Below are 52,774 nucleotides of genomic sequence, written 5' to 3'. Positions count from 1 at the left end.
ATGCTTAGCAATACAAAAATATAGCTCAATATTGTAATGATGCCTAAAACACATAATGTTTAAGGTGAATAATGCTTTCTGTAGGTCAAAAGATACTGCATTTACGAAAAGAAATGAGGCTTACACAAGCTGAGTTGGCAAAAAAAGTAAATGTAAAACCTGTGACAGTCTCAAAATGGGAGACTGACACATCAAAACCAAAAGGAGAAAGCCTCATTTCACTATCACACCTGTTTAACGTACCTATTGATGTGTTAGTTAATCACGTATCTCCCATAAAGAGACTTAGAGAACAAGTCTCTATACCGTATTTTTCGGAAATTGAGGCTGCTGCGGGGCCTGGTATTCTGTGTGATAATGAAGAATCAGATTTATACACTGTTGATAAATCATTTATTAGCAATCACAAAAATACGATAGCTATAAAAATCAATGGTGATTCAATGTCCCCCCTATTTACTGATGAATCAATAATTTTTATTGATAAAGATCAAAAATCAGTCAAAGATGGAAATGTTTATGTGTTCATTCATGACGACATGCTGAGGATGAAAATCCTTGAAAACACACCTTTCGGATATAAATTAAAAAGTTATAACCATTGCTACCCTGTAGAGGACGTTAATATAAATAGCTCATCTATTATAATAATTGGACGTGTAGTAGCTCAAATACAAAAGTACTAAAAAAACTCCTTTTATATACTTTTCGAGTAGAACTATTATTCCTTAAAAAAAAACGATATAATACAATCAGTTTTTGAAGTTAAAAGTGCATTACATAGCACATTACTACATAGTTTTCTATGTAGTGTATTTTTCAAAAATTAGAATGTGTTAGACCTCCAATCTAACTATATAGCATTTGCAAAAAAGCCAATTTCCCTGAACAGAATTGGCTTTTTTTGTGCCTGTAATTTAAGCAGTTGATCTTTCTCGTTGTTTTTTGTACAGTATCTATCTGTTTGGTGTGGAAACCAAACATTCTTATTAATGTTCAGGACACTCAAATGAAAAAAACACACTCCCTCTTTTTGATACACGCATCCCTCATGTTACTGAATGCAAGTGATTTAGCTCACATGGATCAGTTAGAGAGTGAGATGTGTCATGAACACATCTAATTCCCCACTTACGCATCAAATAGAGTACAAAGCTCGTCAAAAAGCTCGTAGATACTCACTTATAGACACCTATGAACAAGCGACCATTGCACTTGAAAAAGAGCGTCAGCACACAGCTAAAAACAAAGGCTATGCGTATTCCCCTCTTAAAAATGCACTAGGATGGACCGCTCGCAAAATTGGTCTTGATGGTAAAGTGACGCAATTACCCCCGTATATGAATAAAATTTTCACTGCATGTCGTGAACTCATTGACAACCCTTATCGTTTTCGTACCTTATGCTTATGGGGAGGCGTGGGGATTTATCGCCGTGATACACGAAAAAACTTAGCTAAAGTCATGGTGGTTCTATTGGCTCGTTGTGATTTGACCGATGGGCGGATTGGCGTGCCCTCTAAAGATGGCATGGATACCATTAGTCACCATGAGCTTATGAATGACTATGTATTGCGTTGGGGAGAAATGATAGAAGAGTCTAAATGGCATAGATATGTTAAATTTTTATCCAATGCTGGCTTTATTACGACGTTACCTATCAATATATCCATTAATGATGAAACTGGCCAAGGCTCTGAAATACGAGCCATTGCAGCCTATAAGCAGCTCTCTACCGCCTTCTTTACCGAGTTACGTGTCTCTCACTTTCCAAATGTGGCCACGGAAATTTATCAAAACCGATTAAAAGCTGAAAATAACGGGTATCGTTTTGATTGGATCCCTTTTCGGATGCTCGCTAATCGCCTGGTCACCTGCTTAAATGCGACGCTATTTAACGAAAACACCACGCACGTTCGTTCTTCTCCTCCTGTCTTGTCTCCTCATTAAAGATGTACTCTAGCCGCTCACGCGGCGGCATCGTCACGCCTGTACAAAAATAGTCATGCTATTTGGGTTAAATCTCTCCTTTTTTTCGATGAAAATCACCCTCATTCCCCTACTCTTGCCCTCTTGTGGATAACTTTGTTGGCGTTTAATCAAAGATAGGAGCTAGAAAAAAGAGTAAGAAAAGGAAGCAAGAAATAAGAGAGGTTATATCTCTCTTACAGAGACCAATAATAAATATATAAAGAAATCATTTATAAGAAGACAAAAACAACAAGACATTAATGCCTCGCTTCTATCTGCAAGCAGATGCGCGAAGAAAACACGTTATCATTCTCCAATTTCATCGATCGGCTTTCTCGCAACAGGCAAGTCCAGGGTCGTTAAGAGCGGTTAATAAGGAAAAGGGCAAGCATGTCGAGAATATGACTGAATGAAGGGGGCTAATGGTTAATATTAACTATCGGAAAAAAAACCTTGCTATAAGGCCATCAATAAAAGTTACTATTCAATAGGCGTCCAATGAGCTCGTTTTTAATAAAAAAAAGAGTATCATTTATAAATGAATAATCGCGAGATGAATCCATGAGCCGACTTAAATACCATCAACAATTATCCCGACTTGTCACCCATTCGTTGTTGCATTTATTATCTCAAATGGCAATAGATACACGGTTTTGGCCGCTGAAAAAACGCAATGCGTCTTTACAGCGATACTTAAAATCTCAATTAACCTCTCCTAAATATGACCGACTAAAAAAAGATATCAAACAAATGATATCTATCGCTAAAAAAAACGGTGAATTAGAAGCAAAATTGTATGAGTTGGATGATATGAATAAAGAATATGAGAAAAAATTCACACAAGCCGATCAGCTGTTTGTTCTGTTGACGTATTTATACGATGAACACGGATTTGAATCGAAAATTGAGGATGGCAAAATAAAAGAAAAAGGCATTATTTACATGAAGCAGCCTGATATTGAGCGGTGCTTTGATGAGAGCAATCAGTTAATTGAATCTTTGCCTTTTGTCATCAATATGCCAAAACCATTACTATTGGTCGATTTTATTCATAACCATGGGGCATTTCATGCCACATTAGCCAGTATTGATGATAACGATGAGGCCACCATTATGTTACGCCGCCCCCATTCTTAAAAGAAAGCTTATCCACTAGGTGGCCCGGTATTACTAGTGACACCGTCACTAGTAATGTCGTTAATGTGTGAGTTTGGCTAATGTTTTTGCATCTAAACCGGTCACTTGCATCACAAGGTGATGCTCGATGCCGGAATGTAACATCGTACGCGCCATTTCATATTGGGCGGCTTGACGCCCTTCTTGGCGTCCTTCTTGACGGCCCTCTTGACGTAATTGTTCAGCTATCGTCATTAACATGTCCTCGTGCTCTGGTGTTTGGCTGGCTAAGCGAGTAATAAGATGCCCCGCATCTTTAGTCTCACCTGCCTCGATAATATAGTGCATCACCGTTTTTATTTGGCTCTGACTCGTGTCCCCTGCCAACAACAACGTCACTAAATTATCGATTAATTCATTCATGTCCCGTTGGCGTATGTGCTTTTGCAATAACTCCAACAACGCGACACGCTTATGTTGCATTATCTCACTGTCTGGGATAACCGTCACGTCCACTAAAGGAAAATCATTATTGTATAATGATTTGGCCGTCTCTGGGTCAATGAACCCATCCAACCAATTTAAGCGATACGGATACGGGCTGGTTTGTCCATGATAAAATAATAAAGGTATCACCAGCGGCAAATCTTGATGCCCTGCATCAAGATGGTTTTGCATCGCCGCGATGCAATAACGCATCATCCTAAAGGCCATGTGTTCATCCGGGCTGCTTTGATGCTCTATCAATGCGTACACATAGCCCTTGCCTTGCGTGGTCTCCATTGAATATAGCACATCTGAATAATACGCCCGTAAATCCTCTTCCAAAAAGGAACTCGACTCCAACTGCAGTGTCGATAAATCACACAGCTTTTTTAACGATTCCGGCAAATGAATCGATAAAAAATCTTTTGCCGTTTCCGGCTTGGTTAAAAATGACTTAAACAAACCATCATGAGGCGTTGACGTCGACGGTTTTTTTGTTTTTTTCATGACCAAGCCTGAATGTGATAATAAGATAAGTATGACAGATAAAATGCCTCAGCGTAAAGCGTCGTTTTGCTCACCCAAAAAGGGGGACTGTGCCCCTTTTTTTTGCCGCATTAAGCGCTCGGTAAACCGAGGCTTCTCCTAGTTTATATTCTTTGGCTAATTGCCCTATCAAACTTCAATTCCTTCTGGGATTGCTGGCAAGTTATCAGCCAACTCCTTACCAAGAACTATGATGATTTGTGGATCAAGCCTTTGAATTACCTTTTGAAATGCCATCTCTGACTTCTTCCACATTTCACCTGAAGGTCTAATTCTTGCCCCTTCACGGGGTATGAAGCCCAACGGTACGGTTTTGTACGTTAAGCGTTAAATCAAGATGTTAAAGCAACATGAAGTTTAAGTAGACCCTACGATCACGGGTAAAAAACACCCCAAAATCAGTATATGACATAACTTATGTGTCACTATTGGCTGTGTCATGACTTAAATGGCATGCTAGTTTTTTGTTAGCGTACGTTTTCGTTCCATTGGGCTTCAGACCCCATAAAGTATTGGCTTCTTTTAATAATGTAATCTGCTCCGTTGCCAATTTTGTCTTTAAATTTTGCTGAACGTTCCGTTTCTTTAATCTTTCATATTGCTCTGAAAGACTCTTAGCCGAGTTAACGATCATAACCTAAGTTGCGATGTATATTAATATGTATTAATTGTTTTTAATTAGTGTTGCTTTCCGCTTCAATTTGAGCTATATTAATATGTATTAAAAGTGGTTAATACGTTTTAATGCTTGTGAGTAAGTGTTAATTGGTGGTAATACGTATTAATATTTATTGCTACGTAGGGTTATTTATGAATAAATTAATTGTTGTTGCTAATACAAAAGGTGGATGTGGAAAATCTACTTTAGTTATGTGTTTGGCGGCAGAAGCTAGTGCTCGTAATATTGATACGATTCTTGTTGACGCAGATCCTACAAGTGTTTTGAAGTTTTGGGCTAAAAAGCGAAAAATCAATTGTGTTCATATTGCATCAACTCTTAATGTTTCTGAGATATTAATTAAATTGAAGAAAGAAAACCCAGATTCATTAATTTTGGTAGATACAGGAGGCTTTGATAGTAAAGCTGCTCGATCCGCAATAGTTACAAAGAGTGTTGATACAGTAATTTTCCCAGTTAAAACGAGTCCTCTTGATTTATTTGTAACAAGACAGTTTTTACAAGAGGCGTTGCCCTATTTGAAAGGTGTCAATTGTGTTGGCGTGGTAATGGAGGCAGATCATTTACAATCTGCTGCGGCTGACATATTAAAAGCAAAAGATGTCTTAAATTCATTTGGCATTACTCCTATTCAAGCATTTACAGTGAAAAGAAAAGAGTATCGAAAAAATTTTCTCATGGGGGGGGATCATTTGATTAATGAAAAAGCAAAGAAAGAAGTATCAGATATATTTAATGAATTGGTGAGTTTATGAGTGGAATGTTTGACGAATTTGAAAGTGACGATTCATTTATTAATAGCGATAGTTTTGTTAATAATACAACACAATCGAAAGGGCATGACATCACGGACGATAAGACCGATAAGGCTATTAGTAAAACGATTACAATAAATAAATCAACTGTAGAGTTAGTTGACGGTTTACAACGTGAAAGTCGAGTTGATTTTAGTCAAATGGTTAGGGCTGGAATATTAGCTTTATCTTGTATGGATAGAGAAGAACGAGAGAAGCTATACAAGAATGTTTATGTACCTCGAAACGCAGGTCGCAAAAAGAAAACTATGTATTAATTTTTATTAATACATAGTAAAACGTATTAATAAAAAACCTCAAGCTATCGTCGAAAATCTCTTGAGGCTAGTATGATCATCTAACAAGCATGAGAATAATCACAAATATTTGTCGGTGAACAACATAGATTAAAACTTTTCTCTTACGTAGGGCTGATTACTACGTGACACGACAGCAAAGAAAATGACCATAAAGATCAAAACTAAAACTCACTCAATACGCCAACTCAAAGAAAAGTAACAATAAAGTTCGAAACTAATTTTTGCCCCGAAATGTGTTAGCACAGATACGGGCAACATTTCCTCCTGCTCCTCTTTGACTTAATTAATCTAATACATTTAGTATGAAAAATGTCTATCAATTCGGTAGTGATTCACTTGTCTCAGATGATAGTATGATTTCAGTTGAGTATCTGTTTGAAGGAATTAATGTTGCTTAGTGAAGATAAGATTCTGAACCTCAATCAATCATACGAGTTTAAGGTTTCAGTAGAAGATGAAGATAAAAAGTTCGCTGGTAGGCTTATTCTATCCCCTGAAAAGTGTACTCTGAGGGTAATGGGAGAGCGTGAACCGTCAATGGATTTCTTTTTATCAAAAGAGATAAAGTGTAATTCGTTCAATAGGTACTTTTGGTTATTTGATTTGTCTGAGGTTTACTTGGGGAGTCAGTGTTTAAGATCGACGGTAGATGAAAATATAGGATTCTTTGAATGTGAATTTGAAATCGGCTTTATTGTCAGTTCAGAAACCTATTATCCTTCAGATTGCACTGTACTTGGGTTTTCTATCGATTCTCCAATGATTGGGAAGTGGGTCGGAATGACTAAAACTCAAAATAACCTCGTAGGGAAGTATCATAAGAAAACACTAAAACCAATGACTGACGATACTACAGAAGTCATACAACCTATTAATGGTTATGGTGCCTTGATTCTTTACTATCATCTTGAGACACACTATAACCTTAAGGAGTTTAGTTCAGGTTTAAACTTTCCACCAAGGCTAAATATTGCTTTCGAATCCTATATACCGCTGAATAAATTAAGTCATGAAATACACAAACTGTATGACCTTATGACTCTTTATGTCGGTTCAGATTTTGATATGGAAACAATTGAGATTAGCACTTCTCAGATAGGCTTCTCAGTGAAAACTAGTGTCTACTACCCTAGAACAAACAGAACTCATGAAATGGACTATCCTGTTTATCCGTTAGGGCATGACTTGCAGTTTAATGACTTACCAATTCCTGCTCTTTCTCTAGATAGTGTTAATCAATATTTCAACCTATCAGAGGGGGATAGAGTTTCGTTTTCTAAGTATCTTAGATACAAAAGAATGAAATCTGACGAAGAAAGATTCTTAGGATATTTCAGGATATTAGAGAGGCTTACCAACAAGAAAGGAACTTATGTTGAACAAGGCTCCCTCGATAACCTGCTTGATAGATCGGAGGGATATCTTCGTAAGAAGTTGAATGGTAAAAAGAAAGATGTAAAGAACTTAATTGGAAGAATCAAAAAAATGAATGGTGCTAAGTACAATACAGATAAATGTATTGGTGATTTTTATGATTGCCTGACCCCTGAGCTAAAAGGTGGTTTATTGTACGACAAACAAGGCATTCAGAAAATTTGTAAACTTAGGAACAATATCACCCATGCTAATGATTATGTAGTCAGCGATAGTGATTTATCTAAGTACTCATCATTTATTGAAGTGTTGTTGTACTTAGCATTGTTGAACAAGATTGGGGTTCATCCCGAAGTTAGTTCTTCACTAGCTCATCGCCTTAACAGATTTCATTTTGTTCAAAAGTTTGATGGTTGAGAACGTTAAAAACATGTGTTTAAAAATGAGTGCATAATTACTGTAGTGGGCTAGCGAACCTGGCCACACATTTATAGCTAATCACCATGTTTTGGCATATTAGAAGTTATCTGAAATATCAGTATTCCCCAAACTTCGTAACAAGGAAATGCCCCAAAGCTACTCAGAACCAATGAGTGGCTGATCTAGCCAAAGCACCAATAGACCAAGTTAATCTAATCCGTATTTTGCCCTCTTATACGGAAATTTTCCCCATAACTCTATGTCGATTCACACAACAAATTGATACCAGTTGAGTTTCATAATAAATGACAGCAACATAGACAGAATGCAAAGATGGAAAAAGTCCGTCTAATAAAGCTACATCTTTAGGAGAATTGAATGGCAACATTGATTAGAACATGCCCGCATTGTAACTCTGTAAGCATGACTTTCGAGGCTTTTGGAGAGCTAGCGACGGGAAGCTATGGTAGCGTCGGGAAGCATTTTCTGGTTCCTTTAATGTGCAATGGCTGTAATGGCGGTTTATTTGCAGAAGTAAAATATAATTGGGGCCCAACCCCGTGCAATATTATGGGGACAATTGACTCCAACCCTGAAGCTTGTGAAGTATTGGAAGTGTACCCAGAAGCCCAAGAACCCGAAGCTCCAGATCATGTTCCTAGCAACATTGCATCGTTTTATGTACAAGCTGAAAAGTCGTTGCATCAGAATTCATTTGATGCGTCTGCAATGATGAGCCGTAAAGCGCTCGAAGTTGCAACAAAAACGCTAGATCCAAATGGAAGTGGTGGCTTATATCGTAGAATTGAAAAACTGTACGATGACAATTTAATAACAGTATCTTTAAAAGAATGGGCACATATCATTAGAGAAGATGGTAATGTCGCCGCTCACGAAATCGACCCTGTTGATGAAAAATATGCACAGGAACTAATTGATTTTTGTGAACTATTTTTAATGTACACGTTCACAATGCCACAAATGATCGCTGACAAAAAAAATGTATAACCATTTAAGACGGATTCGCAACGCTCGGCGGTTTTAGTCTGATTTGGCTTTTGTGTTTACGGTGCAATTATTGAATATCGTGGTAGCGCTGTTCACCACTTATGCGGGCGTTAGTTGATCAGGAAATACGATGAATCCAGAACGAATTTATACATGGCTTGAACAGCCTGCAATCCCGTTGTTTGAACGTGATTTAGAACTACAAGAATTAGTTGATTTATTTGTTGAAAACTACGATGGCGTGAAATTGTATCACTTGTGTCGCCCTGTAGATGTGGAGTCTTACTATACGAATGGTATAGAAGCAGGTAACAAAGAGTTACTTGAGTCGAATTTACAGAAAATCTTTGATGCATTGGGATTAGACTTTGACTCAAAGGCTATTGAAGAACTTGAAAAACATGAGCATTCAAGTTCGGGTTCGATATATTCAGTGTTCGACTATCGATTTTTACTTGAACACGGGTTTTGTGGTCACTACGGCACACACGGTAGTGAGCATCTATGCGCACTTTTCCAATCTTTAGGGCATGATCGAGAGCTTTTAACAGAGATTGGCAAAGCAGCGGTAATTTCGTTTATTTTTCCACTGAAACAATTATGTCCAACTGAACTTCGAAACTTAGTTGAAGGTCTTTACGAAGCTGACTTTAATGATAGTAGTGAAATGAAGCATGACGTTAGAATTGACACCAACATTAAACCTGAACAAATTGTTGATATTAGCTTTCCAGAGTTTGTTAAGGCGTTTGGTCGTACCTATTGGCAACGCAACTAACAAATAAGGATTAAACGCTGCGTAGCCAGCGTTAAAATGCAGCGTTAAGTTCCAAGAGGAAATAATGATTCTATCAACGACTTTCTTTGCTGTTCCTTGTTTCCATTCTTAATACCCTCTCAATCTAGATAGTGAGGGTAGATCATCTAAAACGTTTTTTTTACTAGCTGAAGATATGATTTGTTCAGTAGAACGAGTTCTTCCTATTAATATTGGCTTAACTTTGTGGTTTTTAGACATGATAATACCTTCGTTCTTTGAACTAGCTAAAAGTCTGAATCACATACTTTTCCACTTGACCAGCCATCCAGCCAAGAATTTTCATTTTCCGTCATTAAGTAAGGATTAGCACCTTTATCTTTACCAGATAAATAGGCCGTTTTTCCTTCTTCAAAAATAATAGCGTTGTTAATGCCTGCTTTTATAGCTGAAGTATCAATTGTTGGTATGGTTGGGTTATTTTTGTTTTGTCGTTCATATTCTCCAACGGCAAAGTTTTTATAGTCATTATTAATGATTTTTTTCAACTTATCGGTTGGTATGACTTTATCGTTAATCGTAAAGATTGATTCATCTTTGCAACGCACAGCTCCACATTGATTTTGAACAATCCATGTTGTCGATATTTTATTTTTTCTCTCAACAGTTATCCTTAGCAATTCGTTTTCACAAGAAAGCGAAGCATAATCAACACCTAATAATTCATTTATATTATCAGCAGAAACAATATTTGATGTAAATAAAGCCATACATGAAAATATTACAGCTTTACCTTTTCTTACTATGTCCACGAACTTTCCTCATGACTCTCTAGTTCTTCAACACGGCTAATTTCATCTTCAAGTGAAATAGCAGTGATTTCAGCATCTTCAAACTTACCATTTTCAGCAAAAGCTTTTGTAAGTTTTTTAGGAAGTTCCGCGCCTTCCTCGTACTTGAATACAACGGTCATAAATTTAGTCACGACTCTTTTTCCCCTTGGACTACTTTGAGTTACTTATTTTAAGTATTTCATTTATTAAATTTTCTGATGCTGTTTTTTCTAAGCCCAATTGTTGAGCTGAATCTTTAACTTTAACTAAACAGTCTATAGTGTTGTCCCCAAATCCTAATGATGGAAAACTTCTACACTTTAAATACTCATTAACTAATAGCTTTTGATAACCACCTTTAGCAATTATCTGTTTGAAGTTATCTTGATCTTCATTTTCGCCATTCAATAACAATATAAAAACAAGAAACAACAATACAAAGCCTACTTTGAATAACTCCATTTTTTTTCCTCTTAACCTGTAATCTGATCAGGACACCAAAAGACGTTACCGCGACTCTTTCTTCGTTTACAAAGACAATTTCGGCGTTATTTGTGCAAAAACATTAAAGCCAACCAACCATTAATAATTAAAAAGAATGTCGTTAAATTTACTGTAAATCTTACTGTTTCATTCATTTGATATTGCAATTTTACATATAATAGCAATGATTGAAGTTTAGAGTTTTGTGAATCATTTAATTGTACGAATCCTGTCACCATCTGATCAAATCGTTGTGGATCATCTAAAAATATAGACCTCATCAACTCTGCATTGTATCCGTAAAATTTACCAATATCACACATACGATTACCACCAAGTTCTTTTAATCTTAAATTTGCTGATACCATATCTCATTTCCCCTGTTATACGCTTAGTAGCTTGAACTTGCTGTAATCAAGCCCTGAACGATCATGTCTTTATCTCGCTGTTTATACAACTAAAGTGACGTTTTTGATTTTCTATAGATTCTTTTTATCCTTAATTGTGCTGAGTGATGCGTTTCAGCATATTGCCTACCCTCTACTGTTAGCTGCCACATATTTTCATTTTCTTTAGCTGTGCTATGTAGTTGATGACCATCATTAGCCTGGTATTCAAGATAGCCGTTCTTAGCAAGAGTATGCATCGATACAAGAAAGTGATTTGATGCAATTTCTTTTTCTAATGTTTGGCCAACAGCTTTTCTCAAATAACTTGAATTGACTGAGATATAAAGTCCGTACTTCAATTCCATAAAATGAAGCAGCATGAGTGACTGTTTTTGAATTTTACTAACTCTCATTTTATTCCTTAAACGTACCCATACGAATAAAGAGTGATTATATTATTTTCACATGCAAGTAGTCAATATAAGTTGGTTAATAATTGGTGGCTATTTTAAGTTGCTGTATTGAATTATTAACCAATTATTTTAAGATGGTCATTATAGGTATACCTAAATTAGCTAATGAGTGATGAAATGAAAGTTGCACGAATTTATATGAGAGTGAGCACTGATGGCCAAGATCTCACTCGACAAGAAAGTCTTATTGATGACGCTAAGAAAAATGGTTTGTACGTAGCCGGTGTTTACAGAGAAAAGGCATCAGGCGCTAGAGCTGATAGACCTGAGCTTTTACGAATGATTAATGACTTACAACCAGGTGAAGTGGTGATCGCTGAAAAAATAGATCGTATAAGCCGGCTACCACTTGTTGAAGCGGAAAAGCTTATTGATTCAATAAGAGATAAAGGGGCTATGTTATCGATACCAGGTATTGTTGATTTATCAGATTTGGTTTCTGAATCAACGGGAACCGCTAAAGTTGTATTAGAGTCTATTCAAGCATTATTATTAAAGCTGGCATTACAAATGGCTCGTGATGATTATGAAACTAGGCGTGAACGCCAGTTACAGGGTATTTCATTAGCAAAGGCGAGTGGTAAATATCGTGGGCGAAAAGAAGATACAGAACGGAATGAACTTATTTTAAAACTTCGCCCCCATCATACTATCAAGGAGACCGCTCGATTAGTGGGCTGTAGCATGAGCCAAGTTAAACTAATTTGTAAGAATAGAGTATAACATTAATGATATACACTAATGTTGTGAGGTCTAATGACTAAATATTTAGGTGGTTTAAAAATAATCGCCCCAGCCTTATATCAATAATATGTTTTCTTATGGATCAAGCTAATGCATTTAAAAAAAGATTTTGAGTATTACCATAAACTTCATAACACAATCATTCATGCGTTGCTGTATTTACAGTTCCAGATACTCGTTAATGAACGTTTTATTAGTCCGGTTTTAAGGTTAAAACCACCGACTTTAGTCGGTCAGCTTTAGCTATGATACTGTACACCTAAGATCAAAGTAGAGGTGTTCATATGGATTATCGATATGGTAGCCATACTGTTTTCAAAATACAGTATCATTTTGTCTTCGTAACGAAGTACCGCTATCAAGTTCTAAAAGGTGATGTTGGTATTAGAGTTCGAGAGTTGATAAGGCAAACATGTAATGCCTTTGAAATAGAAATATTAAAAGGAGTCGTAAGTAAAGATCATGTTCACTTGCTAGTTTCAGCACCTCCTAATATGGCTCCAAGTGAGATAATGCGTCGAATAAAAGGGCGAAGTTCGAGTAAGTTGTTTGAATCATTTCCAGATTTAAAAAAGCGATATTGGGGTCGTCATTTTTGGGCTCGAGGTTATTTTTGTGTCACATCAGGAGATTTAACTGAAGATATGATCAAAGAATATTTAGAGCACCATTTCGAACCTAGGATAGAGGACAATTTTAAGACTGAGGACTAAGCTAACCGGTCTTCGACCGGTATCCGGGACTTTAGTCCGTAATACTAACCCACCTACTTCAGTAGGTGGTTGTTGAGTCCCATTAAGAGTCGTAATGAATTATTAGTAAAGTTCTTGAAGCCGAAGCTGAAAGATAAAGCCTTGTCGTGCATAAAGAAAGACGTCAGGCTGATGATTAGTACAGCAAGGAAAAAGGAAGGGAACTTAGAGTTGAAGTTGTATGATTTGAATGAAAAAGCAAATCAAACAACGTTAACCGGCGCAGATAGGCTTTATTCATTATTGACCTATTTGTATGACGAAGAAAAACTTGAATCTAGATTGGTTGATGAAAAAAAAGAAGCCGAACCTAATGTACTTTATATGCTTGAAGACCATATAGGTCATTGTTTCGATGATGATGGAAAACAAATTGCCCCATTATCTATGCTAATTCAATCTAAGCGAGCACCTGGATTAATTGATGTGATTAATCAGCATGGCTGGTTTGTTGCAGAAATAAAAGAATGGAATGAATTAACGTATCAAGCCCATATTGTAGTGCATCCTATTGTCTGAATATAACGTATAACATTAATGTTATACGTTAAGTAAAGGCACTTTTAATTATTTTTTAGAGTGGTATTTACGTGAGTGTTTGGGCGTTATTTGTGCCTGAATTGTCGGTGGACATTAGATTAGAACTATGACACTAAAGCCTGAAACTGTGACATTAAAGTTCGAAACTTTTTGAGGATTTTTTACGTAGTTTGCCTTTTGCTCTAACAAGGTTTTGCCCCAAAGTGAGTTGAAAGTATCCCCACGGGTGCCACAACGATTAACTTTAGCCATATATTTTCTCACGCTAAATACTGCTAATCCTGCATAGTTTGAAATTAGAAGAATTGGGTTTTGAGTTAGAAAGCTAAGTACGCATAAATCTGAGGTATGGCTCTGCTTTTCGGTTAGTTTTGGATACTGAGTAAATCCACAGTTCTTCACCATGAGTTGGCTTTAGTGAACTATACGGATTTTTTCCGTCTATTAAATTGTTAAACGTCAAATTTGAGTTTTGTAATTATTGATAAGGATAGGATCGTGGAAGATTTGATCAGTAGTATATCAAGTATAATAGTAGATTATGCAGATGGAGAGTTTGGTCGATTAGATGAAGCGCATGTTCGAAGATGGATTGAACAGTTTGATGAGGCCGACCGTGAAGTTGTTTTGGCTGAGACCAATAGAATTCTAAAACGTACATATATTACAAAAGAAGAATTCTCAAAGTTCATATCGTCATTGATCACATCTCCGAAATTTTCTACAGAGGATCAAGCCGACTTTTGGTCAAAGGTGTCTCTTTGTGATGTTCAGTTAAATGGTAATAGCCAGACTGAATTAGTCTCTTTGGTACGTGAACATGTTCAAAATAAGTACGGATTGCAGCCAAAGGTAAATAGCCACTCAGAGCACTATATATATTTAGATGATTTCCTATTTTCGGGGAATCGCCTAGTGTCTGATCTTCGGCAATGGATTATTAACGATGCCCCTGAAAATTGTCATATGAGTGTGGTCCTTATGGGGTGGTATCAAAGTGGTATTTGGTATGTACAGCAGACATTGCCAAAGTTAGCAGAAACACACGGAAAAAACATTACATTCAAATACTGGTCAATCGAGGATTTTCGACTTGAAAATCGATTGTCCTATAAAGATAAGTCTCATGTATTTTGGCCAGAAGAAGTTGTAATGGAAATTCCAGAAGCCTGTGAATACATTGCTGGACAAGAACGAGAGCCAACGTTTAGAGTTCAGAATGATCTCAAAAACAAAGTTTTCTCTCGCAAACGCAGAACTCAATATGAGCTGGCGATTACCAAAGCGGGCTTACAAATATTAGGTTACTGTCAATCTCCAAACGAAGTGGTTAAGCCATTGGGCTACAATCGTTTTGATGGATTCGGCTTTGGTTCTACGGTTTTTAGTTTCCGAAACTGTCCAAATAACAACCCATTAGCGTTTTGGTGGGGGGACCCTAATTACTCTTCGGCACATCCGTTTGGTAAGTGGTATCCTTTACTACAAAGGAAAACATACGGCTAGTATTATGACACAACATGAAAAAAAGCAATATGACATAAGAAATGCAGCTGCATTTAAGAAAACCACTGAGCAGTGGGGTGGTTTGTCAAATATGGCGGGCGGTTTTCCTGTTGTTGTAAATAACGTGGCAATTAAAAGCGTAGAAGCACTGTATCAAGCTTGTCGTTTTCCACACCTGCCAGATGTACAAGAAAAAATCCTAACGCAAGGGAGTCCTATGACAGCGAAAATGGTAGGCAAACCATTTAGAGAACAGTCAAGAGACGACTGGCTTGCTGTTAGAATTTTAGTAATGAAGTGGTGTTTAAGGGTAAAGTTAGCTCAAAATTGGGATGAATTTTCGTCACTCCTCCGGAGTACACAGGATATGCCAATTGTTGAGCTTTCGAATAAAGATGACTTCTGGGGGGCAAAACCTGTGGAGCAAAACTTGTATGTTGGTGTAAATGCGCTAGGGCGATTGCTGATGGAACTTAGAGAGCAAGTTACACATAATAAAAAAGAGCGCTTTATGGTTGTCCCTCCATTAAATATTTCTCAATTTAAACTCTATAATCAAGATATTTTGCCAGTAAATAAATCGGACTCTAATATTTTAGCCACCCCACAAATCAACATGTTTGACGTTTAACAATCTGTTTAAGAGTGATTCGCAACGCGTGGCATTTTTACTATGCGTTTAGTGTTTAAGGTGGTATGCGGTAGCTTAGGTATTGCGTTGCTCACACCTTAACAGGGCGTTATGTGCTAGGAGGGAAAGTTGGACAAAATCGCGATTTCACAATTAGTTTATAGTGATCGAAGTGCTGTGTTTGACTTGCTTCAAAACGAGCAAGCTATGAGGTTTTTGGGGCCAAGAAGACCTTTGACTGATGCAGAATCTGAGGTTTGGTTTGCTAACGAACAACAGTCAAAAACTAGGTTTGCGTTCAGGTCTGTTGAAAATAACGAAATTGTTGGGTTTTGTGGAATTACGCTACTAGATGCTGAACTAGACTTCGGGTATTTCATTCGTCAGAAGTTTTGGGGTCAAGGGCTAGCGTCTATAATGTGCAAGTCGGCAATATTCAAACTGTCTCAAACCATAGACTTAACCCAAGTGAAAGTATTCATAGCTTCAGATAATGTGGCTAGCCAAAAAGTGGCACAGAAACTTGGCTGGCAAATAAAGTGTGCAGCCGAGAATGAATTTGAGTCAGGGCACTTGTATCAAATACGCACCCTTTAATGTGGCGTTATACAAATTGGAGAGCGTGGTTGAATATAGAAATTATAAGTGCTTCAACAGCATTACTGGCTGTTGTAGTCGGTCCGGTTGTCTCGTTAGTCATTGCTAAGAAACAAATAAAGTCATCAGTGATATCTAAAAACCGACAAGACTGGATCGTTAGCCTCAGAACTCAAGTTTCAGAACTTGTTAGCGACTTCCAATATTTACCAAATGCATCGATTGATGGTGTGTTGCCGCGAGAACAGCTTATTGCATTACACAGAGATGTTTTAAAAAAGTGTAATTCTGTAAGACTACATTTAAATTTGGAAGAAAAAGAACATTTTGAATTGATGGAAATGTTCGATGATATGTCTCAAATGTTACTTGATCACATAAATGGCAAGTTATTTAGTCATACAGAAATGACTGGATTATGTAACGTAGCCATTGAGCAATGTAGTTTTGTAATCAAAATCGAATGGGAAAAAGTTAAATCAGGGCACTGATTTGTATAACAAGCATTTAAGGCTTCAAGATACTTTTCCTAATCTGCTAGAAGCGTTTTGATGCGATAGCTCTAAAACGCTTCTGTCCAAAAGTGTGTCATTGGGGTATGAAACACGGAAATTAAGTACCCTAACCTAGTATTAGGTTTTGGGTTTATAACAATAAACAAGTTTGAAAAATTTAATGAAGAGTTGAAAAAAAACGTAGATCGATATAAGTTAATTAGTGATGTATTGCACATCATGGTTTTGCCAGTTTTAGGACTGGCGAAAGCCACCTAGCTGACAAATATTATTTGTTAACTATACGATATATAAGGTGGCTTCCCATGCCTACTACACAAAAGTCTACGCTTGATTTTCATCAAGAAATCACCAATCAAATCATTGAAGCTTTAGAAGCCGGTGTTAAACCTTGGGTATGCCCTTGGAATACGACTCGCTCGACTTCATTGCCGTATAATGGTTCTACTGGTAAGCCTTACAGTGGCATGAATATCATGCTTTTGTGGACGGCTTCCTCTAAACGTCGATTTTCATCTCCAACGTGGTTTACATTCAAGCAAGCTACGGCTCTTGGCGGTAAAGTTCGTAAAGGTGAAAAAGGCACTCGTATTTTTTTCTACTCTAAAGTAGAGAAAAAAGACGAGCAAACAGGTGAAGAGAAAACCTACCCTGTCATTAAAACCTATATTGTTTTTAATGCAGACCAGGTTGACTCTATTTCTTCTGAATCGGTTTTACACCATTCAAGAGAAGCTTGTGATATGCCATTTGATCAGTTCCTGAAATCAACAGGAGCGGACATTGTTGAAAACGGTATCAAAGCTTTTTACCGTTCTTCGACAGATCAAATTGTTTTACCGTTTAGAGATCGATTTACTAATTTTGTTGATTTCGAGGCAACAGCTTTACACGAGTTGACTCATTGGACGGGACATAAGTCTCGTTGTGATCGAAAGTTAGGTAATGTATTTGGCTCGAAAGACTATGCTCAAGAGGAATTAGTTGCTGAATTAGGTAGCGCATTTCTAATGGCTGAATTAGGCATTTCAGGCGAAGTACAACACGAATCATATATAGCCAACTGGCTTACCGCGTTGAAAAATGACAAACGTTATATTTTCAAAGCAGCATCTATGGCGAATAAAGCTTACTCTTATATTATGGAGCAAGTTGTTCATTCTCAAATGGATAAAGCCGCTTAACGATATCGCCATGACCTTATATTTAAGGTCGTGGCTCTTTAAACAGAGAACAACATGAACAAGAGTATTGAATCTACAAAGTGGATAGAAGCCGAAAAAATCGAGTTTAAAAGTCAGGTTTATTCTTCAATTGATGAGTACTTTAAAGATGTAGATCGAGCGGGGAGAAATGAGGATTACACGAAGATTAAAGGGACGTTGTGGCCTCGAAGCCAAGACGAAAGAAACCGAATTTTGATTGATAAGATAAAAGCAAAACATAGGCTTGAATTGCATTCTGATAGCCAGGGTACTGAGTTAATGTTATCAATCTGAATTTATGTATAACATTAATGTTATACGTTAAATAAAAGCGATATTAATTGTTTTTTAGAGTAGTATTACCGTGGGTGTTTGGGCGTTGTTTGTGCCTAAATACGAAAAATACTTAGGTACAGATAAAAGAAAAGCCCCACCTGACTATAAATCAGAATGGAGCTTACTTATGTACCAGACAGTGCAAAGTATAGCCTCCTTTACCGAAAGAGGCAATAAATGAAGTATCAATCTACCGCAAAATTAGTCGTGATTTGCATCACGCTATTAATAGCCTTACTTTTTTTCAAGGACTCATTACATGAGTTCCATTTTAAAAATAAGGAGGTCAGTGTCGATGCTACATTTGTTGCCTACGAAGTAAGGAAGTAGTTAAGGTGACCCGCATTAGCGGGTCCCTTTACTCTTTGATTGTTTTTGGAATATTGCTCAATACACCCCGTTATTTGATGCATTGCGCATCAGTGGTTTGCCAGTCTTGGACTGGCATTAGCCACCGGACTGACAACGTTTATTTTGTTAGTTTTACGATAGGAATACGTGCTTATGCATACATCAATTTTACCAGTAGAAAAACGTCAGGAATTTTATCCTTCAATTTCTCAAAACTTTGTTCACTTTGAACAATGCGTTTATCAGACCTTTGATAAACATGTTGAAGGCTATAATGGCGGGTATTTTGATTTTATGGTTTGTGAAAATGGCGCAGCCTTTTCACAACTCAATACAGATCGAAAATTACTACTCACTAATGATTTGAACTACTTTCAGAAAGAAGTCACAGCCCAAGTTGCCTCTATTGCCATTTTTGCATTAGTTTTAGCTCGGTTTACTGAAATGTCTTATTTGAAAGGTCTTAAACATCATCAAGAACATTTTACGCTTTTAAGTGAAAAATTAAGAGAGTATTACTTGACCCTTGATGATGATTCCATTGATGCTATCTGTGGATTCTTAGATTAGGTTCTTATGATATCAACCCATCATTATAATGATGGGTTTTTTCTTACCTTATGAAACTGCATACACATAATATGTAAATCATTCAAGCAGCTTGCGAGTAAGTTGTAGGTTTCATTACGCTTCTTTGTGCAAAAATCAGGAGTGATTTCTTGCTCGTATCGATAACGATTTAACAAAATGAAATGCAGATCCAGTTGCATGAATAATTTCATTAATAACGTGGTTTCTTTTCCTAATCTCGATTGATCGTAAGACATAACAAAAGAGCGGTCAGGTTCAAAAGGTCGAACAAAAAAGCCACTGCTTTTTTCTTCTAGCGAATAGCGCATACTCGCCAGTTTTTCCGTCACACGCTTCATTCTCTCGACAATTTTCACACAAACCTTAGAGGCAAAGAGCTTTTCACTCGGCTCAGTTGAAACGTTAGTGGCAAAACAAGCCACCGAAAACAAACTATTAAAGATGAGTTCTCCGGTGACATACTTAACGTCTTTCTTTTCAAAGTAAGTAGGGTTCCAGATAGTCGCGAGCTTTTTGGTGTGGAGGATGAATTTAGGCGCGTTATGATCTTTCATTGTTTATTACCTGCTTGTAGAAGGGACTCAAAAGCGGTCATTAACTCAGAGGCTTTCTTCTTATCGTTCTCGGTTGGCCGTGTTTGAATTGTTACCGTTTTTACTTTATGTGAGCGTTTATGTTTTAAATTTTCATTCGCCTGGTGAACTTGTTCGAATAATACTTTGAGGCTCACACCTTGGCTATTTTTCTTCAACTTGATTTTTTTTTCGATTATATCAGACATGAAGATATTCAACGGAATAAACATCGGCATCGAGTCTTCATCAAGCCCGATAAAAATCTCATTCTCGCGATAGTATTTCTGCATACCTTTCCTCCAAAAGCACACTCATCATAAAGATGAGTGTATATCATTAATGTTATACGTTATTCGTCATCAAAATCTAACGGGCTTTCAGGTTGAACTTCAACAGATTGGCCAGTCGGTAAAAGCTCTATTTTTCCATCAAAACCTTGAACCACGACCTCCGAAATCGTTCTTTTGTTGCCTTCTTCACCAAAGGTGCGGTTTTTCATTTTTCCTTCAATGTATAAAGGTGCGCCTTTTTTGATGTACTTTTCCGCAAACTCCGCTAATTTTCCTTTTACTTTGATTTTGTGCCAATCCGTTACGGTTTCTTGTACACCGGTTGTTTTGTTTCTCCAGGTGTCTTTTGTGGCCAACGTGAATTCTACGGACTTACCGCCATCAGGGAATTCATGGGTGGAAGGATCTTCTCCGGTATAACCAACTAAGATTATTTTGTTAATGCCTCTCATATCGTCTCCTTGTATATCATTATTGTTATACGTTAATTACTCGGCGCAATAGCGCCTTTTTCATAGTTAGGCAGCTCTGTTTTTGGATCGTCAAAAAATTTGATATCACAGGCTTTACTTGAGCAGCGCCACCAAAAAACACCCTCGCGTTTAGCCGACAGTCGAACGAGTGCCTTTTTACATTGAGGACAAAATTCGGTTTCTGACGGTTTGAATTTTGGCTTTGGCTCTAAGTTCGGTTGGCCATCGAGATCGGGGTAGGTTGTTTTACAGCTTGGATAACCGGTACAAGCCCAAAACTTGCCATTGGTTCCGGTACGAGTCACTAATTTATCCTTGTGACAAACAGGGCAAGTGGGCGCATCTTCCGGTATGGTTGTTTTGGTTTTTTTAGGGGCGGTGAGTTGTGGTTTACCGGCTTTATCTGGAAAAGCAGTTTTGCAGACTGGATATTGGTTGCATGTCCAAAAGTCGCCTTTACCGCCTTTCTTCCCTTTGCGTTTAAGTAAAAAACCGTCACCACACTTAGGGCATGAGGTCGCATCGACGCTGATATTGATCCCATTTTTCGCTAAATGCTCGATACGTTCAGCAATATAACCATCAACATCCGAAATAAACGCTTCAACCGTCATTTTGCTTTTTTTAATCAACGCCTTTTTTTCTTCCCATTGAGCTGAAATATCCGGCTTTATGACTTCATCCGGTAACGCCGCGCAGAACTCCTGACCTTGTTGAGTGGTTTTCCAGATTTTTTCCTTGTAACCCTTTTCCTTTCCAATCGAAATTAATGCGGTATTTTTGGCGAGCTTTTCTAAAATACCGGCTCGGGTTGCTTCAGTACCAATACTGCCTTGATCGCTGCTGCCTTCATCTTTTGCTTCTAATATTTTTCGAAGTTCAGGATCGTCAATAAATTTTGCCGCCCTAGTCATCGCGGCCAATAGTGTTGATTCAGTAAAATACTTAAGCGGGGTGGTCTTTTTCTTATCTATTTTGGTTGAGTCACAATACGCCTTTTCATTAAAATTCAACGTGGATAAATCAAACTCCGGTAATACGTCTTCTTTATCATTGGACACTTTATGAAGCACTTCCCATCCACGCTGTTCAAGAACGCTTTGAGTGGCATTAAATTGGTCGCCCTCAATATCAAAGATAACTTTTGTTTTATTGCGGATCGCATCGGGGTAGAAAAGCCCAATGAAGTGAATGGCAACAAGGTGGTACACATTTTTTTCTTTCACACTGAGCTTAATGTCTGCACCGCTTTTGACGGTAGGCACGATGGCATGGTGCGCTTCAATTTTGCTGGCATTGAAAGCTTTGTGTTTTTGATCCGTATCCATATCAGAAATAGAGCCGGCTAATTCTGGCATAGTGTCACTAATCGCCTGGCTAATATCATTGACTTGATAAAAGTGTTCATCAGATAAGTACCGGTTATCCGTTCGTGGGTACGTTAGCAGCTTATGGGTTTCATATAAGCCTTGCATTATCTCGAGTGTTTCAGTGGCACTGTAACCAAATTGCTTGGCACAGAGTTGTTGTAGGGTTGATAAATTCAGGGGTAAAGGGGGTTTACTATTTTCTGGTTTGGTTACCGCTATTGTGACCAGGGAGGATTTGTCCTTATTTCGGTTAGCGATGTGATTGGCGTTTGGTTCTGAAATCAGACGGTTTTTCTCATCAATTTGATCACTTTCTTTTGTCTGATATTTTGCGTTGATATGATGGCCATGAATGCTCATGTCGGCATAAACATCATAGTAAAAGCTTTCTTGGTGATTAAGGTTGGCCAACGTGCGCATGTTGACGAGTCCCATTACCGCACTTTGTACGCGACCCACATTTAAAACGCCCTGATAGCCCTTTTCACGACCTTTTAGCGTGCATCCACGAGTAAGATTGTAACCAAAGCTCTTATCGGCTAACGACCGCGCTAGGGCGCTCGCCGTCCAGCCTTTAAAGTTGTCATTCGGTTGCATGTTAGCCAGTGCTTTTTTGACCGGTGCTAAATTAAGATCGGCAACAATAAGGCGCTCTACCGGTTTTGTATTTTTCGCATACGTTAAAATTTCATCGACGAGCAGGCAGCCTTCTTCATCTGGATCGCCAGCATTCACAATCGATTTCGATTCTTTAATTAATTTTAATATTGTGCTGAGTTGAGCTTTTGAATCGGCTTTGGGTTTTAGCTTTGGTGGAGTGATCGTTTTTAATGGTAAATCGGAGAACACCCATTTTTTAAAATCTTCGTTGTAATCTTCTGGATCGAATAATTCCAACATATGGCCATAACACCAGGTTACGACTTCCTGGCCGTGTTGATAGTAGCCACTTTTCTTTTGAGTTTTTGGATTTCCTCCCAAGCCTTCAAAGATAGCTTGAGCAAGAGACGGTTTTTCTGCAATAAATACGCGCATGAGTGCTCCTTGCTATTTCTAGCAATAAGTGATTTGAATTAAAAAGGGGAATATGAAATAGGATTAAATGAATATGATCATTTAAATTGGTTTAAATTTTAGGTGAGGATGTATACACATTCATACGAATTGGAAGCAATTAAATAGCGTTCTTCTTCGATTAGCACATGAGATTTATTTATCTCTAAAGACCTTATTCCCGATTGAATACGGTCAAGTTCCAACATTTCATCTTGGGATATTGGTTTCCCGTGAGTAAGACAATAGACACTATTGAAGCTGTATTCATCGCTAGGCGATGCATTTCCATATAGCCAATCTATTGGTGATTTACTATTTTTTTGTAGATGATAAGCCATGCTGTGCCTAATGGTCTTAAATGCGCCAGATTTGCTTGACCAGCAGTAGGTAATTTCAAAGTATGTAACATCAGTTTCTAAATCATCAGGTATCACTGCATACCATCCTTTATAAGATGGGGTATTTCTAAGATAAGGAGCAACATAGCGTTTATTTGGCCAAAAGCGTTTTGTTTTAAAGCTACTGTCAGGAATAGCCCAGCTTGGTGCTTCTATATCAAACTGTATATCTGTTACAGGCAAAGAGATGAGTTCTGGTGTTAAAAATACACTAGGAGCAAATAAGATAATCCTTTTGTTTGATAGCTCATCAATGTTTAAATCAAGCTGTGCTTTAATTGCGAATTTAACTTCCTCATGTGCTTCTTTATAGCATGATCCCCATTGTAGCTCGTATGCCGCTTGCTCGGGAGATAGATTTTTACTAAAAAGATGAATGTATTGGTTCCAATTATCATCTATATATTTGTAAGGAATGCGGTTGAAGTGATGTTGAAACTCGCCCCACCATTGCTGCCACTCTTCATCGAAATCATCAGTTAATCTACTAGCCATGTAATGATGACCTCGTTCTGTTATTACTACACTTTTTCCATTGTCCGAAAATTTGCAATAGTCCCCGTTAACCAGTTCTTCAATGATCGTTTCAACTTGGATACCAGACTTAGGATAAACATCAAGGTGTCGTTCTTTTACTTCGGCTCTAGATAAACCTTTACGAGCCTTTTTTATGTGCTCGTTGTAAAGTTTTTGTATACGGGAGACGCTCATACAATTTATAGGCCATAACCATTCCAGCAGTTTATTGGCGTACTTAAAATTAGGCCCTAATTCAAGAATGTATGAATTGGGAGCTTGTGGGAGGGGAGGAATAGAATCAGCAGTTTCACCCATTGCTTTTAACTCAGAATCAGTACAAGCATTATATAAAATACAAAGTAAAGCTTCTGTATCAAGATCGGGTCTTCCTAAGACTGATTTCAATTTAAGTGCAATGGGTACTATCGTTTGTTCTGAAAATATAATCTGGTCTTCACTTGGATTGCCATTTTTAGCAGAAAATTTAAGTTGTTCCCAATCTTGATGGTTTAGTGATTTTGCAAAAATTAATAACCATTTATCTTCATCTATATCAGATTTATAGATGATATGTGCATCAATTAATTTATCACGAATAAAGTATGCTTGGTTTTGTAAGGTAGATAGATGAGGTTGTGTAAGCTTGATAGGCTTATTCATTTTAAATCCTTGTAATAGTTTGATATGACTTTTGAGTTCCAGGTAGTTAAATAGTTACTTCAGATAGGCTTTCAAGTTCTTCATAAGTGAAGAACCTGAAAGTGTTGTAATGTTTTTCTTCGAGATTAACTGGTTGGCCATTAATCATGACGAACTTAATATCATTGAACATGATTTGAAGTGCTGCTTTTTGTTTTGCCGTCGGGACAACGTAAAAAACGCGTTGCCATATCTTTTTTTGACGACCAAGCAAATGACTGGTCATGATACTTTGGTATCGTTGTTTATTCCGCTTTAAGGTTCGCTCTGTTTCAATGGCAACATTATGACCAGATGGCAAAGTAATTAGTCCGTCAGGTCTGTGTTTCACTTCGAATTTTTTGAAAAATTCGCCTCTATCTCCACTAATCCAATTTGTGCAATTTTTACTTTCTAATGTTAATCGCACAAATTGGTTATCCAGGTGATGCTGCAATGTAGAGGGCCGAACTCGTGATGGTTCAAAAACGGGTAATAATGGTTCGTCAACGATGGCCAAGCCATCTAAAGTAATTCCCCAAAGGGAAATTTTACTCGATACAAATGTGGTTTCGTGTTTGAGTATTAATCCTTTCCGAACCATATTACTTAGGAATCGTGAAGCATTACCTTTTTTTTCTATCTGTAAAATTCGACTTAAGGTTTTAAAGTCACTAAAAGTGTCTTGTGACAAAAATTTTAGAACTGCTAGCTCTCTTTTATTTCCTCGATGTCGGCATTCGCTGAATGATAGTTTTAGTTGTTCGCTCATTTATCTTCCTCTAGTTCTAATTCATCTATATCTATCTCTTCAGGATCAAAGTCATCATCAAAATCTAATAAGTTATGATCATTTAAATGAACTTCAGAATCTTCTTCAGGTGGAGCAATACTTAAAACCAGATCTTTCTTTTGTACTTTGATAGGGGATATCAAAGAGGCAAAAGGCAGGTTTTCAGCTGAATAAATAAAGCTAACAAATTTAGGTAAATTGAGTAGCATGTTGGTATCAATGAAGTTACGTTCCGCTTGTCGAATACTTCTATCTGAAGCGATGCTTTCAGTTAGTGCTTTATTGGTTTCTACTTTTCTCGTTTCATCATCAACTAAAATAGTTCCACTCATTTCAGCTACCCACTTAGCTGTATCCGGATGTTGTAATTTATAAACCAATTTGAATTTGGCATTTTCAACAACTGCACCAACAACCGCGTCGCCATTTAAGTCAGCGGGGCACTCTTTTAAATCAGCAATAGATTGGTGAGCCATAATAATATGAACACCTTTATCTCGTGCTGCGCCCAAACCTTCCATTGCAGGTTTAGATAAATGGTATTTTAATTCGTCTAAGAAAATTGCGATTGGACGAGGCTTTGTATTTATGCGATCACGGGTTTCAGCGATTTGAAGCAATCGAACTAATAGCATTCTTTGAGCCGCAATGATTTTACCGTTTCGCATTGAACCAATAACGTAACAACAACCACCGTTATCAAAAATATCTTGCAGTGAAACGCCGTTTACCGCATTGATGGAGTTCAATCCAGCAAGTTCTTCTAGTTTTCCATAGAAGGCTTTGATGGTATCTGCGATCCCTTGAACATATTCACTTTTGTAAAGAGCTCTTAATGTTTCTCGTTCGCTTAACTTTAATTTAGCGGAAAGCCGCGCGGCTTTCCGGTCATCAATTCGATAAAAGTCGGCAACATCCCCTTTTTCAGCTAAAGAAAATCCAGCAACTAATAACTCTTCCAATTGCTCTTCATTGATGTCAGCTAACAAATTGATTTGATATTCTTGTTTGTTTAAGTCGATTAAGAAAAAGGGTTTCCCAGCATCTTCACAAGCTTTTCTGTACAAATGAGGAGCCCATTCATCATTTTTAGGGTCGAGAACAAAAACGCCTTCACCGGCAAGAATACTCTGATAAAGAAGAATACCTGAAGCAACACCTTTACCTGCTCCAGTCGTACCAATTATATCTGCATGTTGCGTTTGCCATGTTTCAATTGGGATATATTGCGGTTGTCTTAACTCATCTAGTCCGATGAATATTCCTTTATTTAGATCAATGAATTTCATTGGATCATAATGTTCAGTTGTTGGTAGGTGAGAGGCTATTTCACGTACGTCAGTTTTCTCATTTCGAGCAAGTTTCGTTTTTTGGGTTAACTTCACTTTCAGCTCGTTATGTTTTGGTACTAACCAGCGTCTTAAATAAATGTGAGAAATAATGCCTAAGATGGTTAAAACGATGAGTAACCAAGTTGGTAACGGAAATAAGAATTGAACATCAGACGGTAGTCTTCCTTTTAAAAAAAGTGTGGCCATTAGTGGAATGATGATTGGTGATAGCGTTCCAAATATGAAAAAAATACCGCTTCCTAAAATGCAGATCCTATACAAAGAAACATCAGATTCGTGATCCTTTTCTGGTCTATCAAAGTAAATGGTTGGGAGTAATAAACCGGCAATAATTGCAAATATAAAGCCTCCTGAATACGTGATCTTATACATCCATAGGATCGTATTAAATGACGCACTGAGAAGTGCTTGGGAGAGTAAATCAAGCATCTAAAGTACCTTTATCGTTCATGATTTTTGATAACAACTACTGATAACAATCACTAATAACGGGTGTTATCACCTGTTGTTATCAGTAGTTGTTATCAGTTTATTGTGAGAGGGGGATCCGATGAGAATCGGATCCTTAAAAGACTAAGATTGAAAACATGTTTTCAATCAACACCTTATAGATATAAAATTTTTCTTCTGGACGAAGAAGAAATTTCATATCTATAAGGAAAAAAGAAAAGGGAAAACGTCGTCGCTAACGCAACTACCCCCCTTTTTAAGTTGGATTAAGGCTCCTTCTTTGGTCTGCGGGGACTTGACCTTGAAGTTTCCTAAATCCAGCTAGAAAAAACGAGGGTAGTCTCCTTACCGTCGACGTTTTCCGGGCTTCGCCCCCAAACCAAAAACCGTCCTCTAGGGAGGACTCGCCTATTCGCCAGGGCGGGCGTTTTGGTTCGGCTCCCCCAATCTAAACCTGCGCTCGGAACTCGCTTGTTTTAGATGCTACGCTGGACGCTCCGCACCAGATAAAAACATTAGCAATTAAACCCCACAAGGGGGCGCTTGGGCGATTGAATGTTTTTTCTGGTTAGGATCGTATGCCATGCTCACTAACGCCAAAAACAGGATTACATCCGCTCGGGGACTCGCTACTTTCATCATGTTTTTGCCTAGTTCACGAGGCTACGATAACAGCGGCACTTCCAAGTTCATTTGTTACATTTGTGCCAAATGATGAACTTTCAGTGCAAAGGAAAAAAGCAAAATTTAACAATACTAAGGTATTGAAATGTTCACTTTTTGAATATTTCGCATGACTATTTTTAACAATGCTAGGGCATTGAAAAATATCATTTTGAAATACTTTAGCCCCGAGTTTGAGATAGCTTAACCACAAACTCCACAATCGATTGAGCACTTTGTTCCGGCTCAATGCTCTCATGTGGATTTTGATGGATAAGCTAGTTTTGGGGGTGACTATTAACTTGATTTGATGGGATTGGTTTTGGTGATTTTCGTTTCTTAGGTGTTGTCATTATTTTAGATAACTTATTAAAATCTACGCCACTTTGAACAATTTTATTTTTTAATTCTTCAAGCTTTAAAAGCTCTTTCTGCTCCTTTTCCTCTTCTTCTAATGCTTTCAATTTAACATCATCGATAATGTTAGAAAGCTTTTCTTTAATGCTTTCTAGCTCATTTAAAGACAAACCATTTAGTGCCTTTTTAAGTTTTCGTTGATTTAAAATAGTAGAAACAAATTCAGTTTTCATGGGTTATTGCCCTTCTTTAAATTGGTAAAGGTAATGGGGTTCATGGTTTTTCATTTCCATAACTTCGATAATTTTTCGACCGTAACTAGGATGTCTAGAGGCGTGAATAAACAAATTTACCGAACCGGTAATTTGCCTACCCGCAAGTTCATAGCTCATCAATCCCGCGCTTGATATTAGATACTGAATCCGCTCAACAGCATCTTGGCAGCTATTTGCGTGTAGGGTTGTTACACATCCACTGTGCCCTGTATTCACCGCTTGGATGAAAGCGTCAGCCGCGCCAGAATGTCGAATTTCACCTACCCATATTCGATCGGGTCTCATACGTAGTGCGGTTTCAATTAAGGTTTTAAGTTCAACGTTGGTACTTTCACGTTGCGGGGCCTCAAGTGATACCCGGAAAGGGAGCCAGTCCAAATATAACTCTTGTGTGTCTTCGCAGGTAACGACTCGCTCAGTGAGTGGAATATACCTGGCTAAAGCCCTTAATAATGTGGTTTTTCCTGAACCAGTGTTACCGCTGACAATAATATTGCTGCCTTTTTTGATGTGCTCTATGAGCACATCAAACATGGCTTTAGGTAGTGCCTGATATTTAATAAGCTGGTCAATGGTTAAGAGATCTTTTGGAGCAACGCGAAGTGTGAGGGTTGCCCCTTGTGGGGTCACACCTACATGCGTACAACACACCCGAGAGCAATCAGGGAGTCGAGCATTTAAGATGGGATTTTTCTCAGAAATATCTTGATTTAAACATAAGGATAATTGAGTTATTAAATTATTAAACCCTTTTTCAGATCCAAATGTGACCATTGATTTTTTTATCACACCATATTGTTCATAATTAATATTGTCGAATCTATCTACGAAAATTTCGGTGATCCCCTCCATTTTGTATAGCACTTTTAATGGTTCAAAGTAATTTTCGACCAGATGCCATTGTGTTGCTTTTTCTATAGGTACGTCACCAAAAACAGTGGAAGCAAATTGGGCGGTCATCATTATCTCACTATTGAATTTAATTTTTGGATATCGTCTGGACTTAATGCATTCACTTGGTCCTGATATTGTTGTTGAGCACTTTCATTCTGGTCTGGCGAGGCACTAAATAACATTAAGTCGCCTAAATCATCGTAATAATGAGCCGCTTCTCCTTGATGACCATCACTATAATGAACATGGCCTGAAAGCTGGCCATCGATAATGGCTTGCTGATATGTGATCGTTGATGAGCAAAATTGTGGTAAAGAAAGATAACCTTTAATTTGTTTTTCACAGCGTATATCTTTGATCCATTGCTCGGGTACATTAATGTATTGAGTGCAATATGTGGTTCTAGCGTTATCACCTCCTTGTGTTATTTCTTGGGAACAAACATGTGATTGAGGGGCTATATAAGTGGCATAACCGCTTTTGATATCAACGTTGGGATCTACATTATCTTCATTTTTGGATATATAGTTATCAATATCATCATTACCCGTTTTCGGCGTTTCTATCATGCATTGATCTAACCGTGGTATTGCGGGTTTACCTCGAAGTATCCGTTTATGCATTGCTTTTTTTGCCGCTTTACAATTGCTATTTAAAAATCCAACGGGGGCGCACATTAAAATGGCACACTCATCATCACTGATCGCATTGGCTGAAAATGATGGAGTGAGAAGGGCCAATAGTGTCGTATAAAGAAGAGGTTTAAAAACATGATTCACATTGCATTCCTTTAATTTAAAAAATGTGGATAAAAAAACGCTACTATTGATAACGCCTCATCTTTTTAATGATGCGTGTAATATAATTTTGAGTTTCTTGATACGGTGGTACGCCATGATATTTATGAACAGCACCATCACCGGCGTTATAGGCCGCCAATGCGAGGGGTAAAGAGTGATGATATTTTCTTAATAATTTTGCAATAAGGTATGTGCCTATCTTGATATTATCGTCAGGATTGTAAGGGTTGATGTGCCAATGTTTAGAATGAAAATCCATTAACTGCATAAGACCTTTTGCCCCGGCGGAACTGTTCGCGTGTGGGTTAAAATTGCTTTCAGTTTCTATCATTGCAAATATCAAGGCTCTAGGGACGCCGTAATGCCCCGCATAACGTTCAACAATTGAGTAATAAGGTGGAAGGTCCGGAGCGTTAATTGATTGAACATATTGGCTATGCCAGCTACTAGATGTAGATTGAAATGAAGCGTTAGATTGAAAATCATCGTGGGGTTGTGCGTAAAGATTAGGGGATATTATGCATAGGCATAATATCAAAAAGACTTTCATGGCCACCTCTCATAAAGTTTCGTTTTGTTCCAAAGTAATGATAATGGTTCGCCATTGAAACGGATTGATTGTTGCTAGCGCGGTCATTTTCAATATGTTTTTACAAACATAGAGCTTTAGAGCACCTAAGGGGTTAAATAAACCATTTCGACTAATATCTGATGAAATATACCCACCATGTTTTTTAACCAATTTCGCTAATATTAATTGCTGTCTGGAACGGCTGCCCTTTTGCAGCATTGGACTCGATAAACAAATATAGGTGACTCCCGATGCTCTGGCATGGGTTAAGGTATCGTCTAGGGATTTGTAGTGTTGACGGTGAAAAGTATCATTCGTTTTTTTTAAATGAACATCCCATTGTGAATTGTTCATATTAGGATGAAAAATCAAACGATTGTTTTTTTCTGTTGTGAGAGTTGGGGGCAAAAAATAAATCAATGCTACAAACGCGCTGAAGTAAAAAATGAGCCAAATATTCGGTAAGAAGAAGATGAATATCATCATGGGTATTAGGCGTAATAGCATTCTCAATACATTGCGAATACGTAATCTATTGAGAGGTTGGTTGGTTAGAGTTATAGGGGTATTAAACCAAAACAAATGAGTCGCAAGGAGTGTGACGGTGTAACACATTATTATGTAAATCATAAAAAACCTGTGTAAAAAAGCCCCATCAATGGATGAGGCTGAAATTACTATATGAGGGATATTCTCTACTGATATTATTGTAGATTCTTCTTCCTGCGTATTATGCCAACGAACATTAAAAAGAATAATGCAAATAAACCCATACTACCGCCCTTCGTACCGCCACCATCATCGGGTGTTGGTGTTGGTGTTGGTGTTGGTGTTGGTGGCGTGTATTTTTCAGGTAGTTTATTAATGTTGATAACAAAATCTTTTTCGAGAACAACCTGGCCACTTTCACCATTCACACTACTCACGACTAATTTACATTCTCCATAGGGGGCAACGTTCTGACACGTATTGGAATCAACGTATGCATCCCCACTGGTGTTTAGTGTGTTATTAATATCTATGGTTTTGTTGTGTAAATTTTGAATCGTGATGGTTTTTTTATCACCGGCTTCGATTTTCGCATAGGTTGGAAATTGCCAAGCATTAATGTTTTCTAAAATAAAATCAGCATTATCATAAAAAACACTGCCGTCAGCATTACCACTTGACGCCCTATTTATACCGACGCCGTCACCATGTTCATTTAACCAAATACCGCCACTATCACCAGGCTCTGGAATTACCCAAAACCCAGGAGCGGGTAAGTAAAAATCAAATCCAGTGGGGCTTTTTATTCCATTGGCTACCTCATCATCATCGTATACATTAGCCATAATCGCTGGCCCCGCTCTTAGCCCATCATCAATTAGAGGATGTTTATCCCCTAAATTACGAGCACCCATTACCGTAATGTGCTGACCAAGTGTTAATTTTGTTGGGTTTAAAAAAATTACTTTCTCCAGGGCTTGATAGCTATCTTTTAAAGTGAAAACGGCTATATCATGGCGCATATTTGATGCGTATGAATTAGGGTCTTCTACAAAGATAAAATCACTAGGGATCGCAAATTTTGTGTAACGAGAATCCATTGTGTACATTTTTGGGACTTGGCGATTGTGCCAGTTATCGTAAAAAATCCCGGGGGCAAGACCTTCATCAAAAAGACGTTGAGTCGGTGATATGACTTTGGTTAACGGGCTGATTTGTTTTGTTGGAGTGTAATAATCTGGATCATGTGCATATTGAGTTGCAATTGCTGCGCCCTCACCAGGATCGGCGCAGTGAGCGGCTGTTAGAACATATTTTCCAGCAATGATGGTCCCCGTACATTCCATATAAACAATAGATGGAGCGCTTTTCCAATCGACACTCGTATAGTTACCCGTTATGGCGTAACTACTTGTACTGACTAGCGTCATAGTCGCCAGTAACGAGGTGTTTATTGTCCATTTTAAACATACATTCATCAGCCTAACCTCATCGAATTCAATTGCCTTATTATATCAAAAAACACTTTATTTTCAAAGGTATAGTTTGATTCTTATTTATTCCAGACGCCTAGTTACAGACGTCTGGTTATAGCGTTATTGAGTATAGACTCTTGTTATTTTAGTAGCTGAAGAACTACCTGATCCCGTCAAAGTCACCTTTGATGTTGAGACCTTGAGAGTTAAAGTATCGGTATGATCGGTACAATTTTGTTCACCATGACCAACAGGGATACAAGTTTGATACTTAACTTCTTCCTTCTTTGCTGTTAATGTTGAGCCTGCCACAACTGGATAAACCTCTAATCCCTCTCCTATATCAACACTGACAAATTTAGCACCGCTTGGAATATTGACAGAGCTTTTCGCATTACCTGAGTACACCAAATGCCACTCTTTACCACTGGCGTTTGGAGCATGTTCCGTGACATGATTTTGCTCAAAAATTTTCGCACTCTCCATTGCGATTTTATTGGCCGCATACGCTGGATCTAATGGATATTTATCCGCCGCATAAGCACTGGATACTATGAACATAACACTTAAACATAATAATGTTTTTTTCATGGGTATTTCCTTCTTTATGATGTGCATTCGGATGAATGCACATTAGTGACAAACAGTTTGAATGGTCAAGGTGCCTTCGGTGCGCTGCGCCCAATTCCCCGACGTATTTTTGTACATGTATTTTAATGAGACACTCCAATAAGTAGCATTATTATTAATGACAGCACCGGCAGGTGTGTGCTCATAAATACCATCAGGAAGAGAAACAAATTTAGGGGTGGCGACAATATCTGGTGTTAGGCCGGGGGCGCATTGGGGGTGTTGAATGTTACTTGGGGATTCAGCAGAAAAACTGTCCACCACTCCAACAGCTAGGCTGCGTTGGGTTCCATTAGCATTACGAATACGAAAATCCTTGGCATTGGTGACAGAATAATCCCCCCCAACATCCCAATTTCCCGTTAATGTTGAGTCTTCACCTGAGCGTTTGACTACGGTCGTTAATGCAAATAAGTTTTCTAATCGTGTAACAGTAATGGTGATGATGCGTTTTTTTTCGTCATAATGAGTACCCGCAATTTGTGAAAACAAATTAAGAGAAACTTGTTCTTCAAATGCATTCGAATTGTCTTGAGGGGGTAATTGAATCGTCAATATCGCCTCATAGTATTTTTGACCAACCATTTTTTGCCTGGTGTAATCAATATCGTCCCCCCAGGGCGTTTGCTCTGGGCGCATACAATTACCATTTTGATTATCCGCCGTGGAACATAACCCTAAGTAACCTTTGGTTTGGAGTGTTGCCAGGCTATCTGGAAACAGATCCTGTGAATCAGGCAATATACCAGCGTCATATTGATCGGATTGATACGCATTGATTTGCGTAATGATATTGGTCACATGGTTATAGAATGAATTTTGGTTATTTTTTATATTGTCTTGTTGTTCATGTTTGACATAAAAAATAGCCAAATAACCTATTACACTTAACACCACTAGCAGACTAATTAGGGAGGCAAAGCCTCCTTGATATTTTCTCATTGTTAATGACCTTTAGTGAATACACCCCTTTGATGGATCGAATTGCTCATTATCAGACACTATCTTAGTGACAGGGTAACTGAACGTAAGGGTTTGATTTGATGAATAAGATGGTTTGAGGTATCCATCGACATCATTAAGCTGCTCTTGATTCTCAAATATGACATTGATATCAAGTCGGATAGGGTGAGAATAGGGTGAGGATAGGGTTTGATATTGATACGTAAATATCAAACCTCTATCAGATATAGATTTAGCCAAATCTGGATTGTATTTGATTAAATCATCCATCGTTTTTGTGGTTGGCGTATGAAAACATCGCGTTTTCAGGACTTCTAACTGATAGTTAGATATCACGGTATGATGGATATCCCTAACCGCCTCCTTTATATCCATACTCGCCATATAATGACGAGCCATTGGGCTAACCGTACTCAACATCAGTACGGTTAGCCCAATCATCGCCGCCATTGATATTATCAGGCTTAATGACGCCATCCCGAGGGTATGATGTCTCATTATTAAAATGTCATGGTAATTGAATTGGCTGATTTAACGAGTGTGGCACACCCCTCCGCTTCTGAACAACCGCCTCGTGTTGTCGGTGCCATCGTATCGGCTAGCTCATTAATACGATCTGTGTCATTGGGCATTGTGGCGGTAATATCGTATAAACCAGAGTTAGTATTGGGGGAAACTGTCCAATCACCGCCAAATGAGTTGGTTGATTTTCCATCATTGGCATCACCACAAATAGAGTTTTCTAAATAACGATCTTGGCATAGTGTCTCTAAAGAAACACTGGAGTAATTAGGACGACGTTTTTTCCATCGATAAGTGGCTTCTGAAATGCTAGAAACATCCGATTGAAAGGCACTGACATTAAACATGTAATTGATCGTTGGCACTTTTGAAATAACAAATGCGATTAGACCAATCAATAGGGTCGCATAAATTAGAATATCAACGCTAGATGCACCACGGGCTTTTTTTCGGGATGCGATTTGTTTTTTTAACATGATTTTTCCTTTTTATTGAAAATAAAAAACCATTCAAATGAATGGTTTTAAAGAGGTGAAGAGTGATTTTTTGTTAAATGTGAATATTTGTAACCATATCGGTAATTAATTGAGCGATCCCTCCGCCTGTGATAAGACCAATGATTAAGCCCACGATTTTTATGATATTGGCTCCCCAAACTTTCATGTTCAGCATTTTAGACTCCAGTAGAGAGCTGTGTAGTTCGGATGCGTTTAGGAAAATATGGAATAAATCTCCTGTCGTCCCTAAAATTTTTAAGGTTCGGATATTTTGCTCGTCAATTAACCCTGTGTTTAAAATATCACCAATGTTTTCATTTCCCGTATTAATGTTGTCTTGGGCTAATGACAAGTGCCATTTCATATAAAGACTGGTATCTTTTTCTATGTGTTCAATCGCTTCAAGTAACGGAATACCAGCACGAGTTAGATTAGACATAGATCGAAATAGATTAGTCGCTAAAATTAATCGATAGTGTGAAAAAATTGGTAATAGGTCTAATAACTGTCGTAATCGACCGTTTGCAATCGGAGCTAATGGAAGCATGATCATGATGGTTATGATCGTAGACAAAAATACGCCTAATAAAATAGAGCCATACGTGGCCCAAAAATAGCCGAACTTATAAGCAGCAATAGACATCCCCCCCCAGTGAGCCATTGGTAACAAACCGCTCATCATCGGGAAAAAATACCAATAGGAACAGGCACAGGCAAAGAGTAAGCCTATTAGACCTAATATTGGCTTCATTAGAGTTTTAATTAGTACGATTGTTGAGACATTTTGTAGGTGTATCGTTTCAATGGCATGCTTAATGCCATTATTCCAATCCCCACTTATTTCACCTGCGAGAATGCTTTCCCATACTATTCGGTTAAACCAGGGTTTCAGTGCAGAAGAAAACGTATCCCCATTATCAATGGCGGTGAATATTTCGTTCCCAATTTTTTTTTCAATGCTACTTCCGTATTGAACTAATTGGCTCGCAATTTCACGTTGATTAATACCAACCTTTGACAATCTTAGGATTTGATAGAGTAAAACCCCCTGTTTTTCGAGATTAAAAAATTTACTTTCCAGGTTCATTCATCACCTCACTAAGAACAGGTAAAAATTTCTCCTCTTCAAAATCAAGTCCATCACTTGTAGATACTTCGGTTGTGCCAGGCTCACTTTTAGTTGCGACACTTTCATTTATTGTATCTATAAATGATGAGTAAACTTCCTTAGCAGCCACAGGCAATAAATTATTTACCCGTTTTGATGCCGTATCAATATCAATCAACCCGGCCTTTATTTTAGTAATGGTATGCCATCGAACATCTTTGAAGCCCTTGGCAAGGAGTGCCTCTTTCCAACCTAGATAATTTCGACTGAAAATAAATTCTCGGTCCTCATCATCGAGCACAATCATTTCAACAACAGCGGTTCGTCCCTTTTCCCCTTCATAGCCACAGCAATGACAGCCATTTGGGTTTTTGTATCGAATATTGTTTATTTCGTTGCCACACAGTCGAGCCGTATGTATTTTTAATTGCTCAAAATACAAATTATCCTCCTCACTATCCTGTGTATCATAATAGTGTTGTGCTTGTGCTTGGGTAAATGAACACTCAGAACATAATGTTCTAATTAATGTTTGATAGATCCACAAACGCATGAGATCAGGTGCAGACATCACCGATGCAGATACGTTAAATTGCTCAATAAATGTGGGTGCTATGCCTAGCGCCGAACTGGTATGAACGGTTGTAAACATTAGCTGACCCGTCTCACCTTTGCGGATGAGTTCCATCGCACCCTTGTGATCACGAATTTCACCATGCATCTCAACATTCACCGCATGACGCAGTAAAACTTTTGAATAATAGGCGGCCCCCCTCGCTTCCGCTTCATCATTAATAGTTTTATTTGGATTGACTAGGGTTTGAGGGATGCCTAGATTAAATTCAACGGGATCTTCTAAGGTGTGAACAGCTCGACTTTTATCGAGAAGTTTTAACCCACAAGCGAGGGTAGTAGATTTTCCTGAACCGGTTTTACCTGCGATAACACAGACACCAGAGGCAAAGTTTAAATATTCCTTATATGCCGCCACATGTCCTGGTGTCCAACCAATCTCTGTAAGTTGAGGTAAGCTGACGTTTTTATTGAGCCAGCGTAGCGTCACTTTACCGCCCTTATTTGTCGGTATATAACTGGCGCGCCAGTTTGTTAATCTCATATCACCAGTAATGAGAAGATTTTCCTCTAAGGACCCATTGTTTGGGGTGTGGCGTATATAATCAGAATCTTTATTTTTTGCTTTTGAGGTCCAGATATAACTAAATAAACGATGACCATGCTCTGCATCTGGAATGGTAGGAATTAGCTCTCGACGTATTCCATCAATCTCAGCGTAAATTTGCAGTTCAGTTTCATACAATTCAAGGTGAATATCCGAACAACCTAAATTTGCCGCCTTGGTTAAAATATCCTTATAACTCTCACCGAGCAGAGTTTCAGAACCAGATTCGATATCTTTTTTTATCGATGTACGATTTAATCCACCATCTAAAAAGCCATCAATGATCCCCTTAGATACCTTTTCGATACTAAGTAGCTGACCTAGATAGTGACCATTAGCCAGTAAATCATTATTTTTGATGTGATCACGAATACCATCAATAGTGGATATTGAATAATCAGTCACCAATATTTTCCCACTGGTTACTGCGATTGCGAGTGGTGAGGTGTAATAGAAATTTCGTAACTTATCGTCAATTAACAACTTTTCCATTACGCCCCCTTAACGACTTTAGTTAAGGGGGCGCTGGCAACCCATTTCGTTTTACTCTTACCGTGATCACGAAATGTCACTGCATTTTTAGTGATTTTTGTAATGGTGACACTGCCAATTTTGGAGCCAACCCGAATTGGAATGTATTGATTTTGAAATGAAATGACCGCCTCAATGTTTCCATTCACGCTGATTAGACTAGCAACACGCATATCCTCAATAAAAGATGGCTGAATATCATCATTTAAATTCACACTATTTTCACCCGGTATAGGTGGTAGAACGTACTTACTTTTTAATGGGCTAGAGTGATACTTTAATGAATCGGCTTTTTTATCTGCGCTAGAATCGGCGGCTATTTGTGCATCAATTGCCATTTTTCTAATTGTTTGAATACGTAATTGATTAGCATATCGCACCAACTCAATCGCATCGGGATCTAAAGTAATCGTTGATTTCTTGGTAACCTCTTTTTTCTTTGATTTAGTAATACCAGGCACTCGTTTGGAGGGGGGGGCTATATTTAACTGACTGAGTTCATTATTCACCGGAACCCTATTATGTGTTACATGATGAGAGGTTGGCATTAATGAATAGCCAGCTGATACGATAAGTACCGCTGATACCACAAGTAAAATTTTATGTTTTTTTGTTAATGTGATTTTTTTTGTTTTATCTGTCATTGCGTTCCCCTTCTAGGGTTATCACCGATTTAATATTAATATTTGGGATCGATAAACCCCGTTGAATTTCTAATGTTGACATGTAGATGGGTAGGGCTGAGGTTAATGTGGCCAATGTATTTAATGTCGTGAAATTAGTATTTGATCGAGTAATGGTTAATTGCATGATTTCTACGCCATCAACTGAAGGTTTATTCATTTGAACAACCGTAAAACCGAGATTAATCAATGCATCACGTAAAAAATAAATGTTTTTTGGTAATGTAGTGATCTGCAATGATGTGGGACTTTCCATCGTCCACCCAAAATTAAGGCTCGCTTCATTCCATGCATGCTCAATTGCTGGATGAATTTTTGTAAATGCTGTCATTGTCTTATTCATCGAGCCATTTGGGGAATCCTCATAATTTAATTGCATCGTATTATGAGAGAGTCGAATATTTGAAAAGACCCAATCGTTAGGTAACAAGAACCCGTATACACTCGCCTTATATGCAACTTTAAAAGCGTCACTGGCCACAATAGACGAGAAAACATGCTGTTTATATGCTGCTAGAGGATCAATGTGTACGACTGTTTTGTGTTCTGAATGATGAAAAAAAGCGCCGTATATGGCGCTAATCAAAACTGCTAAGAATAGGACACATAACCCAATCTTCATTGGGTTATGTGTTTTGCTTATGGGAATACAGTATTCATCAGTTAGTAACGATAGGTCGAGGGGATTAATGAACACAATTTTATTATTGTAATGTGTTAGATAATCTAGAAGATTTTGTATTTGTGGGCAATAAATATACTCCACGCTTTCAATTTCATATCCCATCGTCAGTACAATATCACTGAGCGAAAGCATTTTTTGCGCTCTCACCTCTCCATTGTCTATTAATAATACATACCACATATCATCAATAGGGTGGATAAAGAGGCAATTATTAGGGAGGTCTATTTCCTGCATAGCAAAATCACAAACATTGAATGTGGCAACATTTGAATAAAAGCGACTAAAACCGGTTGAGGTTTCAATCACTTTTTCATATTTTGCTGGATGCAGTTTTCGAACCCTAGCTAACAATGATTTATCTAAATCAAGTTGGAGCATTGGTAATGAAAACATGCACCCTCCTAGCTTTGTGTTTGCGTTGGTGTTAATAAAACCAGGGTTTCCACTGTGTCTTTTTTCGAGCCAGTCCCCCCAAATAAATAAGACCAAAACGATTTTGTGCCTTCTGCTGTTGTTGATGTCTGTTTCACAGAGGCGATCACATAGGTTTGGCCATAACGTAGTTTATTTGTAAATGATATATCTGAGCCTCTAGTGTCAAAGAATTCCAAATCAGTATTCTCAACTTTTTGAGTTCGTTCAGACGCTATTTTTGTGAGTTTTCCACTAATGCGTAGCCACACATATTGATTTTTTACGTTTGGTGTAATCATCATATCCACGCCCTCAATCACCTTATCTCGCGTAACCGTAGTTGAGATTTGAGAATCATTTGATTCAGATTTAATTTCAGATAAATATGGCTTGGTTAATGCCTGAGAAATACGGGCTGGTTGATTGTTTAACACTAGGGCTGTAATAGGTGTTTCAGTCGCAACCTTGCCCTGTTGTTCTAACACCTTAATAAATGTACTGGTACCATCCCATTTTCCTGTTCCCATGAAGGCCAGGCCGTAGCCTGTTCCCTGAGATATTGTCGTCGTACCTGGAACAAAAAATTGAAGCGCGCCATGACTTGTTTGACGGACAATATTCCAATCTATCCCCTGCTCTGTACTGTGATTTGAACGAAACTCAATAACCTGAATATTTAACAAAACCTGTTTACTAAGTTCATGTTGATAAGTGGCTACTAATTTATCGACTTTTTTCATTCGTTCCGGCGTGCTTTTCACAGAAATAGATGAAAGGGAGCTGACGACCTGAACATCACCAACCAAATCATCATCACTAGAAGTCGCGCTCATTGCAGATTTTGTATTACTGTCCTTCGGATCTTGTTTTAAAATTGCCTTTATACCGTTAACGATGTCATCTAAAACGCTGACATCATTGTAAGCGACCTTAATGAACTGTCCCTGCGTTTTCGATTTTTCGTCATCCGAACTGCTATTTTCACCTTCTGAGCCTAGTTGAGCACTGTAGCGCCCAGACGGTATATTAATTTCATAGGTTTTTGATATATATTTCACCACCTGAAGCGTTTCCTTGTGGGGAATGAGTGATGAGTGTGTTTCACGGCCAATTAATCCCAAAATATCCCCTCGACGCCCTGAAAAATTCAATGTGACTGGTGTATTAGGGTTCACCGCCTCATCAAAGCTGACATCAACCTGAGTACCGGTTAAAACATGACTTAATACCATTGAAAGAGGTGTATTATTGACACTGATTGAAATCGGATCATTGAGCCATGATATGGTTTCAACCTGAGCTATAGGGGTAATAGAAACAGGCGGATGAGAAATATAGCTGACCTGCCCTTGAGGACGAGGTGCCGTGTAGGTGTCAATTTTGTTTTTTATGCCAGTATTGTATTTATCAGCATCTTTATAAGCCTGCGACGCACAACCACCTAGAATGCTCGCTACTACACACCATCCCATCATTTGATATTTATTCATTATTTATGGTCCTCGATAAAAACCTGATTAGTAGATTGCAATATTTTTGCCTGCACGGGGTAACCGTAGAGCAATGAATTTAATGCGGTGGTTATATCATCCTGTTTTGTGATAATGGGGTAAGAGGTGGTAAATGCATAATCATCCGATGCCTGATAGCTATTTTGGTCATCCCATTTTCCATGATAATCATGGACAATATTTTTCACTGCATCTTTTAGTGTATGACCATGAGCAAGAACAAGCGTTGTCGGCGTCTTAAATTGATGTATCGCGGCAACATTATGATGTGCGGTTGTTAATTGAATAGGCTCCTCTAAATGTATCCCTACCTGTGCGACTCTTGAAAATAGTGAACCGGTGAGCGTGAGAGTTTTAGGGCTACGCTGTTTTAATAGTTTGAGTGTTTGGCTATCAACTGACCATGCAATATATTGATAACCTTGCTTATTCAGCCAGCGTGTTAATGCGTGTTCGTAGGTTTCACCACCTCGGATGCTACCCTGGGATTTAGGGTTAATTTTGATAGGTTTGGGCGGTATTGTTTTTGCTAACTCTGCAATAGATGGTTGTATAAATGGTGTCGTTAAATCACGTTCTACCACATTAGTTTTGGCCAATTCAAAATATTCACCCTGGCCCTGATAATCAGACTGATGCGCACACCCTGATAATAGAACGATAGTGCTAATCGCTAGTGTTGTCTTTTTAATCATTAGTGATCACTCCATTTGCAAAAGAAATGAGGTGGTGTTGTCTATCAATAATCACGGTGTTGTTTGTTCCTATTAGAAGTTGGAGAGCGTCGATAACGGGCATTGTTCTATGCATTTTCATTGAGGGGGGGATAGATTGACTACTAATTTTTGCCGCTTCTGTTGGAGCCGGATAGATAGTTGTCACCTGATAACCCTCGGGGGCTAATATCCATCTAGCGGCGTCACCAACGGTATGAGTATCACTATCCCATACCGTTCTAACGGCAACTGTCAGGGGATCTAATGTGGATAATTGCTTTGCCATTGCCACATTACTAAAGAGCGCCAATAGGCACGTTAAAAGTAAAAAATTTTTCATGGTTAAATTTCCAGTAAAAAACACCCTAACGACTGTTAGGGTATTGAGGAGGGATATAAATAAAACTATTGATAATCCTGATAGACGCTTTTCCAGGCTTTCAAATACATTTCATCTTCAGTGATGATATTCATCGACTGACCGGCTTTAATGGTGATGGTTGGAGTTAGTGATAAATATTTTTTTGCGATAGGCGCTGTTTGTTGTCGAAATGCATCGCCCATTTCGCCCTTATAGCTATTATCATTATTCGCACCGCTGCCCTCATACGAGCTACTTGAGGACAATAGAGCATAGGCAGCTACACCCATAAATTGAGCCATTGCATGATAATTTACCTCATCTTTTATGGCACCAATTCCCTCTCGATCTAAACCGCTAGATTTCGACATATCGATTTTGTTGCCGTTAGGAAGGATTATCCACGGAACAGTGATACCTACTCTCGCCTGAATTGGTTCATTCACATTAGTGATTTTAACCGATTTCATGATCACCTCTGAGCCTTTTGGTATCAGAACGTATTGATATTTCACATCATAAATATCCTGACTAACGACACCCTTAAATAGGCCAGAATAATCACTCACCGTTGTGGTAGTGGTTAATACTGGGATCACCGTACCAATCGATAATCGTATTTTCCCGCTGACATCCGCGTTGTATCTATTTGAACGGGTAAATCCAACAATGTTGGGAGGGGGAAGAGAAAATTTACGTCTGATTTGTTCTAATTTTTCAGTCGAAATATTAGAACCCCCGTTCTGCTCAATCGCCGATCTAACCTGACGCACTTCTTCAATTCGTTTAGCTGTCTCATCACGTTGTTTTTCTAAGTCATCAATCGTGCTGTTTTTTATTTTAGCCGGTGAAGATGCTTGAGTTTGATTTGTAAATTGGGATTGACTTAACCAGGTACTCTTTGACGCATTTAATCCTCTATTTAATTCGGCGACCTGAAATTTGATACGCTCCTTAGCTAGCGCTATCTCAATGTTTGTTTGTTTATGTTCGTTAACATCAACCTCCTGAACATGAGTGTTTTTTGTCGTTTTGACCTTCTCTTCAAATTGTTCTGGTGAATAAATGTTATTCGTAGAGGTTGCATTGGTGCTAGGGGGTGAGACTTTTGGTGGAGGTACTTGTTTTTTATTGACTATTCCCCAAATGGTCATCACAAATAAAATTATCGTAACAACACCCAATGACAACAATAAATACGTTATTAATTTTTTCTTTTCGGGCGGTATTTTTTCATTAGACATTACGAGGCTCCATGAGAACTATTGTCACTGCGAGTCACAATAATTTTCACATCATCAATACGGAGAGTAAATTTCGGGTAAATACCGGTAATACGGTACATGCCATAGGCATCATCATATTTAACTGGGGCAATTGCATTTTTTCCGCCGATCATAGTTTCAACGGATAACACGCCACGGTTTGGATTCGCTAATCGAATATAGGTAAATCTACCATCATCATAAACATCCGAAATAGTGTTATTACCGACAAATTCAGCGCCTTCGTCGTATTTATAACGGGTGTAAATGTGATAACGATATTTGCGTAATGCTGCCATTACTCCATCTGTGACCTTCTTCTTATTTCCAATACGCTCTTGTTGAAGCTGATGGCGTAGAGCTAAAACCTGTGCTTCTGTATTATTTGAGCTTTGATAACTGGCGGCAATAAAACTCTGTAAATCTTGAGTTTGATGTTTTGATGCCTGTTGGTGACTAATATTAATAATTGCACACGCCTCATTTTTAGTGCTGGTCGTTCTCACCATATTGATATCAAATGCGAGTCCGTTATCCGTATACGCATAAATCATGGTTTGTGCACCACTTGACTCATTAGAGTTAGGTTTCACCACAATTTGATTTGTTCCTTGGATACCTTCAACATCCCACAGGTTGGCATTAGAGACTAACGGGGGCGTAATTAAGTTTGCGGGTAATTGTATTCGTGTACCTAGATTGAGCGCTGAATGAACAGTGATGACCTGACCACTCTTATAATAAAGAGGCGTACACCTTTTTTGAGCGTGCGCAAAAGGGCTGCATACCAATATGGTAAGCAGCGCAAGCGTTGTTGTTTTCATGGGATGCCTTACTGGTTTGGCTCTAGAGTGAGTTTTTGAGTGATTATTTTTAGACCAATTGGATTGACACGTAAAAAATCTTTATCTTGTTTTTCTAATTCAGTTTTTGGTAGTAAACGCCAGGAGATAGATAACATCATTCGAGATTTTTTTACTTGGCTACTGATATGTTGCTCTTTAGTAAAATAAACATCGGTACGCATTACCTGTGTTTCGATCCCTTTAAATACTCCCCTTATTTGGCTAGTGTGATTATTGAATCGCCATTTAATTTTTGTGTAATTGTCTGAGTTCGCAAATTCGTGAGCTTTGTCTACAGCATCAAACCCATTTTTAGCAATAAATTCACTGTGTAGATCTTTATCCATGAATACCTGTGCCTCACCATAGTCACTGGCTACGGTCATCGGAATCACCCCAAATCGTTTTTCTGTATACTGCGCAATTAGACTATCGACTGTAGTTTTAAAAAATAACTGTTTATCCTGGGCGTGGTATTCAACGTTTTCCCATGTCCCATTGGGAAACATTTTTACATACATAATCTCTTTATTGGTCTGAGCCTTATCAAACGAATACCAGCAAAATGATAGGGCGATAATTAGGACGATGATTAAACCTACTAAAATTACAAAAAGCCGATTTCGTTCAGCTTTTGTTTTTCCTAATTCGATAATAACAGGCGGGATGGTGTCAGGGGATATGTCACTAGAGAGTACCGGTTCAATCATAACAAATGAACTCCTTATAATATTGATTCTTTACGCTAGTCCTTTTGACAACGCTTTTTTAGTCAAACTCCCCAATCCTTGCATAGCACCACCTGATGCACTACCGCAGGAACCGGCGAGTTTGTGTGAAATTTTAAATGATGAGCAGACTAAAAAAATGCAAATAAAACAGGTCACAATCATGTGTGATTGTGAACTTATATCAATCGATACAGCATTGGTTAACGCACATCGGATCAATGTGGAACACCCTAACCCCAGCGTTTGAAATTGTGCATTAATTGTTAATGCTGCTAAGGCGCCAGTGACTCGTAAAGTAATGAGTAAAATAACAAACCCTAAAAAAAATTTTACATACGCATCAAAAAAGGGTCTGGTTGGGCCATAGGCCAGGCAGGGGATAAAAATTAGGCCGAGTAACTTACTCAACAAAAACCCCCACGTTGCCCATACCCCTACTAGATAAATAACAATTTGAAGCAAAATAGTGGCTAAATTCCACAACATCGACATTAAAATTGGATATAAACCATCTAACAAAATAGATGGCTCTTTAGATATGATCCGTTCTAATGATCTATTTAACCATATTGTTAAATATAGGGGATCGCGATTCCCCGTCACCCCCTCGAGAAAACCTAAACTCATTTGATCGGCACTGTTCCAAATCACATCCATTGGCTCAACAAAATGAGTACAAAGAAATGTGGTAATAATAATGAACAGAGCGCACATGATTAACCGCTCCACATCCAATCCATTCATTGCAAAATGTGCCCATTCACTGATGAGAGCTAAAACACTTAAAACGGTTAATAAGGCGAGGCAAAACCATTGCACATCATTACTGGTAGACATTATGTTATTAATGAATCCTGTCACGGTATTATCAAAGCCGCTACGAGCGATGATAGAAGCAGATGGCGTTGCGTATGCAATAGAAGAGGAGGCGATAAATATTACCCCTCCCCACATCCATAGTTTCATAATTTTTATACCTATTATTTTAGGTGGTTAGAGTTATGCGGAGGCAAATCATATGATGTAGTGTGCCTATTTTGGGGTGGTGTTGAGGTATGTGATGGAATATCTGAGGTATTAAAATTCATTTTATCCCCAGAACTATTTTTTGCATTATTCGATGTGGGAAAGAATTTTTGACCTGCTGATTTCATTCCATTTTTTAATGATTTTGACGCATATTTACTCATATCACTAGCCGCATTTGAAAAAACCTGAGCAAATTTAAAACTTGAACCGACCAGCAGTAATGATAATGCACTGGTTAATACAAAATGATCAGTATCAGCGTTAGCAAAATATTTCGCATTTATATCACACAGATGACCGGCGCTACACTGCCCCATTCCCATTGAGTTAAATTCACTCTGCATTGCAAGGGCGGCGAGCGTTCCCGTGACTCGTAAAATCAACATAAGAAATACAAAACCGAGAAAAAATTCTAGCCATGATATGAAAAATGACCGTGTGGGCTTATATGCTAGCGTTGGAATAAATAATAATGCGAGTAATTTTGATAACGCCAATCCCCAGGCCGCCCACATACCAACTAGATACATAACTATGGATAATAATAGGGATATGATATAAAAAATTGCCGTTTTAATCACAAGACTAGGACCATCGCTGAGTGACACATCGCTGAAACTCATTTTTCCTATCGCATGAGTGAGCCACTTCGCGAGATAAAGAGGATCGCGAGTACCGGTTGCCTGTTCCATAAATGCCATCCCTAACCCCTCTCCTGTTTGCCAAATAGTATCCATCGCGGGCAGAAAACTTTTTTGTAAAATGAGGGTAATTAGTACAAACATAACAGCAACAAAATGAGCTTGGGGATCAAATTTATCTGTTGCGAAATGAAACAGTTCAGTTGTCAGGGCTAGAACACTCAGCACAATTAAAAACATGTGTGAGAAATCGTAAACATCCCCTGACTCAGTCATTTTTAAGATGTAGGCATGTAAATCGTGATTAAATAGGGTGATGAAGTCCATCTATGCCCCCTAGTGAATAATAATGGATAACGGCCATGCCACGTTTATCAATACGGTATGATTTGGTTTGGTTTGACTGCAATCTGTAGCCTCTGTTAAGGAGGCTATTTGAGTGTATTGACCGAACCCAATAATCATTAATACAAATATTAGCAATAACAGCGGCTTACATGCGACATGGGAGATAAATATAAGTATTTTTTTTATGAAAATCCTATAGTTGTTATGGTAATAATGGGGTTTCATCTATTTTGATGGGGTGATTGTTTAGATACTGAATTCGTTTTAACTGTTCTTGTTTACGTTGTTGATCTTTAGCCGCCCGTTCATTTTGGTCTCGATTTGATAGTTCTAACTGTGTTTTTTGTAAATCGCTCATATCGGCTATTTGTCCTAGCAATATCTGATTTTGGCCAGCGATTAATTGTAGGGTTTTTAACTCGCTTTTATCACCGAGTTTTTGACGTTCACTATCAATAGTTTTGATTTGTTTTCGCTGTTCAGCATTCCGCTTTTCAAACGAAGAAACCTGTCCCGCCTGATAAATAGCCAGGTTTGAATTTTCATACGATCTAGAAAATTCTTCAGGCACTTCACCCAGTGTTGATGTAGCTAATGCCTGCATATCGGCCTTATTTAACTCCTTACCATATTCATTCTCGACCGTGTCTTTAATTTTCTCTGTTCCATACAGACCGAATGTGGCCGATCGTAAATCAGTATCCATAAATGGACGCTCTTTCGACATTCTTATAGCCTCATGCCACATTGCATCCCATTGATGTTGCGTCATTGATGAATGAAGTTGTTCGGCCTGACGAGTCAATAGATTATATTGCTCTTGTAATTTTCTATATTGATTGAGTGTGTTTTGCGCTGTTTTAACATCCTGAATAGTATTGTTTACCGTTTCAGAATAGGTGGCTAAATCATTTAAATACGATTCTAAATTTTGTAAATAATTAGCCACATCCAATACTGGAAATCCGGTGGCTAATACATTTACAGACAATAGAAGAGGCGCAATAAGAGCCACAATTTTTTTAATTAGACCTATCAATGGTTTTCTCCATGCCCAACTCCGTTAAAATAGTATCAATCGCGATATCTATATTTTTTTCCTGTTGATAAATACGATTGGCCACAGATGATTCTGAGGGATTAGATGTCGCTATCACATACTGTTCAGCCTCAACATGTAAATTCACAATTTTTGCTATCCCGACATCCATTTGTTTAATGTATGCCTGGCGTTTTGGTATCAATTCGCTAATTTTTTTGCATTCATCAGGCGTTAAAAATGGAAATGCAGCGATATACTCTTCTGGTTGCATTTCTGGATCACTCATAAAAATGAATGTTGTTGCGGCGGAGCGCAGCGTGCCCCATTCTGGTAGTGCTGAATAATGTTTTGGCGATTGTGTCCAGAACCCCATGCCGCCGCCATGCTTAAACCAGGTTCGCGCCTTGGCAATAAGAAAATCGGCTGCATTGGGAACAGATAATACATATTGACATTCATCGACCTCAAGAAATTTAGCGCGCTCTCGGTATTCTGGATTTTCAAAAAGGCGTGTACTTCTAAAAAAAATCTCCGTATTGACTAACGCGGCAATTTTAGGGTTGTCCTTTACTCCCTGAGTGTTGTATACCGATACTGGCTTATCAAGAACACCAATGGCATCGATATCATTATCAAATAATTGCCCATAAATATTACCGCGTTTAAATCGCTGTAATTTTTGATTAACGGCTGTACCACAATGCGCCAACATGCCGGAAAAATTTCTCAATTTACCAGTATCTAGCGCGAGTGTTTGCTCAATTGCCCTATCTATTTCTAATTGTTCATTTGCGGTCAGCGTTTTCAATTCGTCGGAATCATTCGTTTTTAGCATTAAATTGATGATATTTAACATGTGCGTTTTGAACGCATCATCATGTTCATCTATCCCAATTGAAAATGGATTAAAACCTCGAGTCGTACTTGTATCTTCTAAACGAAAAATAGCCCCATCGTCACCAAAATAACGCGCAATAGGTTCACTTCCCTGATCAACATCGAGGGCGCAATACATTCCGCCTAATTTTTGAAAATGAGTCGCGATGCAATTTTTTAGAAATGTTTTCCCTGAACGGGTTGGACCAACACCAATAACCAGACATTTATCCCCAACAAATGGTGTGTAATGAAATGGCACGCCATCGTCAGACTCTAATACATAAATCGATTCTGCGGGTTTAAAACCATGCTCCCATACTGGGATCCCTTCACTACCCCGATATAACAAACTAGCCGCAGCCGCTTGAGTACTATTAATTTCTGATTGTCTAATTGTATCTCTGGAATAGCCGAGTTGAATTGATTGATACGCCTCTAGTAATCCGAGGGTTTCCCAAATCAAATGAAACTGCGCTTCTTCTAACACTCGTGAGAGTCGAGACACTTGCTGATTGAGTTTATTTATATCTTCATCAAAAATGACAATAACGGCATGAAATTGGCCAAATTTATCCGCTACATTTTGAGCATTGTGTATTTCACTCAATAACTGCTGAGTTTTAGGATCATTGTGCATCCGTTGAGCAATTTGTGACGATGACGAATTACCGCTCACAAAGTCAGTGACTTTCATTTGATTTCGGTACAATTCTTGCTCTTTGGATTTAAACATTCTATTACGCTCACTGCGTGAATAGGGCTTATATCTGATCATGTACAGATAATTACCTTTTTCATTTACCGGGGGCGGTAGGCTGGAACAAAATGCGGCTTCTGGCATAAATTGTTCACCAATGCCGGTTACGGTCGCAAATCTAGCATAACGTGGCTTATCACCATCAATTTTCAAGAAATGAACACCATCAATAAGAACCGTTGACACATTGCCTGAGCCTAAAATAGCATCCCAGCGTTCTGAGATTGGCGCTCCTGCATGATGTAGATAGTGAGGGTTTAACTGAACGAGGCTTTTACTGAGACCAAATAATTGCGCCGGTGATAGAACATTGTTATCCGTAGATAAAAAAGAGAGGCGCAATTGAATGTCAGCGAGTATTTGACGAACCTCATGCAATTGTCTCTTTAATTCTTCATATTCAACGAGAACACTTCCACGATTTGATAATTCAGTTTTGAGCGTCTCTTTTGAGTCACTATCAAAGACGGCATTAAAAAGCCGTCTTATCAAATCTTTACTCCAATGACCTTGGATCTGTTTTGGAACCTCAACAGCCCAATACAGATACGATTTATTGAGATCACGAGTTTGATTTAAAAACCATTGACGCCGTTTTAATGCGAGGTTAACCCGAGGATTATCCGTTTCCTGAAATTTAATTTTATAGTTGTCGTGATGGATATAATATTGGGTTAGGGTGATAGAAACAGGCAGGCGTTGAATAATGTTACGGATCAGAGCGGTGATATTAACTCTATCAATTTCAGATAAAATCGTTGGTTCGACACCATCTAAACTTAGTACGCCGATCACTGCACCGGTATCCGTTAATAGCTGTTCTCCCGTAATACCGTAGCTATAAATAGACTCATTTAATTGTGTCATAACCTATTCCTATGCCATCGATTGTAACCAAGCTAGTAATGTGCCCATACCGAAAAGTCCAATCCCGGCAATGCAGGCTCTAAAAATATACCCCAGCGCACTGCCGCTTTGCTTGGGCATAAATGCCCACATCCCCAATCCAACTGTAATTGATAGAAAAACAATGAACATTGCACCAGGGCCGCCGGCAAAATCGACAACTTGTTGAAAAAACTCGGCGATTTTTGAGAGAAAACCACTAGATGAGCCACCGATATCAATAGAGCTAGCAACGGCGGCTTTAGATGCACATAATGAACCAATAAATAAACTGGCTTTTAACTCTTTTTGGGTCATAAATCGAGATCCTTTAGGTGGATAAGTTTGTCACGTCTAACCACCAAAATGTGTTTTGGTGTTGTGTAAGAGGCGTCAAAATAGGTTGCTGAATAGGTCGCTTTAATATAAAGCCGCCACGCATCCAAATCATTTGTATGAATGATATAGAGGGGTTTGTAAACGATGTAGATAAAAATGAGGCTTAGAATCAGGCCAATACTGAACCCACATAATTTAAAAAAAAGGGCGGCACCACAAGCGGCAATAAATAGAGCTATAACGAAAACTTTTTCGGGTAAATTTGCAATGAGTTTTTGGTTTTTAAACATTGATGTATTTTGTAGTGATGGGTTTTTCATCCTCTCACCTTAAATTTCTGGTATAAAAAATCCCATTGCTTAACGATGGGATAAGTGGAACATTGGCTTATTAAATTAATGTAATACTTGCTGAGTGATAGTGTGCTTATTTCCAATAAATTGCTTCCAATTTTTGCGTGTCAGAGTTAAGTTTTTTGACTTACGATAATGTCTTTTTTTCGTGTGTTCAGAAGCCTCACAAAAATGCGCATGGCATGGAGAGCTACGTTTTGAAGGCGTTTTGTAGTAAATGCTTTCCAATGAAAAAGACAATGATTGATAGTGTTGGGTATCGGTGACGAGAGCGGCAAAAATAATCCCATCAGAATTTGCGGCGATAAACTTTACGTTTAAGATGTCCAATTTTTCATGAATATTTTTACCCTTGATATCCATAAGGCTTTGATTTAAAGGTAATAGCCCATACATAATCATTAACATTTTTCTCATCCTTTTTTTACAGAAACTTACTTCGCAAAAAATAAATTTTTGTAAAAATGACACCTTTCAGTGCCGTGTCGTGATTATTGCTTGAGTGTGCTCACGATACACACAACTCCCGTGAATATGATCACGTAAAGCAGCCACATATTGTGTCTGTATTTTCTGAATACCTATGATTTTTTTAGCTCATAGTTAACGCTCAGAAATAATAATGTTTCGATTTTTTTAGGCTTGCCCTGCCTGCGCCCTTCTTAGCGCTTGAGGTAACACAATATATCGATGAAACGGTTTTACTTACTTATTGCTGTTTCCAATCGGGAAAGCGTAACAAGTGATCTTGTAGCCTCAGCTTTGCTTCCCCTTTTTTTGTGCGTTCAGCTTTTTTTGCCGATTCAATCAAAACGGCGTTTGCTTCAGCCGAAATATCAAATTGGATCCCGATAGGGCGAACATCTGAAACAGATTGTTGTTTGGAATTCATATTAAAATGCCTCAAAAAAAACTCATAAACCTGTGTGGATGATCAGTTTGGAAATAGAATAATACAAACGTAT

The 52,774-nt window shown here is 38.2% G+C and carries 59 protein-coding genes and 1 pseudogene; 19 read left to right on the top strand and 41 right to left on the bottom strand.

Translation table 11 applies throughout. The annotated features are described in order from the left end of the window. Nucleotides 1–71 precede the first annotated feature (71 nt). The 3 genes from GFB47_RS16465 to GFB47_RS16455 all read left to right on the top strand — a co-directional run bounded on the left by GFB47_RS16465 (nucleotide 72) and on the right by GFB47_RS16455 (nucleotide 3,107). A complete protein-coding gene (locus tag GFB47_RS16465) occupies nucleotides 72–686 on the top strand; it encodes an XRE family transcriptional regulator (protein ID WP_178306605.1) in 615 nt (204 codons plus the stop codon). Nucleotides 687–1,109: 423 nt separating this feature from the next. Continuing rightward, entirely contained in the window at nucleotides 1,110–1,949 is an 840-nt protein-coding gene (locus GFB47_RS16460) for a hypothetical protein (protein WP_178306604.1), read from the top strand. A 582-nt stretch (nucleotides 1,950–2,531) separates the two neighbouring features. Next, nucleotides 2,532–3,107: a DUF2913 family protein gene (locus GFB47_RS16455; RefSeq protein ID WP_178306603.1), complete on the top strand. Its 576-nt coding sequence runs from the start codon at nucleotides 2,532–2,534 to the stop codon at nucleotides 3,105–3,107. Between the two features lie 60 nt (nucleotides 3,108–3,167). Here the strand turns inward: GFB47_RS16455 and GFB47_RS16450 are convergent, their stop codons facing one another. After that, a complete protein-coding gene (locus GFB47_RS16450; protein ID WP_178306602.1) occupies nucleotides 3,168–4,079 on the bottom strand; it encodes an Rpn family recombination-promoting nuclease/putative transposase in 912 nt (303 codons plus the stop codon). Nucleotides 4,080–4,928: 849 nt separating this feature from the next. Between GFB47_RS16450 and GFB47_RS16445 the strand changes: the two genes are divergently transcribed. From GFB47_RS16445 to GFB47_RS16425, 5 genes are all read left to right on the top strand, one after another. After that, a complete protein-coding gene (locus GFB47_RS16445) occupies nucleotides 4,929–5,552 on the top strand; it encodes a ParA family protein (protein WP_178306601.1) in 624 nt (207 codons plus the stop codon). After that, entirely contained in the window at nucleotides 5,549–5,869 is a 321-nt protein-coding gene (locus GFB47_RS16440) for a hypothetical protein (RefSeq protein WP_178306600.1), read from the top strand. Before GFB47_RS16445 ends, GFB47_RS16440 begins: the two co-directional genes overlap by 4 nt. Nucleotides 5,870–6,298: 429 nt before the next feature. Next, on the top strand, nucleotides 6,299–7,702 hold the full coding sequence (locus tag GFB47_RS16435; RefSeq protein WP_178306599.1) for an ApeA N-terminal domain 1-containing protein: 1,404 nt from the start codon (nucleotides 6,299–6,301) through the stop codon (nucleotides 7,700–7,702). A gap of 381 nt (nucleotides 7,703–8,083) precedes the next feature. Further along, nucleotides 8,084–8,713, top strand: coding sequence for a DUF4145 domain-containing protein (locus GFB47_RS16430; RefSeq protein ID WP_178306598.1), 630 nt, complete (start codon nucleotides 8,084–8,086; stop codon nucleotides 8,711–8,713). Nucleotides 8,714–8,843: 130 nt separating this feature from the next. After that, nucleotides 8,844–9,491, top strand: a complete 648-nt coding sequence (locus GFB47_RS16425; protein WP_178306597.1) for a hypothetical protein — start codon at nucleotides 8,844–8,846, stop codon at nucleotides 9,489–9,491. Nucleotides 9,492–9,757: 266 nt separating this feature from the next. On the opposite strand, the gene GFB47_RS16420 is transcribed toward GFB47_RS16425, so the two are convergent. The 5 genes from GFB47_RS16420 to GFB47_RS16400 all read right to left on the bottom strand — a co-directional run bounded on the left by GFB47_RS16420 (nucleotide 9,758) and on the right by GFB47_RS16400 (nucleotide 11,588). Beyond that, complete coding sequence (locus GFB47_RS16420) at nucleotides 9,758–10,282, bottom strand: hypothetical protein (protein ID WP_178306596.1); 525 nt, start codon at nucleotides 10,280–10,282, stop codon at nucleotides 9,758–9,760. Beyond that, on the bottom strand, nucleotides 10,273–10,455 hold the full coding sequence (locus tag GFB47_RS16415) for a hypothetical protein (protein ID WP_178306595.1): 183 nt from the start codon (nucleotides 10,453–10,455) through the stop codon (nucleotides 10,273–10,275). The genes GFB47_RS16420 and GFB47_RS16415 overlap by 10 nt, the downstream gene beginning before the upstream one ends. Before the next feature lie 19 nt (nucleotides 10,456–10,474). Further along, complete coding sequence (locus GFB47_RS16410; protein WP_178306594.1) at nucleotides 10,475–10,765, bottom strand: hypothetical protein; 291 nt, start codon at nucleotides 10,763–10,765, stop codon at nucleotides 10,475–10,477. 86 nt (nucleotides 10,766–10,851) lie between these two features. Then, nucleotides 10,852–11,154, bottom strand: a complete 303-nt coding sequence (locus tag GFB47_RS16405; RefSeq protein WP_178306593.1) for a hypothetical protein — start codon at nucleotides 11,152–11,154, stop codon at nucleotides 10,852–10,854. Nucleotides 11,155–11,243: 89 nt separating this feature from the next. Beyond that, nucleotides 11,244–11,588: a hypothetical protein gene (locus GFB47_RS16400; RefSeq protein ID WP_178306592.1), complete on the bottom strand. Its 345-nt coding sequence runs from the start codon at nucleotides 11,586–11,588 to the stop codon at nucleotides 11,244–11,246. Between the two features lie 177 nt (nucleotides 11,589–11,765). Here GFB47_RS16400 and GFB47_RS16395 point away from each other — a divergent pair, with 177 nt between their 5' ends. The 11 genes and pseudogenes from GFB47_RS16395 (at nucleotide 11,766) to GFB47_RS16340 (ending at nucleotide 19,395) form a co-directional block, all read left to right on the top strand. Next, nucleotides 11,766–12,371 (top strand): recombinase family protein, encoded by a 606-nt coding sequence (locus GFB47_RS16395; protein ID WP_178306591.1) that lies wholly within the window; start codon nucleotides 11,766–11,768, stop codon nucleotides 12,369–12,371. A gap of 305 nt (nucleotides 12,372–12,676) precedes the next feature. Continuing rightward, nucleotides 12,677–13,105: an IS200/IS605 family transposase gene (gene tnpA, locus GFB47_RS16390; RefSeq protein WP_153448263.1), complete on the top strand. Its 429-nt coding sequence runs from the start codon at nucleotides 12,677–12,679 to the stop codon at nucleotides 13,103–13,105. A 78-nt stretch (nucleotides 13,106–13,183) separates the two neighbouring features. Further along, a pseudogene (locus GFB47_RS16385) lies at nucleotides 13,184–13,663 on the top strand (DUF2913 family protein); the annotation flags it as partial. A gap of 519 nt (nucleotides 13,664–14,182) precedes the next feature. Continuing rightward, on the top strand, nucleotides 14,183–15,190 hold the full coding sequence (locus GFB47_RS16380; RefSeq protein WP_178306589.1) for a phosphoribosyltransferase-like protein: 1,008 nt from the start codon (nucleotides 14,183–14,185) through the stop codon (nucleotides 15,188–15,190). A gap of 4 nt (nucleotides 15,191–15,194) precedes the next feature. Next, nucleotides 15,195–15,821 (top strand): NADAR family protein, encoded by a 627-nt coding sequence (locus GFB47_RS16375; protein WP_178306588.1) that lies wholly within the window; start codon nucleotides 15,195–15,197, stop codon nucleotides 15,819–15,821. A 129-nt stretch (nucleotides 15,822–15,950) separates the two neighbouring features. Further along, nucleotides 15,951–16,418: a GNAT family N-acetyltransferase gene (locus GFB47_RS16365; protein WP_178306587.1), complete on the top strand. Its 468-nt coding sequence runs from the start codon at nucleotides 15,951–15,953 to the stop codon at nucleotides 16,416–16,418. Nucleotides 16,419–16,447: 29 nt separating this feature from the next. Next, a complete protein-coding gene (locus tag GFB47_RS16360) occupies nucleotides 16,448–16,909 on the top strand; it encodes a hypothetical protein (protein ID WP_178306586.1) in 462 nt (153 codons plus the stop codon). Nucleotides 16,910–17,238: 329 nt separating this feature from the next. After that, the gene (locus GFB47_RS16355; RefSeq protein ID WP_178306585.1) at nucleotides 17,239–18,117 is read left to right on the top strand and encodes an ArdC family protein; all 879 of its coding nucleotides are present in this window, start codon (nucleotides 17,239–17,241) and stop codon (nucleotides 18,115–18,117) included. 54 nt (nucleotides 18,118–18,171) lie between these two features. Continuing rightward, nucleotides 18,172–18,432 (top strand): hypothetical protein, encoded by a 261-nt coding sequence (locus GFB47_RS16350; RefSeq protein ID WP_178306584.1) that lies wholly within the window; start codon nucleotides 18,172–18,174, stop codon nucleotides 18,430–18,432. 219 nt (nucleotides 18,433–18,651) lie between these two features. Continuing rightward, nucleotides 18,652–18,804: a Hok/Gef family protein gene (locus GFB47_RS16820; RefSeq protein WP_178306583.1), complete on the top strand. Its 153-nt coding sequence runs from the start codon at nucleotides 18,652–18,654 to the stop codon at nucleotides 18,802–18,804. A gap of 174 nt (nucleotides 18,805–18,978) precedes the next feature. After that, nucleotides 18,979–19,395 carry an antirestriction protein gene (locus tag GFB47_RS16340; RefSeq protein ID WP_178306582.1) on the top strand — a complete coding sequence of 139 codons (417 nt, stop codon included), beginning with the start codon at nucleotides 18,979–18,981 and terminating at the stop codon, nucleotides 19,393–19,395. Nucleotides 19,396–19,418: 23 nt separating this feature from the next. Here the strand turns inward: GFB47_RS16340 and GFB47_RS16335 are convergent, their stop codons facing one another. The 35 genes from GFB47_RS16335 to GFB47_RS16165 form a co-directional block, all read right to left on the bottom strand. Further along, nucleotides 19,419–19,970, bottom strand: a complete 552-nt coding sequence (locus tag GFB47_RS16335; RefSeq protein ID WP_178306581.1) for a hypothetical protein — start codon at nucleotides 19,968–19,970, stop codon at nucleotides 19,419–19,421. Then, on the bottom strand, nucleotides 19,967–20,281 hold the full coding sequence (locus tag GFB47_RS16330) for a hypothetical protein (RefSeq protein WP_178306580.1): 315 nt from the start codon (nucleotides 20,279–20,281) through the stop codon (nucleotides 19,967–19,969). Before GFB47_RS16330 ends, GFB47_RS16335 begins: the two co-directional genes overlap by 4 nt. 59 nt (nucleotides 20,282–20,340) lie before the next feature. Beyond that, entirely contained in the window at nucleotides 20,341–20,733 is a 393-nt protein-coding gene (gene ssb, locus GFB47_RS16325) for a single-stranded DNA-binding protein (protein ID WP_178306579.1), read from the bottom strand. Nucleotides 20,734–20,765: 32 nt separating this feature from the next. Continuing rightward, nucleotides 20,766–23,159, bottom strand: a complete 2,394-nt coding sequence (locus tag GFB47_RS16320) for a DNA topoisomerase (protein WP_178306578.1) — start codon at nucleotides 23,157–23,159, stop codon at nucleotides 20,766–20,768. Between the two features lie 98 nt (nucleotides 23,160–23,257). Next, nucleotides 23,258–24,757: a hypothetical protein gene (locus GFB47_RS16315; protein ID WP_178306577.1), complete on the bottom strand. Its 1,500-nt coding sequence runs from the start codon at nucleotides 24,755–24,757 to the stop codon at nucleotides 23,258–23,260. Nucleotides 24,758–24,803: 46 nt separating this feature from the next. Then, a complete protein-coding gene (gene mobC, locus GFB47_RS16310) occupies nucleotides 24,804–25,547 on the bottom strand; it encodes a MobC family replication-relaxation protein (protein ID WP_178306576.1) in 744 nt (247 codons plus the stop codon). Then, a complete protein-coding gene (locus tag GFB47_RS16305; protein WP_178306575.1) occupies nucleotides 25,544–27,349 on the bottom strand; it encodes a type IV secretory system conjugative DNA transfer family protein in 1,806 nt (601 codons plus the stop codon). The genes mobC and GFB47_RS16305 overlap by 4 nt, the downstream gene beginning before the upstream one ends. 962 nt (nucleotides 27,350–28,311) lie before the next feature. Next, nucleotides 28,312–28,623 (bottom strand): H-NS family histone-like protein, encoded by a 312-nt coding sequence (locus tag GFB47_RS16300; protein ID WP_178306574.1) that lies wholly within the window; start codon nucleotides 28,621–28,623, stop codon nucleotides 28,312–28,314. A 3-nt stretch (nucleotides 28,624–28,626) separates the two neighbouring features. Continuing rightward, nucleotides 28,627–29,628: a CpaF family protein gene (locus GFB47_RS16295; RefSeq protein ID WP_225874368.1), complete on the bottom strand. Its 1,002-nt coding sequence runs from the start codon at nucleotides 29,626–29,628 to the stop codon at nucleotides 28,627–28,629. After that, complete coding sequence (locus GFB47_RS16290; RefSeq protein WP_178306573.1) at nucleotides 29,628–30,338, bottom strand: hypothetical protein; 711 nt, start codon at nucleotides 30,336–30,338, stop codon at nucleotides 29,628–29,630. Before GFB47_RS16290 ends, GFB47_RS16295 begins: the two co-directional genes overlap by 1 nt. 43 nt (nucleotides 30,339–30,381) lie before the next feature. Beyond that, a complete protein-coding gene (locus GFB47_RS16285) occupies nucleotides 30,382–30,909 on the bottom strand; it encodes a lytic transglycosylase domain-containing protein (protein WP_178306572.1) in 528 nt (175 codons plus the stop codon). A gap of 9 nt (nucleotides 30,910–30,918) precedes the next feature. After that, entirely contained in the window at nucleotides 30,919–31,416 is a 498-nt protein-coding gene (locus GFB47_RS16280) for a hypothetical protein (RefSeq protein WP_178306571.1), read from the bottom strand. Between the two features lie 218 nt (nucleotides 31,417–31,634). Further along, nucleotides 31,635–32,897, bottom strand: coding sequence for a trypsin-like serine protease (locus GFB47_RS16275; protein ID WP_178306607.1), 1,263 nt, complete (start codon nucleotides 32,895–32,897; stop codon nucleotides 31,635–31,637). 117 nt (nucleotides 32,898–33,014) lie between these two features. After that, a complete protein-coding gene (locus GFB47_RS16270) occupies nucleotides 33,015–33,485 on the bottom strand; it encodes a hypothetical protein (RefSeq protein WP_178306570.1) in 471 nt (156 codons plus the stop codon). A gap of 42 nt (nucleotides 33,486–33,527) precedes the next feature. Beyond that, a complete protein-coding gene (locus tag GFB47_RS16265) occupies nucleotides 33,528–34,466 on the bottom strand; it encodes a CHASE3 domain-containing protein (RefSeq protein ID WP_178306569.1) in 939 nt (312 codons plus the stop codon). A 12-nt stretch (nucleotides 34,467–34,478) separates the two neighbouring features. Continuing rightward, on the bottom strand, nucleotides 34,479–34,937 hold the full coding sequence (locus GFB47_RS16260; RefSeq protein ID WP_178306568.1) for a hypothetical protein: 459 nt from the start codon (nucleotides 34,935–34,937) through the stop codon (nucleotides 34,479–34,481). Between the two features lie 50 nt (nucleotides 34,938–34,987). Further along, a complete protein-coding gene (locus GFB47_RS16255) occupies nucleotides 34,988–35,485 on the bottom strand; it encodes a hypothetical protein (protein WP_225874367.1) in 498 nt (165 codons plus the stop codon). Between the two features lie 73 nt (nucleotides 35,486–35,558). Continuing rightward, nucleotides 35,559–36,593 carry a type II secretion system F family protein gene (locus GFB47_RS16250; RefSeq protein ID WP_178306567.1) on the bottom strand — a complete coding sequence of 345 codons (1,035 nt, stop codon included), beginning with the start codon at nucleotides 36,591–36,593 and terminating at the stop codon, nucleotides 35,559–35,561. Next, a complete protein-coding gene (locus GFB47_RS16245) occupies nucleotides 36,577–38,286 on the bottom strand; it encodes a GspE/PulE family protein (RefSeq protein WP_178306566.1) in 1,710 nt (569 codons plus the stop codon). Before GFB47_RS16245 ends, GFB47_RS16250 begins: the two co-directional genes overlap by 17 nt. Further along, nucleotides 38,286–38,969, bottom strand: a complete 684-nt coding sequence (locus GFB47_RS16240) for a hypothetical protein (RefSeq protein ID WP_178306565.1) — start codon at nucleotides 38,967–38,969, stop codon at nucleotides 38,286–38,288. Before GFB47_RS16240 ends, GFB47_RS16245 begins: the two co-directional genes overlap by 1 nt. Beyond that, nucleotides 38,959–40,086: a hypothetical protein gene (locus GFB47_RS16235; protein WP_178306564.1), complete on the bottom strand. Its 1,128-nt coding sequence runs from the start codon at nucleotides 40,084–40,086 to the stop codon at nucleotides 38,959–38,961. The genes GFB47_RS16240 and GFB47_RS16235 overlap by 11 nt, the downstream gene beginning before the upstream one ends. An 8-nt stretch (nucleotides 40,087–40,094) precedes the next feature. Further along, the gene (locus GFB47_RS16230; protein WP_178306563.1) at nucleotides 40,095–41,597 is read right to left on the bottom strand and encodes a hypothetical protein; all 1,503 of its coding nucleotides are present in this window, start codon (nucleotides 41,595–41,597) and stop codon (nucleotides 40,095–40,097) included. Then, nucleotides 41,597–42,313: a hypothetical protein gene (locus tag GFB47_RS16225; RefSeq protein WP_178306562.1), complete on the bottom strand. Its 717-nt coding sequence runs from the start codon at nucleotides 42,311–42,313 to the stop codon at nucleotides 41,597–41,599. The genes GFB47_RS16230 and GFB47_RS16225 overlap by 1 nt, the downstream gene beginning before the upstream one ends. Then, the gene (locus tag GFB47_RS16220) at nucleotides 42,306–42,674 is read right to left on the bottom strand and encodes a hypothetical protein (protein WP_178306561.1); all 369 of its coding nucleotides are present in this window, start codon (nucleotides 42,672–42,674) and stop codon (nucleotides 42,306–42,308) included. The genes GFB47_RS16225 and GFB47_RS16220 overlap by 8 nt, the downstream gene beginning before the upstream one ends. Before the next feature lie 65 nt (nucleotides 42,675–42,739). Further along, a complete protein-coding gene (locus GFB47_RS16215; RefSeq protein WP_178306560.1) occupies nucleotides 42,740–43,939 on the bottom strand; it encodes a TrbI/VirB10 family protein in 1,200 nt (399 codons plus the stop codon). Further along, nucleotides 43,939–44,784 carry a TrbG/VirB9 family P-type conjugative transfer protein gene (locus GFB47_RS16210; RefSeq protein WP_178306559.1) on the bottom strand — a complete coding sequence of 282 codons (846 nt, stop codon included), beginning with the start codon at nucleotides 44,782–44,784 and terminating at the stop codon, nucleotides 43,939–43,941. The genes GFB47_RS16215 and GFB47_RS16210 overlap by 1 nt, the downstream gene beginning before the upstream one ends. A gap of 8 nt (nucleotides 44,785–44,792) precedes the next feature. Further along, nucleotides 44,793–45,515 (bottom strand): hypothetical protein, encoded by a 723-nt coding sequence (locus tag GFB47_RS16205; protein ID WP_178306558.1) that lies wholly within the window; start codon nucleotides 45,513–45,515, stop codon nucleotides 44,793–44,795. Nucleotides 45,516–45,545: 30 nt separating this feature from the next. Beyond that, nucleotides 45,546–46,502, bottom strand: a complete 957-nt coding sequence (locus tag GFB47_RS16200; RefSeq protein ID WP_178306557.1) for a type IV secretion system protein — start codon at nucleotides 46,500–46,502, stop codon at nucleotides 45,546–45,548. A 14-nt stretch (nucleotides 46,503–46,516) separates the two neighbouring features. Then, complete coding sequence (locus GFB47_RS16195; RefSeq protein WP_178306556.1) at nucleotides 46,517–47,533, bottom strand: type IV secretion system protein; 1,017 nt, start codon at nucleotides 47,531–47,533, stop codon at nucleotides 46,517–46,519. Between the two features lie 223 nt (nucleotides 47,534–47,756). Further along, entirely contained in the window at nucleotides 47,757–48,593 is an 837-nt protein-coding gene (locus GFB47_RS16190) for a hypothetical protein (RefSeq protein WP_178306555.1), read from the bottom strand. Next, nucleotides 48,577–51,099: a VirB4 family type IV secretion system protein gene (locus GFB47_RS16185; protein WP_178306554.1), complete on the bottom strand. Its 2,523-nt coding sequence runs from the start codon at nucleotides 51,097–51,099 to the stop codon at nucleotides 48,577–48,579. The genes GFB47_RS16190 and GFB47_RS16185 overlap by 17 nt, the downstream gene beginning before the upstream one ends. A gap of 9 nt (nucleotides 51,100–51,108) precedes the next feature. Further along, nucleotides 51,109–51,435 (bottom strand): hypothetical protein, encoded by a 327-nt coding sequence (locus GFB47_RS16180; protein ID WP_178306553.1) that lies wholly within the window; start codon nucleotides 51,433–51,435, stop codon nucleotides 51,109–51,111. Then, the gene (locus GFB47_RS16175) at nucleotides 51,432–51,776 is read right to left on the bottom strand and encodes a hypothetical protein (protein ID WP_178306552.1); all 345 of its coding nucleotides are present in this window, start codon (nucleotides 51,774–51,776) and stop codon (nucleotides 51,432–51,434) included. Before GFB47_RS16175 ends, GFB47_RS16180 begins: the two co-directional genes overlap by 4 nt. 75 nt (nucleotides 51,777–51,851) lie before the next feature. Beyond that, a complete protein-coding gene (locus GFB47_RS16170) occupies nucleotides 51,852–52,217 on the bottom strand; it encodes a hypothetical protein (protein ID WP_178306551.1) in 366 nt (121 codons plus the stop codon). A gap of 301 nt (nucleotides 52,218–52,518) precedes the next feature. Next, nucleotides 52,519–52,701, bottom strand: a complete 183-nt coding sequence (locus GFB47_RS16165) for a TraY domain-containing protein (RefSeq protein ID WP_178306550.1) — start codon at nucleotides 52,699–52,701, stop codon at nucleotides 52,519–52,521. Nucleotides 52,702–52,774: the final 73 nt, after the last annotated feature.

Origin of the sequence: Vibrio algicola, from assembly GCF_009601765.2 — a bacterium.
Classification (GTDB): domain Bacteria; phylum Pseudomonadota; class Gammaproteobacteria; order Enterobacterales; family Vibrionaceae; genus Vibrio; species Vibrio algicola.
The sequence above is the reverse complement of the archived record's forward strand: the minus strand, read 5'-3'. Positions and strand labels throughout refer to the sequence as shown.

What these genes read in the sequence shown, in the direction of transcription:
- GFB47_RS16245 (WP_178306566.1), bottom strand. Translation starts at nt 38,286, where the DNA reads ATGGAAAAGTTGTTAATTGACGATAAGTTACGAAATTTCTATTACACC.
- GFB47_RS16270 (WP_178306570.1), bottom strand. Translation starts at nt 33,485, where the DNA reads ATGAAAAAAACATTATTATGTTTAAGTGTTATGTTCATAGTATCCAGT.
- GFB47_RS16435 (WP_178306599.1), top strand. Translation starts at nt 6,299, where the DNA reads ATGTTGCTTAGTGAAGATAAGATTCTGAACCTCAATCAATCATACGAG.
- GFB47_RS16820 (WP_178306583.1), top strand. Translation starts at nt 18,652, where the DNA reads ATGAAGTATCAATCTACCGCAAAATTAGTCGTGATTTGCATCACGCTA.
- GFB47_RS16450 (WP_178306602.1), bottom strand. Translation starts at nt 4,079, where the DNA reads ATGAAAAAAACAAAAAAACCGTCGACGTCAACGCCTCATGATGGTTTG.
- GFB47_RS16405 (WP_178306593.1), bottom strand. Translation starts at nt 11,154, where the DNA reads ATGGTATCAGCAAATTTAAGATTAAAAGAACTTGGTGGTAATCGTATG.
- GFB47_RS16185 (WP_178306554.1), bottom strand. Translation starts at nt 51,099, where the DNA reads ATGACACAATTAAATGAGTCTATTTATAGCTACGGTATTACGGGAGAA.
- GFB47_RS16240 (WP_178306565.1), bottom strand. Translation starts at nt 38,969, where the DNA reads ATGACAGATAAAACAAAAAAAATCACATTAACAAAAAAACATAAAATT.
- GFB47_RS16285 (WP_178306572.1), bottom strand. Translation starts at nt 30,909, where the DNA reads ATGAAAGTCTTTTTGATATTATGCCTATGCATAATATCCCCTAATCTT.
- GFB47_RS16275 (WP_178306607.1), bottom strand. Translation starts at nt 32,897, where the DNA reads ATGAATGTATGTTTAAAATGGACAATAAACACCTCGTTACTGGCGACT.
- GFB47_RS16400 (WP_178306592.1), bottom strand. Translation starts at nt 11,588, where the DNA reads ATGAGAGTTAGTAAAATTCAAAAACAGTCACTCATGCTGCTTCATTTT.
- GFB47_RS16225 (WP_178306562.1), bottom strand. Translation starts at nt 42,313, where the DNA reads ATGATTAAAAAGACAACACTAGCGATTAGCACTATCGTTCTATTATCA.
- GFB47_RS16265 (WP_178306569.1), bottom strand. Translation starts at nt 34,466, where the DNA reads ATGAGAAAATATCAAGGAGGCTTTGCCTCCCTAATTAGTCTGCTAGTG.
- GFB47_RS16355 (WP_178306585.1), top strand. Translation starts at nt 17,239, where the DNA reads ATGCCTACTACACAAAAGTCTACGCTTGATTTTCATCAAGAAATCACC.
- GFB47_RS16340 (WP_178306582.1), top strand. Translation starts at nt 18,979, where the DNA reads ATGCATACATCAATTTTACCAGTAGAAAAACGTCAGGAATTTTATCCT.
- GFB47_RS16455 (WP_178306603.1), top strand. Translation starts at nt 2,532, where the DNA reads ATGAGCCGACTTAAATACCATCAACAATTATCCCGACTTGTCACCCAT.
- GFB47_RS16315 (WP_178306577.1), bottom strand. Translation starts at nt 24,757, where the DNA reads ATGAATAAGCCTATCAAGCTTACACAACCTCATCTATCTACCTTACAA.
- GFB47_RS16230 (WP_178306563.1), bottom strand. Translation starts at nt 41,597, where the DNA reads ATGAATAAATATCAAATGATGGGATGGTGTGTAGTAGCGAGCATTCTA.
- GFB47_RS16295 (WP_225874368.1), bottom strand. Translation starts at nt 29,628, where the DNA reads ATGATGACCGCCCAATTTGCTTCCACTGTTTTTGGTGACGTACCTATA.
- GFB47_RS16260 (WP_178306568.1), bottom strand. Translation starts at nt 34,937, where the DNA reads ATGGCGGCGATGATTGGGCTAACCGTACTGATGTTGAGTACGGTTAGC.
- GFB47_RS16250 (WP_178306567.1), bottom strand. Translation starts at nt 36,593, where the DNA reads ATGAACCTGGAAAGTAAATTTTTTAATCTCGAAAAACAGGGGGTTTTA.
- GFB47_RS16430 (WP_178306598.1), top strand. Translation starts at nt 8,084, where the DNA reads ATGGCAACATTGATTAGAACATGCCCGCATTGTAACTCTGTAAGCATG.
- GFB47_RS16175 (WP_178306552.1), bottom strand. Translation starts at nt 51,776, where the DNA reads ATGAAAAACCCATCACTACAAAATACATCAATGTTTAAAAACCAAAAA.
- GFB47_RS16200 (WP_178306557.1), bottom strand. Translation starts at nt 46,502, where the DNA reads ATGAAACTATGGATGTGGGGAGGGGTAATATTTATCGCCTCCTCTTCT.
- GFB47_RS16465 (WP_178306605.1), top strand. Translation starts at nt 72, where the DNA reads ATGCTTTCTGTAGGTCAAAAGATACTGCATTTACGAAAAGAAATGAGG.
- GFB47_RS16445 (WP_178306601.1), top strand. Translation starts at nt 4,929, where the DNA reads ATGAATAAATTAATTGTTGTTGCTAATACAAAAGGTGGATGTGGAAAA.
- GFB47_RS16210 (WP_178306559.1), bottom strand. Translation starts at nt 44,784, where the DNA reads ATGAAAACAACAACGCTTGCGCTGCTTACCATATTGGTATGCAGCCCT.
- GFB47_RS16350 (WP_178306584.1), top strand. Translation starts at nt 18,172, where the DNA reads ATGAACAAGAGTATTGAATCTACAAAGTGGATAGAAGCCGAAAAAATC.
- GFB47_RS16460 (WP_178306604.1), top strand. Translation starts at nt 1,110, where the DNA reads ATGAACACATCTAATTCCCCACTTACGCATCAAATAGAGTACAAAGCT.
- GFB47_RS16425 (WP_178306597.1), top strand. Translation starts at nt 8,844, where the DNA reads ATGAATCCAGAACGAATTTATACATGGCTTGAACAGCCTGCAATCCCG.
- GFB47_RS16330 (WP_178306580.1), bottom strand. Translation starts at nt 20,281, where the DNA reads ATGCAGAAATACTATCGCGAGAATGAGATTTTTATCGGGCTTGATGAA.
- GFB47_RS16375 (WP_178306588.1), top strand. Translation starts at nt 15,195, where the DNA reads ATGACACAACATGAAAAAAAGCAATATGACATAAGAAATGCAGCTGCA.
- GFB47_RS16170 (WP_178306551.1), bottom strand. Translation starts at nt 52,217, where the DNA reads ATGTTAATGATTATGTATGGGCTATTACCTTTAAATCAAAGCCTTATG.
- GFB47_RS16215 (WP_178306560.1), bottom strand. Translation starts at nt 43,939, where the DNA reads ATGTCTAATGAAAAAATACCGCCCGAAAAGAAAAAATTAATAACGTAT.
- GFB47_RS16410 (WP_178306594.1), bottom strand. Translation starts at nt 10,765, where the DNA reads ATGGAGTTATTCAAAGTAGGCTTTGTATTGTTGTTTCTTGTTTTTATA.
- GFB47_RS16195 (WP_178306556.1), bottom strand. Translation starts at nt 47,533, where the DNA reads ATGGACTTCATCACCCTATTTAATCACGATTTACATGCCTACATCTTA.
- GFB47_RS16165 (WP_178306550.1), bottom strand. Translation starts at nt 52,701, where the DNA reads ATGAATTCCAAACAACAATCTGTTTCAGATGTTCGCCCTATCGGGATC.
- GFB47_RS16280 (WP_178306571.1), bottom strand. Translation starts at nt 31,416, where the DNA reads ATGATGATATTCATCTTCTTCTTACCGAATATTTGGCTCATTTTTTAC.
- GFB47_RS16255 (WP_225874367.1), bottom strand. Translation starts at nt 35,485, where the DNA reads ATGTTAAAAAAACAAATCGCATCCCGAAAAAAAGCCCGTGGTGCATCT.
- mobC (WP_178306576.1), bottom strand. Translation starts at nt 25,547, where the DNA reads ATGAGCGAACAACTAAAACTATCATTCAGCGAATGCCGACATCGAGGA.
- GFB47_RS16305 (WP_178306575.1), bottom strand. Translation starts at nt 27,349, where the DNA reads ATGCTTGATTTACTCTCCCAAGCACTTCTCAGTGCGTCATTTAATACG.
- GFB47_RS16320 (WP_178306578.1), bottom strand. Translation starts at nt 23,159, where the DNA reads ATGCGCGTATTTATTGCAGAAAAACCGTCTCTTGCTCAAGCTATCTTT.
- ssb (WP_178306579.1), bottom strand. Translation starts at nt 20,733, where the DNA reads ATGAGAGGCATTAACAAAATAATCTTAGTTGGTTATACCGGAGAAGAT.
- GFB47_RS16205 (WP_178306558.1), bottom strand. Translation starts at nt 45,515, where the DNA reads ATGATTGAACCGGTACTCTCTAGTGACATATCCCCTGACACCATCCCG.
- GFB47_RS16235 (WP_178306564.1), bottom strand. Translation starts at nt 40,086, where the DNA reads ATGTTTTCATTACCAATGCTCCAACTTGATTTAGATAAATCATTGTTA.
- GFB47_RS16220 (WP_178306561.1), bottom strand. Translation starts at nt 42,674, where the DNA reads ATGAAAAATTTTTTACTTTTAACGTGCCTATTGGCGCTCTTTAGTAAT.
- GFB47_RS16395 (WP_178306591.1), top strand. Translation starts at nt 11,766, where the DNA reads ATGAAAGTTGCACGAATTTATATGAGAGTGAGCACTGATGGCCAAGAT.
- GFB47_RS16440 (WP_178306600.1), top strand. Translation starts at nt 5,549, where the DNA reads ATGAGTGGAATGTTTGACGAATTTGAAAGTGACGATTCATTTATTAAT.
- GFB47_RS16300 (WP_178306574.1), bottom strand. Translation starts at nt 28,623, where the DNA reads ATGAAAACTGAATTTGTTTCTACTATTTTAAATCAACGAAAACTTAAA.
- GFB47_RS16335 (WP_178306581.1), bottom strand. Translation starts at nt 19,970, where the DNA reads ATGAAAGATCATAACGCGCCTAAATTCATCCTCCACACCAAAAAGCTC.
- GFB47_RS16180 (WP_178306553.1), bottom strand. Translation starts at nt 51,435, where the DNA reads ATGACCCAAAAAGAGTTAAAAGCCAGTTTATTTATTGGTTCATTATGT.
- tnpA (WP_153448263.1), top strand. Translation starts at nt 12,677, where the DNA reads ATGGATTATCGATATGGTAGCCATACTGTTTTCAAAATACAGTATCAT.